65 protein-coding genes, 2 tRNA genes and 1 pseudogene (2 of these 68 only partly in view) are annotated in these 57,671 nt (G+C 33.3%); 36 read left to right on the plus strand and 32 right to left on the minus strand.

Annotated elements, in window-relative coordinates:
* The 3 genes in view from SSOP1_RS01340 to SSOP1_RS01350 are tightly spaced (at most 50 nt apart) and all read right to left on the minus strand, a layout consistent with a single transcriptional unit that may run on beyond the window.
* A protein-coding gene (locus SSOP1_RS01340; protein ID WP_009990542.1) for a tRNA methyltransferase crosses the window boundary here: on the minus strand, positions 1-279 show its 5' portion. Its footprint begins 204 nt before the window's first position; 279 of the gene's 483 nt are visible here — the first part of the coding sequence; it begins with the start codon at positions 277-279; its stop codon lies beyond the left edge, outside the window.
* Positions 280-329: 50 nt separating this feature from the next.
* Positions 330-1,400 (minus strand): GTPase HflX, encoded by a 1,071-nt coding sequence (gene hflX, locus SSOP1_RS01345; protein WP_009990543.1) that lies wholly within the window; start codon positions 1,398-1,400, stop codon positions 330-332.
* Entirely contained in the window at positions 1,397-1,894 is a 498-nt protein-coding gene (locus SSOP1_RS01350; RefSeq protein ID WP_009990544.1) for a multiprotein bridging factor aMBF1, read from the minus strand. The genes hflX and SSOP1_RS01350 overlap by 4 nt, the downstream gene beginning before the upstream one ends.
* A 72-nt stretch (positions 1,895-1,966) precedes the next feature.
* Between SSOP1_RS01350 and SSOP1_RS01355 the strand changes: the two genes are divergently transcribed.
* From SSOP1_RS01355 to SSOP1_RS01365, 3 genes are all read left to right on the plus strand, one after another.
* Entirely contained in the window at positions 1,967-3,148 is a 1,182-nt protein-coding gene (locus SSOP1_RS01355; RefSeq protein WP_009990546.1) for a proteasome-activating nucleotidase, read from the plus strand.
* A gap of 64 nt (positions 3,149-3,212) precedes the next feature.
* Positions 3,213-3,659, plus strand: coding sequence for a PUA domain-containing protein (locus tag SSOP1_RS01360; RefSeq protein WP_081225702.1), 447 nt, complete (start codon positions 3,213-3,215; stop codon positions 3,657-3,659).
* Positions 3,652-4,374: a proteasome assembly chaperone family protein gene (locus SSOP1_RS01365; protein ID WP_009990550.1), complete on the plus strand. Its 723-nt coding sequence runs from the start codon at positions 3,652-3,654 to the stop codon at positions 4,372-4,374. The genes SSOP1_RS01360 and SSOP1_RS01365 overlap by 8 nt, the downstream gene beginning before the upstream one ends.
* Here SSOP1_RS01365 and tgtA read toward each other — a convergent pair.
* Positions 4,342-5,853 carry a tRNA guanosine(15) transglycosylase TgtA gene (gene tgtA / locus SSOP1_RS01370; RefSeq protein ID WP_009990551.1) on the minus strand — a complete coding sequence of 504 codons (1,512 nt, stop codon included), beginning with the start codon at positions 5,851-5,853 and terminating at the stop codon, positions 4,342-4,344. The genes SSOP1_RS01365 and tgtA overlap by 33 nt on opposite strands.
* Positions 5,850-6,290 (minus strand): Lsm family RNA-binding protein, encoded by a 441-nt coding sequence (locus tag SSOP1_RS01375; protein ID WP_009990555.1) that lies wholly within the window; start codon positions 6,288-6,290, stop codon positions 5,850-5,852. Before SSOP1_RS01375 ends, tgtA begins: the two co-directional genes overlap by 4 nt.
* 46 nt (positions 6,291-6,336) lie before the next feature.
* Here SSOP1_RS01375 and SSOP1_RS01380 point away from each other — a divergent pair, with 46 nt between their 5' ends.
* Complete coding sequence (locus tag SSOP1_RS01380) at positions 6,337-6,735, plus strand: DNA-directed RNA polymerase subunit G (protein ID WP_009990556.1); 399 nt, start codon at positions 6,337-6,339, stop codon at positions 6,733-6,735.
* Here SSOP1_RS01380 and psmB read toward each other — a convergent pair.
* The 3 genes from psmB to SSOP1_RS01395 are packed head-to-tail and all read right to left on the minus strand — an operon-like array spanning position 6,732 to position 9,066.
* On the minus strand, positions 6,732-7,322 hold the full coding sequence (gene psmB, locus SSOP1_RS01385; RefSeq protein ID WP_009990557.1) for an archaeal proteasome endopeptidase complex subunit beta: 591 nt from the start codon (positions 7,320-7,322) through the stop codon (positions 6,732-6,734). The genes SSOP1_RS01380 and psmB overlap by 4 nt on opposite strands.
* A 34-nt stretch (positions 7,323-7,356) precedes the next feature.
* Positions 7,357-8,637 carry a histidine--tRNA ligase gene (gene hisS, locus SSOP1_RS01390; protein ID WP_009990560.1) on the minus strand — a complete coding sequence of 427 codons (1,281 nt, stop codon included), beginning with the start codon at positions 8,635-8,637 and terminating at the stop codon, positions 7,357-7,359.
* Positions 8,638-8,643: 6 nt separating this feature from the next.
* A complete protein-coding gene (locus SSOP1_RS01395) occupies positions 8,644-9,066 on the minus strand; it encodes a tRNA-splicing endonuclease (protein ID WP_009990561.1) in 423 nt (140 codons plus the stop codon).
* Here SSOP1_RS01395 and SSOP1_RS01400 point away from each other — a divergent pair, their 5' ends adjacent.
* Together SSOP1_RS01400 and thsB are read left to right on the plus strand one after the other, a co-directional pair.
* A complete protein-coding gene (locus SSOP1_RS01400) occupies positions 9,067-9,579 on the plus strand; it encodes a TFIIB-type zinc ribbon-containing protein (protein ID WP_009990562.1) in 513 nt (170 codons plus the stop codon).
* Between the two features lie 55 nt (positions 9,580-9,634).
* Positions 9,635-11,299 (plus strand): thermosome subunit beta, encoded by a 1,665-nt coding sequence (gene thsB / locus SSOP1_RS01405; protein ID WP_009990564.1) that lies wholly within the window; start codon positions 9,635-9,637, stop codon positions 11,297-11,299.
* On the opposite strand, the gene cedD is transcribed toward thsB, so the two are convergent.
* The 6 genes from cedD to SSOP1_RS01435 are packed head-to-tail and all read right to left on the minus strand — an operon-like array spanning position 11,296 to position 16,831.
* The gene (gene cedD / locus SSOP1_RS01410; protein ID WP_009990565.1) at positions 11,296-12,918 is read right to left on the minus strand and encodes a DNA-translocating ATPase CedD; all 1,623 of its coding nucleotides are present in this window, start codon (positions 12,916-12,918) and stop codon (positions 11,296-11,298) included. The two genes, thsB and cedD, sit on opposite strands and share 4 nt — an antisense overlap.
* Before the next feature lie 26 nt (positions 12,919-12,944).
* Positions 12,945-13,310, minus strand: a complete 366-nt coding sequence (locus SSOP1_RS01415; RefSeq protein ID WP_009990566.1) for a hypothetical protein — start codon at positions 13,308-13,310, stop codon at positions 12,945-12,947.
* Positions 13,311-13,345: 35 nt separating this feature from the next.
* Positions 13,346-13,597, minus strand: coding sequence for a Urm1-like protein (gene urm1, locus SSOP1_RS01420; RefSeq protein WP_009990567.1), 252 nt, complete (start codon positions 13,595-13,597; stop codon positions 13,346-13,348).
* Position 13,598: 1 nt separating this feature from the next.
* Entirely contained in the window at positions 13,599-13,838 is a 240-nt protein-coding gene (locus SSOP1_RS01425; protein ID WP_009990569.1) for a 30S ribosomal protein S17e, read from the minus strand.
* 10 nt (positions 13,839-13,848) lie between these two features.
* On the minus strand, positions 13,849-14,997 hold the full coding sequence (gene fbp, locus SSOP1_RS01430; protein ID WP_009990571.1) for a fructose-1,6-bisphosphate aldolase/phosphatase: 1,149 nt from the start codon (positions 14,995-14,997) through the stop codon (positions 13,849-13,851).
* A gap of 31 nt (positions 14,998-15,028) precedes the next feature.
* A complete protein-coding gene (locus SSOP1_RS01435) occupies positions 15,029-16,831 on the minus strand; it encodes a ribosome biogenesis/translation initiation ATPase RLI (RefSeq protein ID WP_009990572.1) in 1,803 nt (600 codons plus the stop codon).
* A 379-nt stretch (positions 16,832-17,210) separates the two neighbouring features.
* On the opposite strand from SSOP1_RS01435, the gene SSOP1_RS01440 reads away from it, so the two are divergent.
* Positions 17,211-17,285, plus strand: a tRNA-Arg gene (locus SSOP1_RS01440).
* A 28-nt stretch (positions 17,286-17,313) separates the two neighbouring features.
* On the opposite strand, the pseudogene SSOP1_RS16040 reads toward SSOP1_RS01440, so the two are convergent.
* The 13 genes and pseudogenes from SSOP1_RS16040 to SSOP1_RS01500 all read right to left on the minus strand — a co-directional run.
* Positions 17,314-17,493: pseudogene (locus SSOP1_RS16040) on the minus strand (putative integrase); the annotation flags it as partial.
* Between the two features lie 356 nt (positions 17,494-17,849).
* On the minus strand, positions 17,850-19,205 hold the full coding sequence (locus SSOP1_RS01445; RefSeq protein ID WP_009990574.1) for an MFS transporter: 1,356 nt from the start codon (positions 19,203-19,205) through the stop codon (positions 17,850-17,852).
* Between the two features lie 71 nt (positions 19,206-19,276).
* A tRNA-Arg gene (locus tag SSOP1_RS01450) sits at positions 19,277-19,366 on the minus strand.
* 43 nt (positions 19,367-19,409) lie between these two features.
* Complete coding sequence (locus SSOP1_RS01455; protein ID WP_009990575.1) at positions 19,410-19,745, minus strand: transcription factor S; 336 nt, start codon at positions 19,743-19,745, stop codon at positions 19,410-19,412.
* A gap of 18 nt (positions 19,746-19,763) precedes the next feature.
* Positions 19,764-20,036: a hypothetical protein gene (locus tag SSOP1_RS01460; protein WP_009990576.1), complete on the minus strand. Its 273-nt coding sequence runs from the start codon at positions 20,034-20,036 to the stop codon at positions 19,764-19,766.
* Entirely contained in the window at positions 20,033-20,311 is a 279-nt protein-coding gene (locus SSOP1_RS01465; protein WP_009990580.1) for a DNA-directed RNA polymerase subunit L, read from the minus strand. The genes SSOP1_RS01460 and SSOP1_RS01465 overlap by 4 nt, the downstream gene beginning before the upstream one ends.
* Positions 20,301-20,870 (minus strand): exosome complex RNA-binding protein Csl4, encoded by a 570-nt coding sequence (locus tag SSOP1_RS01470; RefSeq protein ID WP_009990582.1) that lies wholly within the window; start codon positions 20,868-20,870, stop codon positions 20,301-20,303. The genes SSOP1_RS01465 and SSOP1_RS01470 overlap by 11 nt, the downstream gene beginning before the upstream one ends.
* Before the next feature lie 5 nt (positions 20,871-20,875).
* Positions 20,876-21,877 (minus strand): diphthamide biosynthesis enzyme Dph2, encoded by a 1,002-nt coding sequence (dph2, locus tag SSOP1_RS01475; RefSeq protein ID WP_009990583.1) that lies wholly within the window; start codon positions 21,875-21,877, stop codon positions 20,876-20,878.
* Entirely contained in the window at positions 21,874-22,410 is a 537-nt protein-coding gene (locus SSOP1_RS01480) for a 50S ribosomal protein L16 (protein WP_009990585.1), read from the minus strand. The genes dph2 and SSOP1_RS01480 overlap by 4 nt, the downstream gene beginning before the upstream one ends.
* 41 nt (positions 22,411-22,451) lie before the next feature.
* Positions 22,452-22,697, minus strand: coding sequence for a KEOPS complex subunit Pcc1 (locus SSOP1_RS01485; RefSeq protein WP_009990586.1), 246 nt, complete (start codon positions 22,695-22,697; stop codon positions 22,452-22,454).
* On the minus strand, positions 22,666-23,745 hold the full coding sequence (locus SSOP1_RS01490; protein WP_009990587.1) for an SSO0295 family DNA-binding domain-containing protein: 1,080 nt from the start codon (positions 23,743-23,745) through the stop codon (positions 22,666-22,668). Before SSOP1_RS01490 ends, SSOP1_RS01485 begins: the two co-directional genes overlap by 32 nt.
* Entirely contained in the window at positions 23,718-24,614 is an 897-nt protein-coding gene (locus SSOP1_RS01495; RefSeq protein WP_009990588.1) for a lysylphosphatidylglycerol synthase domain-containing protein, read from the minus strand. The genes SSOP1_RS01490 and SSOP1_RS01495 overlap by 28 nt, the downstream gene beginning before the upstream one ends.
* Positions 24,614-25,654: a HesA/MoeB/ThiF family protein gene (locus tag SSOP1_RS01500; protein ID WP_173645073.1), complete on the minus strand. Its 1,041-nt coding sequence runs from the start codon at positions 25,652-25,654 to the stop codon at positions 24,614-24,616. Before SSOP1_RS01500 ends, SSOP1_RS01495 begins: the two co-directional genes overlap by 1 nt.
* On the opposite strand from SSOP1_RS01500, the gene SSOP1_RS01505 reads away from it, so the two are divergent.
* From SSOP1_RS01505 to SSOP1_RS01550, 10 genes are read left to right on the plus strand one after another with little or no spacing between them, the layout of a single operon-like run.
* Positions 25,560-26,384, plus strand: a complete 825-nt coding sequence (locus SSOP1_RS01505) for a transketolase (RefSeq protein WP_014511519.1) — start codon at positions 25,560-25,562, stop codon at positions 26,382-26,384. The genes SSOP1_RS01500 and SSOP1_RS01505 overlap by 95 nt on opposite strands.
* Positions 26,353-27,294, plus strand: coding sequence for a transketolase family protein (locus tag SSOP1_RS01510; RefSeq protein ID WP_009990593.1), 942 nt, complete (start codon positions 26,353-26,355; stop codon positions 27,292-27,294). Before SSOP1_RS01505 ends, SSOP1_RS01510 begins: the two co-directional genes overlap by 32 nt.
* Complete coding sequence (locus SSOP1_RS01515; protein WP_009990595.1) at positions 27,295-28,335, plus strand: chorismate mutase; 1,041 nt, start codon at positions 27,295-27,297, stop codon at positions 28,333-28,335.
* 1 nt (position 28,336) lies between these two features.
* Complete coding sequence (aroF, locus tag SSOP1_RS01520; protein WP_009990596.1) at positions 28,337-29,332, plus strand: 3-deoxy-7-phosphoheptulonate synthase; 996 nt, start codon at positions 28,337-28,339, stop codon at positions 29,330-29,332.
* A complete protein-coding gene (gene aroB / locus SSOP1_RS01525) occupies positions 29,329-30,393 on the plus strand; it encodes a 3-dehydroquinate synthase (RefSeq protein ID WP_009990597.1) in 1,065 nt (354 codons plus the stop codon). Before aroF ends, aroB begins: the two co-directional genes overlap by 4 nt.
* Positions 30,378-31,187: a shikimate dehydrogenase family protein gene (locus SSOP1_RS01530; RefSeq protein ID WP_009990598.1), complete on the plus strand. Its 810-nt coding sequence runs from the start codon at positions 30,378-30,380 to the stop codon at positions 31,185-31,187. The genes aroB and SSOP1_RS01530 overlap by 16 nt, the downstream gene beginning before the upstream one ends.
* Complete coding sequence (gene aroC / locus SSOP1_RS01535) at positions 31,165-32,340, plus strand: chorismate synthase (RefSeq protein ID WP_009990599.1); 1,176 nt, start codon at positions 31,165-31,167, stop codon at positions 32,338-32,340. The genes SSOP1_RS01530 and aroC overlap by 23 nt, the downstream gene beginning before the upstream one ends.
* Entirely contained in the window at positions 32,310-33,116 is an 807-nt protein-coding gene (locus tag SSOP1_RS01540; RefSeq protein ID WP_009990600.1) for a shikimate kinase, read from the plus strand. Before aroC ends, SSOP1_RS01540 begins: the two co-directional genes overlap by 31 nt.
* On the plus strand, positions 33,085-34,329 hold the full coding sequence (gene aroA, locus SSOP1_RS01545) for a 3-phosphoshikimate 1-carboxyvinyltransferase (RefSeq protein WP_009990601.1): 1,245 nt from the start codon (positions 33,085-33,087) through the stop codon (positions 34,327-34,329). Before SSOP1_RS01540 ends, aroA begins: the two co-directional genes overlap by 32 nt.
* Positions 34,326-34,988, plus strand: a complete 663-nt coding sequence (locus SSOP1_RS01550; protein WP_009990602.1) for a type I 3-dehydroquinate dehydratase — start codon at positions 34,326-34,328, stop codon at positions 34,986-34,988. Before aroA ends, SSOP1_RS01550 begins: the two co-directional genes overlap by 4 nt.
* Here the strand turns inward: SSOP1_RS01550 and SSOP1_RS01555 are convergent.
* The gene (locus tag SSOP1_RS01555) at positions 34,949-35,263 is read right to left on the minus strand and encodes a Rieske (2Fe-2S) protein (RefSeq protein WP_010922935.1); all 315 of its coding nucleotides are present in this window, start codon (positions 35,261-35,263) and stop codon (positions 34,949-34,951) included. The two genes, SSOP1_RS01550 and SSOP1_RS01555, sit on opposite strands and share 40 nt — an antisense overlap.
* Positions 35,264-35,528: 265 nt before the next feature.
* Here SSOP1_RS01555 and SSOP1_RS01560 point away from each other — a divergent pair, with 265 nt between their 5' ends.
* The 4 genes from SSOP1_RS01560 to SSOP1_RS01575 all read left to right on the plus strand — a co-directional run bounded on the left by SSOP1_RS01560 (position 35,529) and on the right by SSOP1_RS01575 (position 38,701).
* Positions 35,529-35,822: a hypothetical protein gene (locus SSOP1_RS01560; protein WP_009990604.1), complete on the plus strand. Its 294-nt coding sequence runs from the start codon at positions 35,529-35,531 to the stop codon at positions 35,820-35,822.
* Position 35,823: 1 nt separating this feature from the next.
* Entirely contained in the window at positions 35,824-37,476 is a 1,653-nt protein-coding gene (locus SSOP1_RS01565) for a helicase C-terminal domain-containing protein (protein WP_009990605.1), read from the plus strand.
* 7 nt (positions 37,477-37,483) lie between these two features.
* Complete coding sequence (locus SSOP1_RS01570; RefSeq protein WP_009990606.1) at positions 37,484-38,278, plus strand: thioredoxin family protein; 795 nt, start codon at positions 37,484-37,486, stop codon at positions 38,276-38,278.
* A 204-nt stretch (positions 38,279-38,482) separates the two neighbouring features.
* Complete coding sequence (locus tag SSOP1_RS01575; RefSeq protein ID WP_009990607.1) at positions 38,483-38,701, plus strand: sulfurtransferase TusA family protein; 219 nt, start codon at positions 38,483-38,485, stop codon at positions 38,699-38,701.
* A 4-nt stretch (positions 38,702-38,705) separates the two neighbouring features.
* Here the strand turns inward: SSOP1_RS01575 and SSOP1_RS01580 are convergent, their stop codons facing one another.
* Complete coding sequence (locus tag SSOP1_RS01580) at positions 38,706-40,628, minus strand: hypothetical protein (protein ID WP_010922937.1); 1,923 nt, start codon at positions 40,626-40,628, stop codon at positions 38,706-38,708.
* Between the two features lie 64 nt (positions 40,629-40,692).
* On the opposite strand from SSOP1_RS01580, the gene SSOP1_RS01585 reads away from it, so the two are divergent.
* From SSOP1_RS01585 to SSOP1_RS01595, 3 genes are read left to right on the plus strand one after another with little or no spacing between them, the layout of a single operon-like run.
* Positions 40,693-41,328: a superoxide dismutase gene (locus tag SSOP1_RS01585; protein WP_009990609.1), complete on the plus strand. Its 636-nt coding sequence runs from the start codon at positions 40,693-40,695 to the stop codon at positions 41,326-41,328.
* A gap of 34 nt (positions 41,329-41,362) precedes the next feature.
* On the plus strand, positions 41,363-42,448 hold the full coding sequence (locus SSOP1_RS01590; protein ID WP_009990610.1) for a nucleotidyltransferase family protein: 1,086 nt from the start codon (positions 41,363-41,365) through the stop codon (positions 42,446-42,448).
* Positions 42,449-42,458: 10 nt separating this feature from the next.
* Complete coding sequence (locus SSOP1_RS01595; protein ID WP_009990611.1) at positions 42,459-43,163, plus strand: DUF364 domain-containing protein; 705 nt, start codon at positions 42,459-42,461, stop codon at positions 43,161-43,163.
* Here the strand turns inward: SSOP1_RS01595 and SSOP1_RS01600 are convergent.
* Complete coding sequence (locus tag SSOP1_RS01600; protein WP_029552548.1) at positions 43,150-44,331, minus strand: hypothetical protein; 1,182 nt, start codon at positions 44,329-44,331, stop codon at positions 43,150-43,152. The two genes, SSOP1_RS01595 and SSOP1_RS01600, sit on opposite strands and share 14 nt — an antisense overlap.
* Before the next feature lie 40 nt (positions 44,332-44,371).
* On the opposite strand from SSOP1_RS01600, the gene SSOP1_RS01605 reads away from it, so the two are divergent.
* The 12 genes from SSOP1_RS01605 to SSOP1_RS01660 all read left to right on the plus strand — a co-directional run bounded on the left by SSOP1_RS01605 (position 44,372) and on the right by SSOP1_RS01660 (position 55,927).
* Positions 44,372-44,701, plus strand: a complete 330-nt coding sequence (locus SSOP1_RS01605) for a DUF2175 family protein (RefSeq protein ID WP_014511520.1) — start codon at positions 44,372-44,374, stop codon at positions 44,699-44,701.
* 141 nt (positions 44,702-44,842) lie between these two features.
* Positions 44,843-45,625: an FAD-dependent thymidylate synthase gene (thyX, locus tag SSOP1_RS01610; RefSeq protein ID WP_009990614.1), complete on the plus strand. Its 783-nt coding sequence runs from the start codon at positions 44,843-44,845 to the stop codon at positions 45,623-45,625.
* 79 nt (positions 45,626-45,704) lie between these two features.
* A complete protein-coding gene (locus tag SSOP1_RS01615; RefSeq protein WP_009990615.1) occupies positions 45,705-46,094 on the plus strand; it encodes an NADH dehydrogenase subunit 3 in 390 nt (129 codons plus the stop codon).
* Positions 46,091-46,585 (plus strand): NADH-quinone oxidoreductase subunit C, encoded by a 495-nt coding sequence (locus tag SSOP1_RS01620; RefSeq protein WP_009990616.1) that lies wholly within the window; start codon positions 46,091-46,093, stop codon positions 46,583-46,585. The genes SSOP1_RS01615 and SSOP1_RS01620 overlap by 4 nt, the downstream gene beginning before the upstream one ends.
* Positions 46,563-47,795, plus strand: coding sequence for an NADH-quinone oxidoreductase subunit D (locus SSOP1_RS01625; protein WP_009990617.1), 1,233 nt, complete (start codon positions 46,563-46,565; stop codon positions 47,793-47,795). The genes SSOP1_RS01620 and SSOP1_RS01625 overlap by 23 nt, the downstream gene beginning before the upstream one ends.
* Positions 47,795-48,853 carry an NADH-quinone oxidoreductase subunit NuoH gene (gene nuoH / locus SSOP1_RS01630; protein ID WP_009990618.1) on the plus strand — a complete coding sequence of 353 codons (1,059 nt, stop codon included), beginning with the start codon at positions 47,795-47,797 and terminating at the stop codon, positions 48,851-48,853. The genes SSOP1_RS01625 and nuoH overlap by 1 nt, the downstream gene beginning before the upstream one ends.
* Positions 48,841-49,344 (plus strand): NADH-quinone oxidoreductase subunit NuoI, encoded by a 504-nt coding sequence (gene nuoI / locus SSOP1_RS01635; RefSeq protein ID WP_009990619.1) that lies wholly within the window; start codon positions 48,841-48,843, stop codon positions 49,342-49,344. The genes nuoH and nuoI overlap by 13 nt, the downstream gene beginning before the upstream one ends.
* Positions 49,325-49,828 (plus strand): NADH-quinone oxidoreductase subunit J family protein, encoded by a 504-nt coding sequence (locus SSOP1_RS01640; RefSeq protein ID WP_009990620.1) that lies wholly within the window; start codon positions 49,325-49,327, stop codon positions 49,826-49,828. Before nuoI ends, SSOP1_RS01640 begins: the two co-directional genes overlap by 20 nt.
* A gap of 2 nt (positions 49,829-49,830) precedes the next feature.
* Positions 49,831-50,118: an NADH-quinone oxidoreductase subunit NuoK gene (locus tag SSOP1_RS01645; protein ID WP_009990621.1), complete on the plus strand. Its 288-nt coding sequence runs from the start codon at positions 49,831-49,833 to the stop codon at positions 50,116-50,118.
* Between the two features lies 1 nt (position 50,119).
* Entirely contained in the window at positions 50,120-53,506 is a 3,387-nt protein-coding gene (locus SSOP1_RS01650; protein WP_009990622.1) for a proton-conducting transporter transmembrane domain-containing protein, read from the plus strand.
* A complete protein-coding gene (gene nuoN / locus SSOP1_RS01655) occupies positions 53,506-54,900 on the plus strand; it encodes an NADH-quinone oxidoreductase subunit NuoN (protein WP_009990623.1) in 1,395 nt (464 codons plus the stop codon). The genes SSOP1_RS01650 and nuoN overlap by 1 nt, the downstream gene beginning before the upstream one ends.
* Positions 54,893-55,927, plus strand: a complete 1,035-nt coding sequence (locus SSOP1_RS01660) for an inositol-3-phosphate synthase (protein WP_009990624.1) — start codon at positions 54,893-54,895, stop codon at positions 55,925-55,927. Before nuoN ends, SSOP1_RS01660 begins: the two co-directional genes overlap by 8 nt.
* A 112-nt stretch (positions 55,928-56,039) precedes the next feature.
* On the opposite strand, the gene thiI is transcribed toward SSOP1_RS01660, so the two are convergent.
* Positions 56,040-57,155: a tRNA uracil 4-sulfurtransferase ThiI gene (gene thiI / locus SSOP1_RS01665; protein WP_009990625.1), complete on the minus strand. Its 1,116-nt coding sequence runs from the start codon at positions 57,153-57,155 to the stop codon at positions 56,040-56,042.
* Positions 57,156-57,411: 256 nt separating this feature from the next.
* Positions 57,412-57,671, minus strand: the final stretch of a protein-coding gene (locus SSOP1_RS01675; RefSeq protein WP_009990626.1) for a hypothetical protein. 2,107 nt of this gene lie beyond the right edge of the window; 260 of the gene's 2,367 nt are visible here — the last part of the coding sequence; the start codon falls outside the window, past its right edge; the stop codon is at positions 57,412-57,414.

Raw genomic sequence — 57,671 nt, forward strand, 5'->3', positions numbered from 1 at the left:
TACAATTATTAGTAGTGGATATTTTATTTTTTCAAATCTATCTTGGAAATCGTTAATATTAATACCATACATAGTCAAATGTATTATTGTACCTCCTTTTTCTTTCCATTCATTTACTATACTCTTTCCATTTTCAATTTCCTTTACTAAAAAATATGATGAACCACCCCAACTATCTATAACTTTTAAGATGGATTTCACCATTTTTTCATCTTTGCCTTCTATATAAACACCCTTAGCTCCAAAAGCTCTTGCTACTAAGATTACGTGTGTAGTCACTCTTTTATCTCTAGCTGGTCTATGTCCTAATCTTAAAACGTATATATCTTTTAACTCAACTGAGTTGCTAGCTGGTATATCTTATCCCTTAATAATTCAAGATTTGTTCTCTTTAAAGCTGATATAGGTATAACGTCGAATATTGGGGAGTATAATTCTTTGGACAGTTTCTCTACTAGATCAAGCTTTTTATATAAATCTCCATTGATTTTGTCAATTTTATTAAGGGTTACTAGTATAGGCTTACCAGAAACCCCTATTTCTCTTAAAATTTCGAAAGAGGATTGCAAAGTCTCGATTAAGAGATTTTCTGAGAATGTAGAATCTATTACAAGAATTAACGCATCTGAGTATTTTGCTTCTGATAGAGTGACAAAGAAAGCGTCTACTATTTGTGGCGGAATTCCTCTAATAAACCCTACAGTATCGACTAGCATAATCTTTCTATTATTTATGGGGATCGCATATCTTTTAGGAGACATTGTAGTAAATAATTTTGTATCCACTTTCTGTGTTAATCCAGTTAGTGAGTTAAATAGTGATGTCTTTCCAGAGTTAGTATATCCTACGATTCCGATAGAAGGAATATTATTTCTCTTATTAGATTCTATGGATTTTTCTTTAAAAATCTTTATACTTTCTAGTTCCTTCATTAGTTTATTGATTCTCCTTTTGTAAAATTTTATTGTAGATTCTACTCCATATGTTCCTGCTCCTAAGGGACCTTGTTGCTCGCCTATTTTTGATTTAGTATATGTTTCTTTTATTATCGGTAGTTCATACTTAAGCCTGGCCAGTTCTATTTGCATTTTTGCCTCTTTTGACCCTGCATGTAGTGCAAATATTTCTAAGAGAAGCAGTATTTTGTCTAAGACCTCTTTTCCTTTCAGTTCTCTTCTTATATTTATAAAGTGCCTAGGCTTAAGTTGTTCGAATATAATTAACGTGGAAATTTCCTCATCGTTCTTGATTTGTTGTAGCTTATCATATTGTATATAAAATTTCACATTAGGCGATTTTGGTAATTTATAAATACTCGTTACCTTATAGTTAGCCCCCTCAACTAACGCTATTGCCTCTTCCTCAAACTCTTTAGATACAAAAAGAGCAGCTGTTTTCACTTCTTTCCCTCTTTAATATTTACCACGTCCCCTAAAGTTAATCCAGTGTCATCAAATTCTTTCTCGCTTTCTTCGTTATTTTCTAATGGGGTAACTAGTTTAATGCCAAGGATTTTCTCTAATTGCCTAGCTTGAGAGATTGTAGGTTTCAATTTACCACTTTCAAATCTTTTAACAATGTTTTCTGATACTTTTAATTTTTGTGCTAGCTGCTGCTGTGAGATACCCAATTGTTCTCTAGCAGTTTTAATAATCTTGTAATAATCTGTTACAATTTCTAATTCAGCATTTTCCATTTTGGGTGGTTTAAGAGTGGCTTTCTTACGTGTTTCGCTTTTCTTACTATCTGCCTTTACTATCACTGCATGTTTTCTTATTCTATCGTAACACGAATTACATACAGTAATAATTGAGCCTTCATACGACACAGTTATACCTTTACCACGAATTTGAGATCCACATAATTCACAGTATTCTTCACTATTAGCTTGCATATAAATACCTATTGTAAATACTTGTATTAAACGTTTTTAGTCTATGCTAAACAAGTATATATACGGGTTAAATTGTCAGGGGATTTCGACACAATAAGGGATGCTTCTTCTCCGGATGAAGTTCAATTAGTTAGATTATTAGAAGAAAAAATCAAGTCATTGCAAATTGAAATTGAAAATCTAAGAAAAGAACTAAATTATTATAAAGCAGAAATGGAAAAAATGTTAAGTCCTCCGCTAATAGAGGCAGTTGTATTGGACGTTTTACCAGACGGTAGAGTTCTAGTTAGAAGTTCGTCAGGGCCAAATTTGGTAGTAAATATAGCTAGTCATATTGATCAAAAATTAATAAAGCCTGGAATATCTGTTGCCTTAAATCAAAGAGGATCTACTATACTGGAGGTTTTACCACAGAAGGAAGATCCAATTGTAAAGACAATGGAAATTATTGAAAGACCTAACGTAACTTATTCTGAGATCGGTGGATTAGAAGAGCAAATAAGGGAGTTAAGGGAGGTCGTGGAATTACCTTTAAAGAATCCTGAGATATTTAGGGAGATAGGAGTAGAGCCACCAAAGGGAGTTTTACTATATGGTCCGCCCGGTACAGGGAAGACTATGTTGGCAAAGGCAGTAGCCACTGAGAGTAATGCTGTGTTTATTCATGTTGTTGCTTCAGAGTTTGCACAAAAATTTGTGGGGGAAGGCGCTAGGATAGTTAGAGAGCTATTTGAGATGGCTAAAAGAAAGGCGCCATCAATAATCTTCATTGATGAAATTGATGCTATAGGTGCTAAGAGGATAGATATAGGAACTAGTGGAGAAAGAGAGATACAAAGGACGCTAATGCAGCTCTTGGCCGAACTTGATGGGTTTGATCCATTGGATAATGTTAAGATCATAGCAGCTACCAATAGGATAGATATATTAGATCCTGCGTTATTGAGGCCTGGTAGATTTGATAGGATAATAGAGGTTCCTTTACCTGATTTTAAAGGGAGAACTGAGATATTTAATATATATTTAAAGAAAATGAAAATCGAAGACAATATAAACCTTGAGCTATTATCTCAGCTTACAGAAGGGTTTAGTGGTGCAGATATTAAAAACGTTTGTGTTGAAGCTGCATATATGGCAATTAGGGACGGTAGGAATAAGGTAACGATGAACGATTTAGTTGAGGCTATAAACAAGATTAATGTTAAAAGGAATAAAATGGAAAGCATGAAAGAGAGGCGAGAGAAGTATAGCTAAATATAAAGAGTTTTTAAGTAAACCATCAGAAGCGAAGTATAATGAGATCTTAACTTTACGTTCTATTGCTGAATATCAATTCGATTATAATGTTTCTAGATGTTTATTCCCCGAGGATCAACACTTTTTAATTCAAAGATCCTTAAATACAAGGAAAATTAGAAATGTGCTAACTAGTAGGGGAGAATTATATTTAGTATTAAGGGCTCAAGATGTTTTATTTTCTCTTACGTTGTTAAGCGGGAGTGTAATTAAGGAGTGTTCAAAGTTTCCAGAATATAGGGTTATAATACCTAATAGTTTCGAAGAATTCATAAAAAATGGAAGGAATGTCTTCTCTAAACATGTAATAGCGGTTGATAAGCGAATAAGGGCTGGAGATGATGTAATAGTTGTGAATGAAAATGACGAGTTAATAGCAATAGGTAAAGCTAAATTATCCGGAGAAGAAATGATGGAGTATAGAAGAGGTATGGCAGTTCACGTGAAAAGAGGTGTATTAGATGAGTAACGTTAAGATAGTAATAAAGAAAGATTTAAGTGAATTAAAAGGTTCTACATTTATAACTGGATTTAGAACTATAGGGGAGGTAGGATATTTAGCAATAAGGCATTTAGCCTTGAAAAGAAAAATGGAAAGAATAGGGTATGTTGTTACTAAGTATTATAGAGATGTCACGTTTTTAGATGATTATGGCATTGCAACGCCTTTCGATATATTCTATGATAAGGACAAACATTTAGTACTATTACTTAATCATATTTTGCCATTTCAACGTGAATGGAATGATTTCGCTTCAGAGGTTATAAAATGGGTTAAAAAATTATCAATAAACAATATACTTCTTGTAGGAGCACTAGATAAAAGGTATAAGGTCGGAAATGAGAGTTTAAAATGGTTAAAAACATCAAAGTGTAAGCTGAATTTAGATTACCCTCAGTTAGACAAGCAATTACTAATGGTGGGTCCATTAGCTTTATTCACTTTACATTCTGAAATTGAAGATTTGCCAGCATTAGTTTTGTTACCATATGCAGATCGTGAAAGGACAGATCCAGTAGCAGCTGCAACTGCAATAGAAGTTTTAAATAAAATGCTTAGCTTAAACGTTAGCGTAGATGAATTATATGAAGAGGCAAAAAGAATAGAGGAAGATTTACAACGGCAGATGGAATTATTGCAGAAAGAGTTATCAAGAGGAAGTGCTGATAGAGTCTATATGTAAGCCTAGTTTTTCACAGTTAATTAACTCTACTTTTTGGTAATTATTACGTCTTAAGAACGAAATGATTTTAGTTTTCATATCGTCTATTACATCTTCATCTATTTCATTTGGTATCTCGAATTGAGATAGAGGATAAGAATCTGAGATCTCTAACGGTATTAAACCAAAAAACGGTACTGCTATAAATACGTCGCTCTCATTACGATCAGCTATTTTTTCCCTTATTTTTTCCTTGAAATCATAAGCAGTATCACTTATTGCTTTATCATAGCAATATATGGATATTTTATCTTTCTTTTGTATGTATCTTTCTAGAAATCTCGAGTGACGTATAATTTCTGGCCTATGTAAAGAGTTACCGTCAAATAAAAACAAACCTTTTGGATCTCCCCTTATTCTAGGGTCAAATTTCTCTAGATAATCCTTATATTTCATCAATCGTTTGAATGCAGAATATACTGCTGGATGAGAGTAAGCTTTTTCTTGGAGATATTCAAATAATCTTCCTTCCTTAATCGCCTGTTTAGTTGCTTTAAATTCTTCTAAAATAGTATAAAGGTTATGAATAGCCAATGCTTTTGTTCTTTCTTTCTCATTCATTTCAAGTAAATCCTTAGGTGTGTATTTAGAGCATATTGGACAAGAACATGGAAAATATTCTAAATCCTCTAATTTGTATACGCGTGTCCTAGTAATATATCTATTGTCTCTGGCATATATTATATATGAAGCAGAGTCAAAACTGTCAACTCCTAACGCTACTGCAAATGGAATGATATGAGGTAACCCTCCTCCAAATAGATGAAACGGGATTCCTCTTTTTATGTTAGATTTAGCAGTATAAATCATGTCAATTACAGTATCATACATGTACTTCTCTAAGAGAACTGTTGGGCTACCAAGAGCGGCCATATTGTATATATGTTCAAATTTAGATAGACCTTCAGCAGAAGTCTTAACTAGATCAAGATATCTTCCTCCCTGTATTGGATATACCCAAATGATATTGTTATCTTGATTTTTTACTATGATTTCTGAAGCTTCTTCCGCTCTTTTTAATGTCTCATATACTGTCTTTTTAGCGTTATCATAATCATTTATATTCCCGGTAGGTAAATCTAATATTACTCCGATATCTGGTTTTATTTTAAGCTGATAATTCACGATCTGGAGATTGGTTATTCCTATTTCTCCATACTCTAGAATTTGATATGCCCCTGAATCTGTCATTATGATCATTTCTTCAGAGCGTAACTCCTTATGGATATCATCCTTTATATAGTTATTTTTGTATAATATGTAAGAATTTGTGATAAAGTTTTTAAATCCTATATTTCTTATCTCATCTATCGATATTTCATCTTTTTTTAATACGTTAATTACTGGAAAGAATGCTGGAGTTTCTAAGGTACCACTTCTTGTTCTTAAGGTTCCTATTCTCCCTGCTAAGTCCTCATATTTTACTTCAAATACAGTCATAGACCTAATTCCTTTTTCTTTTTATTTATATAATCATTATATAAGTCGTAAATTCTTTGTGCCATAGGTCCGCTTCCTTCTACTCCATTCTGTGATACTTTAATTTTTTCTAGAATTGTTACTACACTTGTTTCATCGTAAACTTTTATATCAGCTGGTCTTAAATTTAGGGATTTTTCAACTAATTCCGCAAATTCTCTTGGCTCAAATAGAGGAGGATTCTTAATTATTATCTCAGAAATTGAATTTCCATTTATCATTAACTTATAGAAAGTGTTATTGCTATCATCCTTAACATTTGTTAAACTTATGATAAATGGTGAAAGTTCATATGCATAAAGTTGACCAGTATATGTTTTACCATTAGTAGTTTTTACAATAACAGTCTTATCTATTAGGTTATTTAATTCGCTCGAGATTCTTCTTCCACTACTCATATTATAGTCCCCAATAACGTTAATAAATTAAAACTTAAATAGTAATATGATGGAATCAGTGGCACAAGAAATAATTCTAAGTTGTGAAATAAATAGTATAGAAAGAGGTAGTCTAAAGAATTTATCAATGGTAAACATGTCTTGCAATGGCTTTAATGTAAGTTTTGATATAATTGATAGCATAAACATATTTAGTCAAAAAGAAAAGGTAAAGGTTATAATTTCTAAAAATAGACCTTCATATTCTCATGATGACTTCTGTGGACACGGCTATATCGTTACTGAACTTAAAGATTCTTCTTTAAACAATGGAAATAAATATACAACGATAATTTCATTATATGGTCTTCTAGTAAAGATAATAAGTAATAAAGAAAGCTTCCTTAGAACATCTCAGCTAAATATCATGGATCATGTTTACTTTTGCGTGAAGAAAAACAATTAGTATGGGATGAATTTATTTTCGTAGTTCCCTTTCTTATCTATTATAGCTAAATCTATCCCATCTCCAGATGTGATATCACGTTCTATTGATGCTTTTATCGCCTTTGTTATTAATTGTGTTGCTACATCTAAACTCATATTGGGATCATATTCAGATTCAAGAACTCCTATTGCTATCCTGGCTCCTGATCCTACAGCAGCGTAATTATCTTCAATTAACGAGCCTATAGGGTCTAACACATAAAGTTGTGGACCCTTTTCATCGACTCCTCCAAATAGAATTTCTGAAATGAAAGGCATCACTTTATACTGGTATAGTATTACCGAAAGTAATTTAGCTGCAGCATGAACAGAGATTGGTTTACCAGTTGAAACCTCATAGTACTTTATTTCTACATTCATTATTCGTGTCAAAGTCTGCAAATCGCCATATATTCCAGCCCCTGCCATGAGGAATTTATTTATTTTATATACTTTTTTTGCTTGTTTACTTAGTACGTAACCACCATAGCTTAATCGTCTCTCAGAAGCTAATACGATTCCATCATTTACCTTCAAACCAACAGCAGTTGCAGGTAATTCTTCCATGCTAGTTTACCCATAATATACTTATAAATGCCATTTATAACGTTTGTTTTATTGCATCTAGAACGTTCTCTAGTGGGATAGAAATCTGTTTTCGTGTAATTAAATTTCTAACTGTTATCATATTTTTCTCAAGTTCTTGTTTACCTATTATTATTGCGAGTTTAAATCCTTGGGAAGCATAATAAGGTAATAGTTTAGAGAGAGGCTGATCTTTAGTATTTATTACTACCTTATATTCTTCCTTTCTTAACATTCTGGATACCGTAAACATAGCTGGTATTGCCTCCTCTGAGATGCCTACTACTATCACATTTATTGGTTCTTCAACTTTCAGATCTTTAATTACTAATAAAGTTCTCTCAACTCCTATAGCGAATCCTATTGCTGGTGAGGGTAAGCCACCATAGAGCTCTATAAGTTTATCATATCTTCCTCCTCCAGCAATGCTAAACTGAACAGAGGGATGAAGAACCTCAAATATTAGTCCAGTATAATAAGCTAATCCTCTTACAAAACCTAGGTCAACCTTAAATTTTACATTTAAGCTGCTTAAAATTCTAGATAATCGAAGTAGATATTCAAATTCGTTTTTAATATCTAATTTTGAAACTTCCTCTAATTCAGCTAAGGATTCTATATCTTCTAGTTTTGCCTCTTTTTTAGTAAGGATCATATTTAAAAAGTCCATTATATCCTTATTCTTTATATTTTTTTCAAGAATAACTAAAGCTTCGTCAACCTTATTCTTATCTATTAAATGCAGAACATGCTCTTGTAGATTATCTTCGATATTATATTTATCCATTATTTTTCTAAATATACCAATGTTATTTATTTTAATTGTTATATCCTTAGAAAGATTAAGCTTATCATAAAAATTGTACAATAAATCTAATACTTCTACATCAGCTAAGATGGAAGAATCACCTATCATTTCTATTCCGGCTTGTCTGAACTCTCTATATCTGCCGTACTGGGGTTCGTCATACCTATAAACGGTACCAAAGTAAAATAGCCTTATCGGCTTTGGCGAACTCTGTAAATTTTGTATGTATGCTCTTGCTACACTTGGTGTTATTTCAGGTCGTAACGATATCTCTCTATCTGCCTTGTCCTTAAACACATACATCGTTTGTCTTAGTTCCTCCCCACCCTTCAACTCAAACAGTTTAAATTCTTCTACTACTGGCGTTATAATTTCAGAATATCCATATTTTTTTGCTAAGTCTCTAAAGGTAGATTCCAAGTATCTAATTTTTTCTGCATCGATTCCAATATAATCTTTCATGCCTCTTACTGTTTCAAACTTTACCATATCCAGTCACTTTGACATTTTTATCTCAGATAGAGTATAATACGTTACATCTCCATATTTATCTACAATTGAAAGATAAAGTTCTAAATTCATTGATTTTGACTGATGTAGTTTATCTAATATTTTCTTAAAACTTACCTTTTCATTTTCGTCTACTATCAAAACCATAGCAGTATATCTTCCATTTTCCTTGTCCTTTATTATAAGAGAGTGCTCATCTATACCATCAATCGTAACCCTTCCTCGCTGTTTTAAGTCAACGAAGACATCAACTTTATCCCAATTTACAAGATAAATTATCTCACTAGGTAACTGTTTAGATGAGTTTAAGGCTGTGTATATCTTGTCTAAAGTAGTTTCACTTTTCTCAGACATTATAGTCACATTATCAAAAATAAGTATATTCCCCATAAAAGTTATTGTTTTCATATGCAATGCCCTGCATGTGGTTCGAATGAAATAATTTGGGATAATAAGAACGGAGAAATAGTGTGTAGTAATTGTGGTACAATTATCGACAATATTTACTATAATGGGCAAAATGAATCAGAGAGTACGGAGATAATCTCAATAAATAATAAGTTTTACAAGGATGATATACAAGTTAAAGAACTGCGAGTTAAAAATTTCTTAAAGAATAATCGAATAGAAACTAAAAAAATAGATCAGTATGAAATTATCTTAAGATCTATGTTGCTCGATAGTCAATATAAGAAAATATACAAGCTACTGTATGATGAGGGTATTTTAAGTGGTTTAAAAGCTAAAAGTAAACTGGGTCTTCTAATCTATTTTAGATTCGCGTTAAATAATGGATATTTACATCTATTAGAAAAATTCGACATAAAAAATGAAACCCTTAAAAAAATACTCAAAAGAATTGGTAGAAAACGCTTAACATTACTTTTCGATAAACTTAACGAAGAAAGCGATCGTATTTGATTTGAGTAAAATTTTTATATAACCTTTTTTTAAGACAGAGTGGAAGGTGCGTAAAATGGCAACAGCTACAGTTGCAACTACACCCGAAGGTATACCTGTAATTATTTTAAAAGAAGGATCAAGTAGAACATATGGAAAAGAGGCTTTAAGGGCTAATATTGCTGCAGTGAAGGCAATTGAAGAGGCGCTGAAAAGTACATATGGTCCACGCGGAATGGATAAGATGCTTGTTGATAGCTTAGGAGATATTACAATAACAAATGATGGAGCAACTATTCTTGATAAAATGGATTTACAACACCCAACGGGTAAACTTTTAGTTCAGATAGCTAAGGGACAAGACGAGGAAACAGCTGATGGTACTAAAACTGCTGTAATTCTAGCTGGAGAATTAGCTAAAAAGGCAGAAGATCTCTTATATAAGGAGATTCATCCCACAATAATTGTTAGTGGATATAAGAAGGCAGAAGAAATTGCGCTAAAGACTATCCAAGAGATAGCACAACCAGTCACTATAAATGACACTGATGTACTTAGGAAAGTGGCACTCACATCATTAGGCAGCAAAGCGGTAGCAGGTGCCCGAGAGTATTTAGCTGACCTTGTAGTTAAAGCAGTAGCGCAAGTAGCTGAATTAAGGGGTGATAAGTGGTACGTTGATCTAGATAATGTACAAATAGTTAAGAAACATGGTGGTAGTGTTAATGATACTCAATTAGTATATGGTATAGTAGTAGATAAGGAAGTTGTACATCCTGGTATGCCAAAGAGGATCGAAAACGCTAAGATAGCACTTTTAGACGCTTCATTAGAAGTTGAGAAACCAGAATTAGATGCGGAGATAAGGATTAACGATCCAACACAAATGCACAAATTCTTAGAAGAAGAAGAAAATATACTGAAAGAAAAGGTAGATAAGATTGCAGCTACTGGTGCTAACGTTGTAATATGTCAGAAAGGTATTGATGAAGTTGCACAACACTATCTAGCTAAGAAAGGTATACTAGCAGTTAGAAGAGCTAAGAAGAGCGATTTAGAAAAATTAGCCAGAGCTACTGGAGGAAGAGTTATATCAAATATTGACGAATTGACTTCGCAAGACCTAGGCTACGCTGCATTAGTAGAGGAGAGAAAAGTAGGAGAGGATAAGATGGTTTTCGTAGAAGGTGCAAAGAATCCAAAATCCGTTAGCATACTAATAAGAGGCGGATTGGAAAGAGTAGTTGATGAAACGGAAAGAGCTCTGAGGGATGCTTTAGGTACTGTAGCTGATGTAATAAGAGATGGTAGAGCTGTAGCTGGTGGTGGAGCTGTAGAGATAGAGATAGCTAAGAGATTGAGGAAGTATGCTCCTCAAGTTGGTGGTAAAGAGCAATTAGCTATTGAAGCCTATGCTAACGCAATTGAGGGTCTTATAATGATATTAGCTGAAAATGCAGGATTAGACCCTATAGACAAATTGATGCAATTAAGAAGTCTTCATGAGAATGAGACTAATAAATGGTACGGACTTAATTTATTCACTGGAAATCCAGAAGATATGTGGAAATTGGGCGTTATTGAACCAGCATTAGTTAAAATGAATGCAGTTAAAGCTGCAACAGAAGCGGTGACATTAGTGCTAAGAATAGATGATATTGTAGCAGCTGGGAAGAAGAGTGGAAGCGAGCCCAGCGGTAAGAAAGAAAAAGATAAAGAAGAAAAATCTTCTGAAGACTAAGATATTTTTTTAATTTTAATTATTATAGGTATTTTTAAATTTGGTGCACTTATTATTGCTTCTCCTACGTCTAGTTTATCTAAACTTTGTGTAAGTCTTTCATCGAGTGACAACGTATCTCTAATAGCTTTCTTATCGACATCAGATTTTATTGAATGAATAATTTTTATATTTGTATTTTTCAGTACATTCTGCGAAAGTAATGATGGTGACTGAGTAATAAAGCATAAACCTATATTATATTTTCTTATCTCGGAGGCTAATCTATCTATAAATTCATTTCCCTCCCTATTGAAGTAATTTTGTGCTTCATCTAGAATGATAAGGGTCTGTTGGTTTATCTTATATCTTATATAACTTTCCACTATAAGTTTTATTAGAAATAATGAGTATAATTTTCTGAGTTTAAGATTTGAAATAAATCCTAAGTTTATGATTGTAGAACTCGTTAAATAATCTGGAAAGTCATTAAGTGAAGTTTCATCTACAGTAGAAAATAATTTAGATGCAGTTGGAGTAAATAAGATAAATATTTTTCTAAGCAAAGCATATTTCACGTCCCGCATCCAGTACGACGTATCTTCGATACTATTAATAACTTCTAATAACTGATTAATTGAGAATTTTCTATAACTTTTTAGTTTTAATAAAATGGTATAAAGTAAAAATCGTTGTGGATCTGTTAGTTGTAAAACATCTCCAATAATGTCAACTGTATCTTCCACGTCTAAATCTATTAAGTGTAATGGATTTATTTTTACTATAGTTTTCTCATCATAAATTCTAAAGCCGTTTTTGAGGAGTTGATCATATTCCCCATGCCAATCCAATATAATTACCTTAACACCTTTAGCGTTCAATTGGGAGGCTAAAAGTATTGCAGTATTCGTCTTTCCAGATCCAGTACTTCCAAAGATTCCTATATGTCTCGTAATGTCTTTTACTCTTATTCCTACCCTTGATGTTACTGTTCCGTTTGTGGCTTCTCCTATCTCTACATCAAAATCCTCTGACACAATATTAGAATTAATAGGATTGGTGTAAGTTATCTCGGACACTGTTAGAAAAGGGTAGTTCCCAAAAGCCATTGGAATTGGAAGAACATTTTTTGATGGTTGAATAATTTTAAACTCTAGATGTGGAGCTATAGCTTTTGCTAACACTAATAAATTGTTAACTTCTTCCATGAAACTGTCCAACTCTATATCGGTGGAATGTTGGAGTATTCTATAAATTATTATAGATGAACCTAGTTTATTTTTTTCTACTATAGTAAATATTATAAACTTGAATTCTGAGTCTTTTCTAGCTATTGCATTTATGAAGTCTTTAAGTTCTTTTTCTATATCGTTCTTATTTGAAGTCGGTTCGATTTTACCCGTTATTTTCATAGCAACTCCACAAATGCAAGTATTATCATACATTATCTGGAAGATTCCATTTTTAAGAATGAATTTATTTATTTTTACTTTAAGAGAATTTCTGAAAATAAACGAGATAACCACTATCATTATAATTGGAAATACGAAAAACATTAAGTTAATATTAATTAAATTATGAAACAGAAAACCAATTCCCAGAATTATGAGTAGTATAGGAATCCAAAGATTTTTATTCATCTTCAAACGAATTTCATGGTTAATAACTACAGCGAGTCGATTAAAACTAAAGCGTTCTTAGTTAAAATTAATCTTTCTTTATTTCCCATAATTTGATATGGTAAGAAGTTTTCTTGAGCACTAGTATTCTTTATACATTCTATTAAATACAGTTCATTAACGCTGTTAATTTCGCCTCTAATATAGTCTAATGCATCCTTTATTTGTTCAAAAGGTAATAAGAGAAGTAAGAAAAACATTATCGGGCTTCTTATCTTATTTCTGGACGTATCATAGTTGAAATATAGAAAACAAGCCTGTCTTAGTACTCCTTCAGAAGGCAATAGAGGTAGGACTTGACTAACGTACTCATCATCGTGTTTAATTAAGTTGTTAATGTTAGCAATATCCATCTTATGTAACTTACTTACTTTTAACTTTAATATCTCTAACCACCGTGATTTATTGGTATTATTTCAATGATATCGTTATCGTTTAAAAGTTGATTTCTATACAATCTCCAATCTTTTCCATTTATTAATATTAGAATTCCAGATTTTAACTGGTTGCTCTCATTCAATATTAAATGCTTTTTGCTATCTATCTTCACTAGTACTCTAAGAAGTTCTCTATCATTCACGTATATCTCTCTGAAATTAAATTGAGAAATCAGTGGTCCTTTCAAGATCACTTTTGGCATTCTAGATCTCTTCGGATATTTCCTCCTTCTCTTCAGCCGGAGAAGTCTCTTTTTCTTTCATTATTTTATAATATCTTGTAAGATATCCTGCTATTCTATTCCTCACTTTCTTTGACTTTACGTCAACATATCTAATAACTATTTGTTTATTTGTATTATAATCATCTTTTATCTCATCTTTATAACGATCATATATTTCTTTTACTATTCTTTTTATATCTTTAGTATATATATTACCCATTTAAATCACCTTATTCATGTGAACTTTCGTGTGAATATACGCTTGGTTTAGTTTTATACATATCTGTCTCTTTCTTAAATCTATTCTTTAACTTCTCTATCACTAATGGTAGAGTAGTATACTCCATTTCTTGTGGCTCTAATCTATGGGGCATAAACGGGCCATGTTTCCTAATGTAATCTGCAATTATTACAGCCGTTCTTCTAACTTCATCAAATGCAGGATCATCGAATAAATCAGTTGGACCTACCAGTTTTCCATTTTTAATGTTAAATCCTAAACTTATTAGCCTAGGTGGGCCATCGAATCTTGTAGCCCTCGCATCCTTTTGAGATACTGGCATAAGAGGTCCATAGTGACTGCCTCTCATCCACCCTGGTACTAAATAAGGTACTGTAAACGCTTCTAAAATTTCTCCTAGCGCAGGCAGACCGTGTTGAGCCCTTACTACCATAACTGGATCGTCTTTACCTACGTATTTTCCAGCTATTAGATTCAATCTTTCTACGGAGACAACTGATGCTTGCAAATTATCGGCTTTCCTATAAACTCTTCGCACTATATATCTACTAGGTGTTCCTATTAGCGCAAGCAAATCATAACTCTCCTCTGGTGTGTTCAGCATTATTGACTCTCCTTCATATACATCTAAAACTTCAAATTTATACCCTTCATGCATAGTTGGATCTATTACCAGTCCGGCAGTATTAAATGGATCTGCAAATATCTTATATAATGGAAGATTATATGCACCAGGCTCAGTTTTATCAGCCATGAAAATAACTACTGGTTCAGCGGGTCTTTCTTCAAATTCTATTTCAGCGATTCCAGGGCCCATACCTCTAAGATTACCAGAAAAAGAATCCGAAAGTAAATCTTGTCCTGCAGCATATAATCCTAGATCCTTAGCTATTTTTGCAGCTTCTTTAAATGCGTTCCAAGCTGTTTCATGAACTCTAGTATCCAGTTCTCCTCTGTTATGTGTCATTATTAATTGTAAATCATCACCAACATAGGTTATGTAGTAATCGGAAATTATGTTATTCCTTTTAGCTTCGGCCAATATTTTGTTAGCTGCAGCTATAGTATCAGGGTGAACAACATGATGTCCAGCTAGGCTTCCTATATCGGCCTTGATTACACTAAGTGTAGTTTTCATAATTTAATTTAGATATACATAACTAAAAATCTTACTGGGTAGAAAGAACCATGGAGTAATAATCTCCTCTTTCTTTCTGGACTCTATCTAAGTAACTCCCAATCTTATTTACTCTAGGTCTTCCGGTCTCTGCATCTCTCCTGAACGTTACCTCCAATTCTCTCAAAAACTCATTCATTCCCGTCTTTAACGTTACCGGAGATGTTGCTAATCCAGCTTTTTCTGGTTCTCCTTTGAAAACGATAATTCTATCCGCTATATAATCATGTATTGAAAGATCGTGATCTATGATAAAAGTTACCGCTTTCCTCTCCCTCGTAACTCTCTTTATAGCTTTAGCGACTATATATCTCTCTTCGACATCGAGATAAGAGGAAGGTTCATCCAAAACGTAAAGATCAGCTTCTTTTGCCAAAGTAGCTGCTATATATAATTTCTGTAATTCGCCTCCACTTAGATCATTCACATTAGATTCCAGCAGTCTGTGCAAGTTAAGCCTTTTAGTTACCTCTTCGAAGAACCAGGATGAGGTAGAAAGAGCGTCTTTACTCGCATTTTCTAAGTATTGTTGAACAGTTCCATCATAGTTAGGAAAGATTCGTTGTGGTTTATAAGATAATATTTGTTTTTCTGGGGTTACAGATCCTTCATCTGCTGTAATTTCGCCAACTAATATTCTTGCGAAAGTTGTCTTTCCAATTCCGTTTGGTCCTAAAATTCCGATTATTTCTCCCTCTTTAGCCTCTCCATTATCTACTACTAACTGAAAATCACCTAACTTCTTGATTATCTTAGTCCATTTCATTTTTGTTTTTAGATCTTTGGAAAGGTCTAGGTCACTAACCTCTTTTAGCATAAACTTTATTTCGTCTGGTCTTATTTTCATATTTTCAGCTGGTAAATATCCTTTAAGAAAATTATTTATCCCTACTCTAGCTGCATAAGATTTTGAAACCCTTCCATATACTGAACTTTCTCCATAGATTATATGTATTAAATCTGTAAGATAATCCAAAACTATTAAGTCATGATCCACAACTATAACATATTTATTCTTTAACAATTCTCTAATTGCCTTAGCCATATTCATTCTTTCCCTAACATCTAGATAAGAAGAAGGTTCGTCAAATATGTATACATCTGCTTCTCTCAATAGTGAAGCAGCTACTAATAATCGCTGAAGTCCTCCTCCAGAAAGTATATTAGCATCCTTATTCCAAAGATTAGTCATGTTTAGAAGTTCTTTAACTTCATCCTTTTTCCCTCTTTCATCTATCTTTGTCAAAATTTCATTCACCGTACCTTTAAGGAATTTTGAAGCGTACTCAACGTATTGAATCTTATGTACTATTTTTAGTTCATTACTATATAATTCTTTAAAATAATTATAAATTTCTTTTCCTCTAAACCTTTTTAACACTTCGTCTTTACCTACTTTGGAATTTGGATCTCCAAAATTTGGGATTATTTCACCAGCTAGTATTTTAAGTACTGTGGTTTTCCCTACTCCATTCTTCCCTAATACTCCTAATATCGTATTATTTTTAGGTGTAGGTAAGCCGAATAATTTGAACCCATTTACTTTGTATCTATGTATAACCTCTCCTTCTAACTCGTCTGGAAGATTAACAATTGATATAGCTTCATATGGACATTTCTTTACACATATTCCACAACCTATACAAGTTTCTTCATAAATTACTGGTTTTCCCTTAACAATTTCCGACAGTTCTATGGCTTTTCCTCCAGACCTATCAACAGGACAGAAATTTATACACTCTAAGTTACATTTATCTGGCTTACAAAAGTCATAATTTATTACAGCAACTCTCACGAATACTCACCTATTATGTAGAAATATACTGGTTGTTAGAATATTCACATCCTATAAAACTTCCCCTTTTGTCATTTAATAAATCTTCCTCTACTTTTAATATTTTTCCTAATTTTAATACTTCTCGAGCTAAGAGTGCAACCGGAAAACCTTCTCCAATAATATCCCTCCCTTTCTCCTTAAAGATTACCTTAATAGACTAGGAACTTTAAGATCATTCATGAGACTTAGAGAGTCTCTCATATATGGATACAGTAATCACGTTATAATTTAATAAAGTTTTTATGATACGATGTTAATCACTAAAAAAAGCCGTTCTCATTTTTGTAAGGATAGCGTGTCTAACAGTTTAAAAGACCGTATAGTGTATATTTATGTTGGACCCGTAGCTCAGCCAGGATGGAGCGCCGGCCTCCGGAGCCAGAGGTCCCGGGTTCAAATCCCGGCGGGTCCGTTGTGGGGTTAGGGGGATACCCCCTAAAACCCCCACTGCTATCTTTCAATTTTTCGTACGTTTCAACTACGTCAACTAAAGGGTCGACGTAAGTTTCCTTTACGTTACCGTTCTCATACTCTAGTTTGTAAACATAATACCGCCCTTTTCTTTCACGTATAATTATGTCGCCATATTTATAATGATGTTGTTTTTCCTTTATTTTCACCCACTGTATTATGGTTGCCAAAAGAGAGTTATAAGCTCTGCAAACTCGTTAGTTTTTGTCATCAAAAAGCGTTGAATTGAAAGAAGACGGCAAAGATTCCTCGATAGCGAGAAGAAGCTTATTTGCGTTCTACACCCCGATATAACATCATTTCATAGCGCGTCTGTAACATAGTGATATATTGTCGTCTTTCATTTCTATGCTAAGAACGAGTTCGTCAGTAGTCGTTATATTAAACGTCCTAACGATATCTATCGGATATTTTAGGTAATATGTTTCGTTACCCGGTCTTTCGCCTTTTCTGACACACGGCTTAACTATATGATAAAGTATATAACGTTTAAGCAAAAATTATATCAACTTAATTCTACTCCCTTAGTTTCTGGTATTAAAAATAGAGTTATACTACACGATACTAAAGCTATTATCGAATATATTCCTAGTAGTACTGGGAGTCCAAACTTAGCTAATAACAAAGGAAACGCAGTAATACTAAAAGCTGCAGCAAGTCTATCTACTGCCACACTAATAGCTTGGCTGGTCCCTCTAACTTTGGTTGGAACTAACTCTGGGGTTAACATCGCTGATCCTATTATGGACGCGGGTCCAATTGCTGATGACAAATAGTTCATAAGATAAAATGATAGTCCTAATAATGCTGCCTCTCCGGTTAAACTTTCTGCCGCTTTTAAAGGATTACTTATATGTATCTTAAGTCCAAAGTAATACGGATCCATGAGGAGTATCGAGTACATAAAAAGCCAAAATGCAACACCAGCATAACCTATTACGATTAATGGTTTTCTTCCTATTTTGTCAACTAGATAAATGCTAATTATCTGACCTGGCAAACCTGCAAGAAACTGTGCCAAATAGGTGAATTCTATGGGATTTAGACCTAAATTTCCCGCTATTGTTATTGGTCCATAGATTGCAAATGTAGAGGAATACATATCGTAAAGAAGCCAGAGAATAGAAGATATAATTGTAATTCCTATAGCTGATACGAATCTTTTTGAGAACGGGACTTCATCTGGAGAAATTGCAACTTTACTTTTTATTTCTTTTTCTAGTTTTTTTAGCTCTTCTGGTTTCGGTTTAATTCTAGTTAAGAATTTATATGTTTCAGGAATTTTTCTCCTTAAGTAAAATACAGAAATTGCTGGGAGAATTCCCATAAACAATACTATTCTCCATATGAGATCATTCTCCATGTTCACTAACAGCAAGATTTGCTCAACAAATGCTGCAGTAACTGCACCCATTCCCCAAAGTAGTGCAAAAGTTACTATCATTCGTTTTCCTCTATTTTTGGGATTTGAATTCTCTGCAGTAATTATAGGAGAAAGAACATAATCTGCGCCAATCCCAAAACCTAAGATTATTCTAGACATGACTAACTCTGCAAAATTTGTTGATATTGACTGAAATAGTATTCCTAAACTCATTAAAGCTACATCGAGACCGTAAATAAACTTTCTTCCTAGTTTATCTGATAAAAAGCCTAATAGAATTGCGGAAACTGCTGCACCATAATATGCACTAGCTATAACTATCCCTTCCTCTAGTCCATTTAATAGAAATTCCTTTTGTATATAATAGAAAACTAATGAAATCGCATAAAGTTCATATCCATCAGTAAATACTCCCATACCGGCTGTTAAGACGCTCTTGAATTCTAGTGAGGAAAAGTCCGGTTTATTATAACCCATTTCGTACTGTGTATACTCTGTTGAGGTTATAAGAGTATCTAGAATTAGTATATACCAAGTAATAATATGTGCGGACCCGCCGGGATTTGAACCCGGGACCGCCGGCTATCCTCCTTAGACGCTAGAAGGCCGGCGCTCCGTCCTGGCTGAGCTACGGGTCCAACATAAAATGAGAATTTAATAAAATAAGATTTTCTCATTCATTTACTCGTACTCTCTCCATACTTTACCGCATTTCGTGCACTTATAAAATCTAGTAGGTGGCTCATCCGCCCTTCTAGTTTGTAATATCCAGAAATAGGCTTCATCATTTTTGCATGAAGGACATAGAACACCTTTTATTTTTTGTGCACCACTGGGCATTTCCTCCTCTTCTAATACTAACGTTTTTTCTTTAATACTATGTTTTACTTTACTCGTTACTACTATCGTTGTTTCTGGGACCTCTTTTTCATAACCACATTTGGTACATCTATATACGTTCTTGCCATTGGATTTCTTTGGAACCATCATAGAGTTACATTTGGGACAGAACTTCACTACTATCACGCTACAAGCTTAACCATTTACTTTATCTATATTTAACTTTTCTGATAGTTTCTTTATGAGATTTTCACATATCTTCTCTAGTACTTGTTCTTTAAAGTTCTCACCAATTCCAATATTGGAATATTTGATTTCGTCAACTATGGAAGATGTAGTTATTTGTTTAATTAGATTATCTTGATTTATATCCAGAAACATCTTCTCTAAGAAGTTACCTCTAAATACACATATTGCATACAAATAGTTAACTTTAACAAATACTGCTATCCTTGTCTCCTTTTTCACTTGGTTAATCCCTTTATTTCGTCGATATAGTGTGAGGTCATTCCTCTTATATTTTCAATGGCTTTCAATAAGGCATCTTTAGGAGTTATTGAACCATCAGTTAGTATTTTAACTATTATTTTATCAGATAAAGGATGTGGTTGATAATATGAAGCAAAACTTACGCCACTAATTCTCCTCAAGGTACCCGCAATTAAGTTACCTAACGTATGATCCTCTCCTTCTATCTCTAATTCCAAGTAATTACTTTCACTTTTTAGTATTCTAATTTCCACCTTTCTTCACCATATAAGATCCTATTTTTCGTTGTTCAATATTTCCGCATCTCTGACATTTTAAATTATTTTCGTCTTGCTTAATCAATAAATATCCACATCTTGAGCATCTAGCGTAAATAACACCAAGATCTTTCATTTTAATGGTCAAAGCCAAGGGAAAAGTGTATGAAAGTAATTTAGCTTTAATTACATCTCCGATTTTTATAGCATCTGTTACATTATTAATTTTTTTATTACTTATTTGAGAAATATGTAAGTAAGCTGAAATTGGTGACGCAAGACCTCTCTCCTCGATCCCTACTATTGAAACTAGTGCTGAGTCTTCTTTGATAGAATTAACAATGCCAATCACATATTTAGCCTTCTTCAAATGTTGAAATATAATTTTCTTAAATCCTAGTACGTTACTCTTCCTATTTAGCATATCATAAAAGATCTTTCCTACAACTGCGGCTCTAACTATACCATTTTGTTCATACGTACCATCGCCAGTCATAAATTCTTCAATTACTGCTAACTCCTCTCCTGGTAAAGTTAATTCGCCTTGAGTTCTCACTTAGTTCACCATGGAAAAATATAGGGTTCCAGACTATTATTTATGATCATTTTTGCCTCTCCAGGCGTTAATACTGGTTTTTCATAGTTGTATAGGTCATCTATTGGCAGTCTAGGACAAGATGTGACTAAAAATACGTCTATATAATTTCTATCTAAATTTCTAAGTATGTCTAGTGTTAATACCTTATTTGTTACTGTAAATACATCATAGCCTTTTTCGGTTAACTTATCATAGAAATATTTTATCATGTTTGGTCTATTTTGTCCAACCTTAACCCCTTGTATAATTACCCAACTACGTTTATCTAATGCTTGTAATATTTTACCATATCTAACTTTCAGTATCTTCCTAACATCATTTGTTATATCCTCACTTTTCTGTAAATACGGATCAAGTTTTATAGTTGGTTTGTTTGTAGCTAATCCTAAACCTAAAGCGTGAAATAATCCTCCTGATACAATCACATAAATATCTGCTTCTACTTCAGCAGCTTTATAATCACATCCTAAAACTTGTCCATCAAACATAAATCTATTAGATGGTTTACCTATAACTATATCGTATCCCTTATCTTCTAAGAAAGACTTAATTTTAGATAATAATCTTACATGTTGTAAAGTTGCCGTTAATGAGATTTTTCTTCCATTATATTTACTGATATCATTTTCTAAAGAATGAAGAGCATTTTCAGAAATATCTAAATTACTTTCAGCGTTAATAAATATGGTAGGAAACTTGGGATAGTACCACGTATAAGGGGTATGACCGAAGTGAATTATAAGGTCAGCATTTACTTGTTGTGCCTCATCCTCTGCTATGTCGCAAGCACCCCAACTAGGCTCACCTGATATTATAAAATTAACGTTAGGTAGTTTTTCCCTTAACTTCTTTACTATATCTATAGAAAAATACTTTAATCCTTCAGGAAATTGTAAAAGAACACGTTTCGCGTTCTTTTCACGTATCTCCTTGATTACACGTTCCTCTTCGAAATTATAGCTCAACTTTGAACCTCCTGTCTTACGAGCCTTAATGGAATGATCTCAATTCTAGTACGCAAAGGTAGTTTCTTTGATGCTATCTTTAACGCCTCCTTTGCAAATTCTAGATGTTCTTTTTTAACTTTTATTACAATTAAAGTTTCTCCCAGTTTTTCAATCCTAGCAGCAGTACCTATTGGTGTACCAAAAGACAATCTCATTCCATCTTGCAATCTATCAGCTCCAGCAAACGCCATCATTTTATTCTCTCTTAGCACATGATGGGGATACTTTAATATCCACATAAAGAACGAAGTTTCACTTCCAGTTTTCTTAGATAACGTCTTAAGAGTAAGAGTTCTGACAGCCTCTAAAGCATTATGTCTTATTTGCCCTATCTCAGTAGTAATTAACCTAACCTCATAGTCATAATCTCCATTTGGATTTCCAGAAGTGAACTTAGTTATCTTTGGCTGTGGAATACCAGGGATATATTCCTTCCTGGTATAGGCAGGACCGGAGAAATGTCTATAACATCTTCCAGGTCGTAGTGGCATTTAACATCACGATATAAACATTTATATTAAAGACTAAATATTTAACTTATAGCATCAAATGACGATTGAAGCGCTTTTATATGTGCCAATATCTCGTCTGCAGTATTTCTAACTGTCATTAAATCGTTTGGTTTTGTAACTCTCATCTTTATTACAATCTCAAACTCTTTGCCTTCTACTTTGCTTTCAATTGACATTCCTTCTGGCAAATTTACATCATCAACTTTTAAACTTCTTATAAATAGTTCTGCATCCTTATATTCCGATGAGATTCTTAACTCTATCATCAATTTTAATCAATCCTTCTTTCTTTACTGACGGAATAAAAAATCTACTAGTGAAAAGTCTATCATTGTCTCTGATTACTATCATTTTATCTCTCCTTATTTTTTGTAACTGTAACAATATTATTTGTGCTAAGAGAGGAGAAGTGAGATTAGATGTCTCAACAATATAATATGACTGTTTATTTTCAATAGAATTGATTGAGAATCCCTTGGAGAGAGTTTGCCTAAATCTACTAATTAATGCCTCTGCATAAGAGGATGACAGGACAAACTGTAAGATCTCATTACTGCCAATAGTATCAAACGAATAAATTAAAGAGAATGCCAACTCTAATATATCATAATCAAGATAAAAAAATCTATCCGTAATTATATCATCCCTAGTGAATTTTGGATTTTCTTTCACAATAGTAGAAATTATTCTGAAAAGTAATGTATTTAGCTGACTCTCATTCAAATCTTCTAATTTCGATATCTCACTAGCGTTTACCTCTCTTATGAGACTTATGGCATTTTCTCTATTGCCAGATATGCCAGGTATATAAGGATCTAGAGAAAACATTAACGATAAAAAGGCTGGTAAAGTTTTATATGCAGGAATTTTCAGATTTTTTTCGATAGTCATATCAAATTTCTCCATTTCCCTTATTGTCTCTAATTCCCATTCGGAAAGTGATCTTCTGTCTAATATTGTAGACGTTATAATACAACTAACAATTGGCAAGACATCTTCAGCAGTTATAGGTAAATATGAACAAAAGGAATTCTGACCCAAGAAATATTTTTTCTTATTATCTATTATCCATTTCCCGTTAGCGTCAAGTCTAATTTGTGTTTCACATTCTTCTGGAATGAACGAAAGAGTGAAAGAATTCTTAGTATTTTTGGAAATAATAAATGAAAATAGGATAGGCTCTATAGAATAGTACGCAGATAAACACAAATTATCCTTAGAATACACATTCCTAACTACTTCCCTTATTTCTTGATTATTCGGCTCTCCTAAGAATACTTCCATTACTATCTCTTTAGAATTTCTTTTGACCATTTTTTAAGCTCTTCAAAGCTCATATCCTTAAAGAAAATAGATCCAAGCAAGTTTGATATAATATAGTTCAATCTTGTAGCAAAGACGTAAGAGGGATTTAAAAATATTGATAACGCTAATTCTCCCACTATTGCTGCAGATGGTATCGGTATTAATATAGATACTTGGTATAAAAAAGAGATAAAAATTGACAAGAAAATATTATGTGTTACATAATAAAAATAACCTCCATATAAGGCAAAACTAAATATATCAATCATGATATAAATTACAAAATCCTTTGTGGTTCCTTGCTTAAGGTAATATTTAAATTCCATATAATCTGTAACAATTCGTTCCATTTTAACTATCTTAAAGATAAATTGTTCAATTTTATTTACTTTATCATGTTGCAAGTAAAAATACGACAATGCTCCTATCCATCCAGCTATGTTAAATAATACGACTAGAATGAATACAAATTCTAATGGGTTAAAAAAGAATGGCAGCAGTAAAATATAGCCCAAACATATTGCGAGCACATCTATGGATCCTATAAGAATAGAGTAGCTAAACGCTTGCCTTAAGTTTACCCCATATTTGTTGTAAACTAAACTTCTAACCAATTCTTGTCCAGCCCATCCAGGTACTAATAAACCTACGAAGTTACCTAGTAATCTTGCTCTTAACGTTATATCTACTCTACGCTTAATTAGTAATGAATCCTTAAATGATGAGACGAAATTCTGGGCAGTATACGTTAAAAGAAAAATCAGAAAGAATTTGGGATCTTCTTGTAAAACATATATTATATTAATCTTAAATATGTATGCATAGACTATGATCACTATAAACGGAAGAAAAATAGCTGCAATGTATTTCTTATCCATTATCTTCCCCTTTTCTCAAAACATCCAATACTAGGATAGCATAAAGTTACATTCCCAAGATTTTTAAACACTTTGGGCTCATCTAACTCAGGAATTTTCATATTAGTTCTAAATATTCCACATTTAGGTTTACTTATCTTTTGATATAGAAAAGGATACTCATTTAGAACGCATGTCTTACATTGTGAGTTCTTCTCGATGTTAATTCTCTCAATTTTTAATTCTCTAGAATCTATATAGAATAATGAATAATCCGGATTGCCTCTCAAGTGATTAAGCATTAAGTTAACTTGAAGTGTAGCTGTTAATTCTACTATTAGTGGAGTAGTTCCAATAACATCACATGAATTCCCAATTTCGTCTTGATCTGAATAGTCAATAAAACAAGATAAACAGGAGGTTTGACTAGGGTCTATCAGTTTAGCAGAACCGTATTCACCATTAATTCCTCCATATATTAGGATTTTTCCTAATTTTACTATAGCATCATTTAACAATAGCTTGTAGTACAAGCTGTCTAATGCATCGAACACGTAATCCTTATCAGAAATTAGCCTCTCGACGTTCTCCTCGTCGAGTATATCTATAATATAATTAATTTTGATTGAAGAATTTATAAGGGATATTTTTTTAGCGCAAACTTCAGCTTTAGGTTTGCCTACATCATTTTCATCAAATAAATGGACCCTATGTAGATTAGTTATATCTACCACATCTGCATCTACTATAGTTAACTCTTTAACTCCTAGCCTAGCTAGCAACTCTGCAACGGCAGTACCTAAAGCTCCACAGCCTGCAATTAATATCTTTAACTCATTTAACCTCTGTTGAATTCCTAATCCTAAAACTATTAGTTGCCTAGAATATCTTTCCACAAGATTATAATGTAGAATAATCTTTAAAAATAAGTGTTGCCTACTAAAAGTGGGGATTGATATTGTTCCAATGGAAAAAGGTGGAGGGAGTGATGGAACTCCAATATCAATAGAGGAATTGGACAAGTTAAGACAAGTAGCTGAAAAGGCAAGAAGAAATGTAATAAAAATGCTATTTTATGATCAAACAATACATGTGGGATCGTCCCTAAGTAGCATAGAGATATTAACTACGTTAATATTCAAGCATATAAGGACGGATTCAAGCTTAGTGAATAAAGACTGGCTTATTTTAAGTAAAGGCCATGCAGCGCCAGCTCTTTATGCCGTTTTAGCTGAAAAAGGTTACATAAAAGAAGAGGAACTTTGGAGAATACAAGATATAACGGGATTATTACAAGGGCATCCAGAAACTTTTATTCCCGGTGTAGATATGTCGACTGGTAGTTTAGGGCAAGGTTTGAGCTTTGGAATAGGTGTTGCTACTGGTATAAAGATGGCCAACGGCACTGGAAGAGTATATGTCATAATGGGTGATGGTGAACAGGATGAGGGAGAAATATGGGAGGCTATGACGCATGCAGTAGTTAGAAATCTTGATAACTTAATTGCATTTATAGAGATGAACAATTTCCAGCTTGATGGTTCAACAGATGAGATAAAACCAAAGAACTTCTTACCTAAGGTATGGGAAGCAGTAGGTTGGAAAGTATTAAACTGCGATGGGCATGATTTCATTAGTATTACTAATGCAGTTAACGAGGCATATAAGGCAAGCAAGCCCGTAGTAATATTCGCTAAGACTGTAAGAGGAAAGGGGTTTCCTCCAATAGAAAATACCCATAAACAGAGGTCCAGTCCAGATGATGCAAGGAAATATTTACTCAATGCGTGAAACCTTCGGAAGGCTATTAGCAGACCTAGGGGATAAGAACAAGGATCTAGTCGTGATAACTGCAGATGTAGGAGACTCTACCAGAGCGCTATACTTTAGAGAGAAGTTTAAGGATAGATACTTTAATGTAGGCATAGCAGAGCAAGATATGGTGAATTTTGCTGCTGGCTTGGCTGCTGTAGGAAAAAAGCCCGCTATAGTTAACTTTGGAATGTTCTTAATGAGAGCGTGGGAGCAGATAAGAAATAGTATAGCTAGAATGAATCTAGACGTCAAGATGTTTGTAACACACACCGGATACAGTGACCACGGTGATGGTTCGAGTCATCAAGTTCTCGAAGATATAGCGCTAATGCGTGTATTACCAAACATGAAAGTAGTAGTACCAGCAGATCCTAAGGATATTGAAAGAAGCTTACCAGTTATAATTAATGAGGAAAGGGGTCCATTGTATTATAGGATAGGTAGAGAATATTCACCACCAATCACTATAGGACAAGAATACGAATTCAAGATTGGTAAAGCTTATGTGATTAAGGATGGGAGTGACTTAGCCATAATAGGAGCAGGCGTTGTTTTGTGGGATGCACTAAAGGCGGCTGAAGAATTAGAGAAATTAGGAATTAGCGTAGCAGTTATAAATTTATTCTCAATAAAGCCTATTGACGAAAATACAATAGAATATTATGCTAGAAAGGCTGGTAAGATAATTACTATTGAGGAACATAGCATATATGGAGGTATTGGTTCTGCCGTTGCAGAGGTTACGGCTAGGCGTTATCCAGTACCCATAAGATTTGTAGGTGCTACGACTTTTGGAAGATCTGCTAGAAGCCAAAGGGATCTACTAGATTACTATAATATAAACTATAAAACAATTATAAGGGAGGCAATTGATTTATTGAAGTAGATGACTGAAGAAATAACACGGCTGAGGGAAGAAATAGATAAGGTAGACGAGCAGTTAGTAAAGTTACTCTCATATAGATTAGAATTATCTAGAAAAATAGGGAAAGCTAAGTCGAATTCTAATATAAGTGTTACTGACGAGAATAGGGAAATGAAAGTTAGAGAAAAATGGATTGCTAACGCAAAAAAGTATAATATTCCAAATAGTCTGGTTGAATCTATATTGCCTTTGATTTTTTCTTATTCTAAACTAGTTCAGATTAACCCAGGAGAGAAAGAAAGAGTAGTAATATATGGATATGGCGGAATGGCTAAATCGATCGTTTCTATTCTTTCATTAGCTGGGCATGAAGTATCGATTACTGGAAGAGATTTAAGTAAAGCGGAGATGTTAGCTAATCAATTTAAATGTGTAAGTATGTCCTTATTAAAAGCAATAGATTGGGGGGATATAATTATATTTGCAATACCTCCTAGTGCAATATTAAATAATTCCGATGAATTATTTTCAAAGGCACTTAAAGATAAGATTGTTATGGATATTAGTTCTTCTAAATTTAAAATATTTGGCTTCCTAGAAGAATTATCTAGGAAACTAGAGTTTAGGTATATTTCTACACATCCACTTTTCGGTCCTATTGAATACCCTATTGGAGAGAGAGTTGTAATTATACCTTCCAAAACTAGTTCTAATGATGATGTCATGAAGGTGGAGAATTTCTGGAGGAAAAGTGGTTTAGTACCCGTCATAACTGATGTTGAAACTCATGAAAAAGCAATGGCTATTGTTCAAGTTCTAACGCATTATTATCTTCTGGGTTTATCAAACGCAATTGATACTTTATCGTTAGAGTTAGGTGTAGATTACAGTAATTTCCATACTACAAACTTTAGAGAATTAAACAAGATTTTAAAGCGGGTTAAAGATCTAAAAAATGTAATTACTGAAATACAAAATCAAAACCCTTATTCTTATAAAGTTAGAAATATAGGTTTAGAGGAGCTTAAAAAAATTAAAGAAGAATTAGAAGGAGGTAAATAGAATGATCTTATATGTCCTTAAGGATAGAGCTGATTACTCTATACTAATAGAAAAGCTAAATGAAAACTCAGCATCTTTCAAGATATTAAACCTATATGGTAAAAACTTAATATTAGCATGGCCAGATCAGAACGTGAAAGGTATCATTGATAATAGTATAGAAATGGCTGTGGAAGTAAAGAAAAGCTATGTATTAGCTGGTAATGATTGGAAAAAGCAACCAACAGTGGTAAATGTAAAAGATGTAGAAATTGGAAGCAAAAAGGTAATAGTAGCTGCAGGTCCTTGTGCAGTAGAAAATGAAGAACAAGTCCTTACTACTGCTAAGGCTGTAAAAAGGGCTGGAGCATCATTACTTAGAGGAGGGGCTTACAAACCTAGGACAAGTCCATATTCCTTCCAAGGTCTCGGAGAAGAAGGGGTGAAAATCTTGAGGAGAGTAGGAGATGAAGTAGGCTTACCTATTGTCACAGAAATAATGGATACAAGAGATTCCAATATATTTAGCCAATATGTTGATATGATACAGATTGGAGCCAGAAACGCACAGAACTTCTCTTTATTGAAGGAAGTTGGAAAGTTAGGTAAACCAGTACTACTTAAGCGAGGTATGGGAAATACAGTAGAGGAATGGCTTCAAGCTGCAGAGTACATTTTACTAGAGGGAAATGGCAATACAGTATTATGCGAAAGAGGAATAAGAACATTTGAAAAGTCAACTAGGTTTACGTTAGATATAGGTGGGATGGTAGCTGCTAAACTAATGACACATTTGCCCATCTGTGCTGATCCAAGTCATCCTGCGGGAAAAAGAGAATTGGTACACTCTTTAGCACTAGCTGCAGTCGCTGCTGGTGCGGATATGTTATTAATTGAAGTTCATCCACATCCAGAAAAGGCATTAAGTGATTCAGAGCAACAACTTACACCGGAATCATTCGAAGTTCTAATGAATCGAATTAGAACGCTAGCTAGAGCTTTAGGGAGAGATGCATGAGGGAAATCTTAGAAGATATTTGTTGCTCTGAAGTAAGAGTAGTAGTAGGAGAGGGATCACTTTCAAAATTATCTAAGATTAAAGACAATAACGCTGCAGTTATCTATTCAAGAAAAATTAGTATAGCAGATAAAATTAATAAATATTTACCAAATGCATACTTCATCCCAATTAATGATGGTGAAAGTACTAAAGAATTATCTAGTGTAATATCTTTAGTAGAAAAGCTATTTGAAAAGAATTTCGATAGGGGGGATTATATTATAGGTGTTGGTGGTGGAACGGTAACTGATGTAGCTGGTTTCTTAGCATCTATATATTTAAGAGGATTAAATCTGATAAACGTACCAACGACCTTCTTAGGCATGGTCGATGCAGCAATAGGGGGTAAGAATGGAGTAAATTTCAATAATATAAAGAACTTAATTGGAACATTCTATCAACCAAGTATGATAATTTCCGATTTAGAATTTTTGGAAACTCTACCAATAGAAGAACTAAAGAAGGGATTAGCTGAAGTAATTAAATATGGCTTAACTTTAGATAAAGAATTATATGATTACTTGTCTTTAAATAAGGAGAAGATACTAAATAAAGATAAACAAGCATTAGAAGATATAATCTTTAGATCTACACTTGATAAACTAAGTATTGTAAAAGAAGATGAGAGAGAGACTAAAGGAATACGAATAGTTCTAAATTTCGGCCATACGATAGGTCATGCTATAGAAGCTGGATCCTCTTTTAATGTTCCACATGGCTACGCTATCTCTGTAGGAATGGTTTGTGAGGCTAAGATGGCGGAAGAGTTAGGTTATGCAGAGGAAGGAGTAGTAGAAGATGTGTTATGGCTATTACAGATTTATGGTTTACCTTACGATATATCTCAAATAGATGCCCCAGTAGATCTTAAACTAGCATTAAATGCTATTAATATGGATAAAAAACATAGGAAAGATGTAATTTTGATACCGTTTCCTACTAGAATAGGTAGCTGGAAAAAAGTTGAAGTTCCTCTAGATACCGTAAAGGGGTTTGCCGAACAATGCTTGAAGAAATAAATTATGATACTAAGTTATTCGGTCTAATAGGTAAAAACATAAAGTACACGCTATCCCCTTATATTCATAATTTCTCATTTAGAACACTAGGAATAAATGCAGTTTATCTAGTTTTTGATCTCGACGAAATGAAATTCAAGCGTAGTATTAGTGGGATATTGGAAATTGCAGAAGGACTTAATGTTACGATACCGTATAAGGATGAAGTAATGAAATATTTGGATAATACTGATACGCACTCCACGAGAATTCAAGCTGTAAATACAATATATAAAAAAAGTGGTTATAACACTGATTATTTAGCAATAAAAAATCTTGTAAGAAAGAAGATTAAGAATGTATCTGGCTACGAATGTTACATATATGGGGCTGGAGGTGCAGCAAAAGCAGCAGCTTTTGCGTTATCTGAATTAGGATGCTCTAGTATTAGTATTGTGAATAGAACAAAATCAAGGGCTTATGAGTTAGCTGAATTATTAAATAAGAACGGTTATAACGCGTCAATTAAAGAGAATTGCAACATTACAAATAATATACTTATTGTCAATAGCACTCCTAATTCTTCTGTAGTCCCAGAGGACTGTGTTAAAAAATCTGATCTTGTTATAGAATTTGTTTATAGACCAGTTGAGACTGAGTTAATTAAAAATGCTAAAAAATATGGTATACAATATATAAACGGTCTAGAAATTTTAGTGAATCAAGCTGTAGAAGCGGAGAAGATATGGTTTAATAAGAGTGTGGCAGATGAAAAGATTATAGAGTATCTTTATGCCAGGGAACTCGTTTGGTAAACTATTTAGAATAACCACTTTTGGAGAGAGCCATGGTCCTGCAGTAGGTGTAGTCATAGACGGTGTTCCTGCCGGTTTACCATTAACTGTTGAAGATATAAAGTTCGAATTAGAATTTAGAAGACCAGGTAGACTATACGTTTCTGGAAGGAGAGAAAAAGATGAGCCGGAAATATTAAGTGGGATCTTTAATAATAGAACTACCGGATCTCCAATAGCAGTTATAGTACGAAATACTGATGTAATATCAAGTTTTTATGACGAGATTAAATATAAACCAAGACCAGGACATGCAGACCTTCCATTTATAATGAAATATGGATATGAAAATTGGGATTATAGGGGAGGTGGAAGAGCAAGTGCTAGAGAAACTGTAAGTAGAGTTATAGCTGGTGCAGTAGCTAAGAAGTTACTTATGCTAACAGATACTTGGATAGCTGGCCATCTTAGAAGTTTAGGCCCAGAAGAGTTGAGTGAAGAGGTAACATTTGAGGAGGTTCTATGCTCAAAATATAGCCCAGTAAGAGCTAGTAAAAAAGACCTTGAGGAAAAATATGAAGCATTAATAAAGAAAGCTACTCAAGAAGGGGATAGCTATGGCGGAATAGCTGAAGTAATAGCCAAGAATCCACCAATAGGTTTAGGAGAACCAGTCTTTGATAAGATGAAAGCTGAATTGGCTAAAGCAATAATGTCGATCCCTGCTGTGATGGGCTTCGAGTATGGTTTAGGTTTTATTGCTAGTAAAATGAAAGGAAGTGAGGCTAATGACGAGATTATAAGAAAGAATAATAGAATTGGCTGGAAGTACAATTACGCTGGAGGCATTTTAGGTGGTTTAACAAATGGTGAAGATCTTATAGTGAGATGTGCATTTAAACCTACTAGCTCGATTAGAAAGCCTCAAAAGACCATAGATTTAAGGAACTTAGAGGAGAGTTATATTTCAGTAATTGGCAGACACGACCCAGCTGTAGCAATTAGGGGAGTTACTGTTGTAGAATCAATGGTAGCGTTAACCATAGTAGACCATGCAATGCGTGCAGGAGCTATTCCACTAGTTAAACTTACAGAGGACCAAGCTAATACAATACAGCAACGTTGGGAGAGGTATGTGAAATCATGCAAGCCTATGGAGGAGTCTCAATCGTAAACGCACTACCATCTTGGTATGGCTCATCTATGGCAATCAATTTGAAGGTAAAAGTAGAAATTAGAGAAGGTAAGAGAGTTTATTCTCAAGAGAGTGAACTAATTAAGACCATTCTTAATTACTTTAAAGAAAAATATTCAATACCGGATATTGAAGTTGATATTGAATCTGAACTTCCACAAAAGAGTGGACTAAAAAGCAGTAGTGCAGTTTCTGTAGCCCTAATAGCGGAGATTGCAAAGCAATATGATCTAAGGAATATTAACCCTCCAATATTATCTGCGATACTTTCACTGAAAGCTGGAGTGTCATATACCGGGGCACTTGATGATGCAGTTGCATCATATTGTGGAGGAATAGCATTCACTTATAATAAGATGTTTAGAATAGTAAAGTTAGAGAATCTTGAGGATAATTTATCGATCCTCATATTAGCTAAGGGAGGGAGACAAAAACCTGTTAATCTAAACGAGCTAAGAAAATATAGTCACGTCTTTGAAGAAATTTTTAAGATAGCACTTAAGGATTACTTGACTGCTATGAAGATGAATGGAATATTGATTGCTAATATTTTAGGCTATTCATTAGAACCAATAGAAATTGCACTGAAAAAAGGAGCGTTAGCTGCCGGGATTAGTGGAAATGGGCCTTCATATTTTGCAGTTTCTAAGAATGGAGAAGAAGGTCCGATATACGAAAGTCTTAAGAAATTTGGAGATGTTATTATAGTTAGGCCTGTAAGTCTTGATTGTAAAGATTTATCCATCAAAGATTAGTGGAATAATAAAAGCTCCTCAATCAAAAAGTCTAGCTATTAGGTTAATTTTTCTTTCACTTTTCACTAGAGTATATCTTCATAACTTAGTTCTATCGGAAGATGTTATAGACGCTATAAAATCAGTAAGAGCATTAGGAGTAAAGGTAAAAAACAATTCTGAATTTATACCTCCAGAGAAATTAGAAATTAAGGAGAGGTTTATAAAATTAAAAGGTTCCGCTACTACTCTTAGAATGCTTATTCCAATATTAGCCGCAATAGGCGGAGAAGTGACAATTGATGCAGATGAGAGTTTAAGAAGGAGACCTTTAAACAGAATCGTACAAGCATTAAGTAACTACGGTATATCCTTTTCTTCTTACAGTTTGCCTTTGACTATCACGGGAAAGTTAAGTAGTAATGAGATAAAGATTTCTGGTGATGAGAGTAGTCAATATATTTCTGGCTTAATATACGCACTTCATATTCTAAATGGCGGTAGTATTGAAATATTGCCCCCCATTTCATCTAAAAGTTATATTCTGCTTACAATAGATTTATTTAAGAGATTTGGTTCTGATGTTAAGTTTTATGGTAGTAAGATTCATGTTAATCCCAATAATTTGGTTGAATTTCAAGGCGAAGTGGCGGGAGATTATGGTTTAGCCTCGTTTTACGCGCTTTCTGCATTAGTTAGTGGTGGAGGAATTACAATAACTAATTTGTGGGAGCCGAAGGAATATTTTGGTGATCATAGTATTGTTAAAATATTTAGTGAGATGGGCGCTTCCAGTGAATATAAAGACGGTAGATGGTTTGTCAAGGCTAAAGATAAATATTCTCCCATAAAAATTGATATAGATGACGCACCTGACCTGGCTATGACAATTGCGGGATTATCTGCAATAGCGGAGGGAACAAGTGAAATTATAGGGATCGAAAGATTGAGGATTAAGGAAAGTGATAGAATTGAAAGTATAAGGAAAATCTTAGGATTATATGGTGTAGGTAGTGAAGTAAAGTATAATTCTATTCTGATATTCGGAATTAACAAGGGTATGTTAAACTCTCCAGTTACAGACTGTTTGAATGATCACAGAGTTGCTATGATGTCGTCAGCCTTAGCTTTAGTGAATGGTGGGGTAATTACATCAGCTGAATGTGTAGGTAAAAGTAATCCTAATTACTGGCAAGATTTATTATCACTAAATGCGAAGATTTCTATTGAATGAGACCATTAATTGTAGCTTCATTACCAATTAAAAAGATAGAAGACTTAAAACTTATAGAAAATTTTTTAGATGCAGATCTAATAGAACTAAGACTTGATTATCTAAGAGAAAGAGAAGTCAGTTTGATATCTGACTATTATGAATTTTTAGATAAATATAAAAAGAAGTTAATAGTAACGTTAAGAGATAAAGGGGAGGGAGGAATAAATCAATTAGCGGATGAATTAAAGATAAAAATTTTAAATGAACTCTACGAGAGACAATATCTGTATGATATAGAGGTTTCATTTCTTCAAAAATATGATATACCATACGATAATAGGATAGTTTCTGTCCACTATTTTAATTATCTTCCAACTCTAGAGAAGATAAAGGAAATTGTTAGCAAGTTTTCCGAAAAAGCGTTCAGCGTTAAGATTGCAGTTCCTAGTCTAAAAGGATATAAGGAGGTACTCTTACCTCTTCTTGAATATGAAAACGTAACCGTAATTCCAATGAGTAATAATTCTTTAGAGAGGATCGCAGTGGGTCTACTGGGCTCAAAGTTAGTTTATTCGTACGCAATTGAACCTTTAGCACAAGGGCAACTTTACTATAAAAAAGTTATCCAGATTTTTAATTATATTAACGATATAACAACTTCATCTTTAGTTACTTGAACTCTGTATACTTTTATAGGCTTTTTGGAAGCTCCCTTTTTAGGTTCTCCACTATATATAGAAAAATGAGAAAAGTGACATTGACATACTAATTCTTCTTTTATGATAACGCCATATTTTGAAAGATCACAACCTAAATGCGGGCATTTATTATCAAAAACAAAAAATCTATCTACTCCTAGATAAAAAACGACTAATTCACGTCCATTAGGCAGTATAATTTTTCTCTTTTCACCAGTCTTAAAATCAGTTCTACTTATCCTTATATACTCCACGACTTTAATTATGAGCTAACGGAGAAATTAAAGCAAACTATGTGTTAAGCATAAAAATAAGACTCTTATATAATAACATAACTTTAATAGAGTTATTGCTCTAAAAGGTAATGCCAAAATTCTTCCTTATAGGTCATTTAATCTTGATAATCAAATGGCAAGATTTAAACATAATAGGTGTAGAATAATAAAAACTGCTTAAAAGATTATGAACAAACAATTTATAAGATTGGGAGCAAAATAAGTAGATTAGAGGAAATCGAAGATGTTAGAAATAAGTGAGGATCTTAAAGCAAAGCTTGATTATAGAATCTTTGAGATAGTTCAAAACTCACCTACTACCGAAATTAGAGCCATAATCATAACCTCTTTACCACCGTCAAGTGAGATATTAAATGAGGTCCAAAAAGAATCATTAAAGATAGAAAGAGTATTTAATATAATGAACGTCATTAAAGTCAGAGGAAAAGCAAAGACTATTGCATCCTTACTAGATAAATCCTTTGTGAAGTATATAATGCTAGAAGAAGTTATAGTAAACACTCCACAATTAATCTAATGTGGAACTTAGAGAGTGGCAAAGCAAAATAGCTGAGAAAATTGTAGAAGCATTAAGAAATAATTTTTTAGTTTCATTGCAAGCTCCTACGGGTAGTGGTAAGACTTTATTTGCACTTTACACTGCTCTTAAGGTTAAGCCAAAAGTAGCGTTTGTTGTAAGAACTCATAACGAATTTTTCCCAGTTTACAGAGAACTATCTTTACACTTTAAGGATAAAAAATACGGATTTTTAGTAGGTAAATCCTCTGCGTGTGTTTTTAGTTCATCTGACGTTGATGCTCAAGATATATATTGTAATGGATGTGAAATTTTTAACGCGTCCGCAGTTACCGTAACTGATTCGCCAAAGGTAAGTCTGAATAAGCTAAAGGAGGAGGGTAAAAAATTAGGATTTTGCCCTTATTATTCTCTTCTGGAGACCATAAAAACCGCTGATGTGATATTACTCACATATCCTTATCTGTTTATACCTTGGCTTAGAGAATCTTTAGATATTAATTGGGAGGACTATGTTGTTATAGTAGACGAGGCTCATAATATAGAGAACGTTTCTAATATAGAAGAGAAAAAACTAAACAAAAGAATTATAGAGATGGCAATTTCCCAATCTCACTCACAAAATGTGAAAGTAATATTGGAAAGACTTAAGGAAAATGTTGAAAAGGCAGTTTATTCAGAGGATAAATATATACTTATTGAAAAGGATAAATTAGACAATATACTACCTTCTAATGAAGAAATCGAGATTTTATCGGAAGAATATGATGAAATTAGGAAGATTATGATAAAAAATAAGACGGTAAGTAGGAATTATCTCGGATCGATTTTGAGGTTTTTTGATTTAGTTAATGATGAAGGAATTAGAGTTTTTTCATATTCTGGTTCCTTGATTGCAAAATATATAATACCCTCTTACTTTACTGATATACTTAACGATGAGAAAATTACGTATATGCTGATGTCCGGTACTATGCAACCCTTAGATTATCTTAGAAATATTATAGGAATTAAAAGGAAAATATTATATATTGATGCAGAAAAGGTTATGAAAAAAAGATTAACTGGGACATATGAGTGTCTTATATCTATTGATGTTACAACTACTTATAGTTTAAGATCGGAACAAATGGCACGTAAATATGCATCATATTTACTAAAAATTTTCTATAATTCTAGAAGACATGTTCTAGCTATATTTCCTAGCTATGAATTTATGAGAATAGTATCTAAATTTCTAAATATAAGATATTTGGCAGAAGATACAGAAACTAGTATCGAAGAGATAATGAGCAATCTGAAAAAAGAAAAAACAATTATCATGGGTATAGCAAGGGGTAAGTTAGCTGAAGGAATTGAAATAGTTGAAAATGGATCTAGTCTAATATCAGATGTGGCAATGGTAGGTATCCCTTATCCTCCAATAGATGATTACTTAAAGATACGAGTTGAGGAGATATCAAAAATCTTGAAAAAGGATATTAGTAACGAATTAATCAGTATACAAGCATTAATTGCTGTAAAACAATCCATAGGTAGGGCCATAAGGGGTCCAACGGATAATGCAACTATATGGCTTCTTGATAAAAGATATGATAGTCTATGGTGGAAGAAAGAACTTAATTGCTTGAATGCAAGGAAAATTAAACTGTGAAATAGAAATGGAAGTGCAGATTTTTACTCATAAAAACTGTGTAGAATGTAACATGCTTCTTGAGTATCTAGAGAATAAAGGACTATTGGGTAAAGTAAAAATCATTGATACCGAATTATATCCATTTTTAGCTTTCGAAAAAGGTGTAATTTCAACACCGTCCATTTTTATTGATGGGAAGTTGGTATATGCTGGTATTGTAGATTTTGAGGAGTTTGAAAGAATTTTAAGTGGGCAAAAGGTGACTAAACAAATAGATAAGGCTAGTTTGGTTGAAAAATTGATGCTTGGAATAGTGGATTCTTTTGCAGCAACAGCTTGGTTATATATTAACCGCGACTTTGATTCGTTTTTGGCTCAAAAGGATTTCGTAATGGCAGTAACTGGATTATCACTTTTGGACGAGAGGGAAGGGGATGAATACTATAATTACCTGAGAAATGTGATGGTAAAAGAAGGAGATAGGTATTTGGAGGAATGGAAACCTAGAATGCTAAGGAATATATCGTCTAATTTCATTAGGGAAATATTTTGGCTATATGAGAGAAAAATAAGTAAGGAAACACTCACGCAGAAATATCCAGTAGAAGTTTTCGCCCATTGGTTGATGATAAGAAGTGGTGCAGTAGGAAGAGTGGGTCTAAGAATCTATCCACTTTCTGACTCCACTGTAATGAAAAGGGTATTAGAGGCATACAATTTCATGTTAGAGAATTACGATGAGATATTTAATAAGGTTCAAAAAGAACAAATGGAGCTCAAGACTAAAAACAAAGAGCAAGTAAGGTATTTGCAACTTTAAAACCTAACCATTAAAGCTATGCTTTGTGGACTTGTAAAATTTTAGCAAACATTTAAGATATCTCACAAGCCTAAATTGTAGGCCTTGAGATTAATTGAAAGGGAAGATAATAGTGGTTTAGTGTAAAAATATTCAACAGATTAACTACGCATTAAAGCTAAAAGTGTTTTAAACTTTTTAATCTCAGTTAAAATAACTCATTTTATGGAGAAATTAGATCTTAGGGGAAAGCCTTGTGAAGAATTTATTCTAGAGATTTCAAAATACCTAGTAGCAATGAAAGTAGGTGATAGTATATTAATACTAACTGATAAAGACAGAGTCCTCTGTACTCATCAACTTCTAAGAAATGCTCCTAGATATCTTTTTAAAGCAGATCTAGTAGACGATCATGCGGAAATTACTATAAAAAGACTAAGATAGAGAACTATCTCATGTAACAAATTGAGTCATTAACAACTCTTAAGTTCGTACCCTTTTCTTGAAGTACCAGATCTATGAACTTACCATAATCTAAGGCTATCCCCAACTCGCTGAGTTTTATACATCCCTCTTCTATTACTTTTTGCAAGATGAGATCATAGTTATCGTTAATCAAATTAATAACATCGGCAATTTCACTCTTATGTGCTATTATGCTAGACAAATCTTGAATTACTTGGAAAGATGAGGATAACGTCTCTATTCTCTTACATATTGGCTTAGTGGAGTCGTTTATTTCTTTCTCAAGTAAGTTAATAAGATCAAATTCTTTATATCTACTTAATGAAGGTATCTCATTCTTGATGTATTCGTATTCCTCTTTAACTTTAGCTAACACAATAGAAGCTGTTTTTAAGCCTTGTTCTAAAAATTCTTTACTTTTTACCACAAATATAGCTGGTTTTTCATCACTAAGCTTTATTATGTTTTTCAACAATTCTTGATTTGCATTTAAATTAAGTGAATTAGATAGCTGTAAAAACTTTAGCATCAGTTCTGTACAAGTTTTGCAAGTTTCTAAATTTTCTTTATTAAGTAACCTATTAAAATACTTGATTGACATTTCTATATTAAATCTTATATCAGTTATTTCGTTATTATACTTCTTGCCTAATAACAACTCTAATGAATTATATATAGATTCGATATATTTATACAATATTTGGACATTTACATTTACTCTAGATAGTAATTTTCTTATCTTAATTACTCCTTCATCATTAATTTTTATAGCTTCAGATAATGGTTCTATTTTATCTAACACGATACCATAATTTTTAATTTCATCTACGATTTCATTATATCGTGAAATTTGATCGAAGAGATAATCATTAATACTTCTCTCTAACTCTAATCTTTTAGCGTTTAATTCCAGCTCGAGATTTTGCAAAGTCTTCATATCAGATATATTTTCTAGATTACTTGAAATATCAGCAAAGAACTTATTATACTTTTGAATTAAAGGAGTTAGTTCTATATCATTAGTATCCTTTATAACTAATTTTATCTTTTCTAGTACTCCTTTTAGTTCATCTAGATTTTCAATAATTCTTTTTCTTGTATCAACTAATTCTTTTTTAATATAAAAATTGGCTTTAATCAGTGATACTATAGAAGGAATTATATTTAAAATTATCGTTAATAACCCAGTTAAGGTTATTATTTCTAAAGCCTGACCATTTAGATAAAGAAAGATAGAAAGTGGAATACTTCCAATTAAACTATATAGTTGACTTATACCAAATAATATACCAGCTGCTAGAGCTAATATAATAGATACCCAGAGCGAATAGTTATGTAATATGTATGATGTTGTGTTGTAGCTTAAAATGCTAGGTACTATTAGTATTAGTAGAGGTAATACGGAAAGAATATTTACTGTAATTCTACTATTCTTTTCAGCAATTCCAAACGGTAAAAACAATAGAAAGAAAGGATTATATATTGATAAAAGTATAGAACTAGATGTTATTACACCTCCTATGGAACTATATTTTAAAATAGAAAATAGCGGGATTATGAATATAAAAATTAATGCTACCAGTAATTCTATTAGATATTCAATTGAGTAGCCTTGAATCAGAGGTAATAATGTAATATTGTATAATGTCTTAAAAACTACTGCACTTTCTATAATATATATCGCTAAAAATATTATAGAAAGAGGTTTGTAGAAGAAAAATGAAATTACTGAGATAATAGCTATAACAAAATACACGTAATCAATAGGTAAAAACGAAAAGAAGATTTTGTATGACAGAATTGCATTAATAACTGCAACTATTACTCTATTTATATATTCATATACAATATCACTATTTGCCTCCATGTTCTTTATAAACATACTTAGAATAATATTATCTCTCAAAGATATATATGGTTTACTAGCTTTAGTAAGTTAAAGATATAAACGGTTCTTCATATCTATACCTATGACTCTCCAAATTCAGTTTAAAAAGTACGAGCTACCTCCATTACCCTACAAGATAGATGCATTAGAACCGTATATAAGTAAAGATATAATTGATGTACATTATAACGGACATCATAAAGGCTATGTAAATGGAGCAAATTCACTCCTAGAAAGACTAGAAAAAGTAGTAAAAGGAGATTTACAAACAGGGCAATATGATATTCAAGGTATTATACGTGGTCTTACGTTTAACATTAATGGACACAAGTTACACGCCTTGTATTGGGAAAATATGGCACCAAGTGGAAAAGGTGGTGGAAAACCTGGTGGTGCACTAGCAGACTTAATAAACAAGCAATATGGTAGTTTTGATAGGTTTAAGCAAGTATTTACTGAAACTGCTAATTCACTACCCGGGACTGGTTGGGCTGTTCTCTATTACGATACTGAGTCTGGCAATTTGCAAATTATGACGTTCGAAAATCACTTCCAAAATCATATAGCGGAAATACCAATAATATTAATACTAGATGAGTTCGAGCATGCGTACTATCTTCAGTATAAGAACAAGAGAGCTGATTACGTTAATGCTTGGTGGAATGTAGTAAATTGGGATGCAGCGGAAAAGAAGTTACAGAAATATTTAACGAAGTAAATAGTTTTTTATCTATTATCGCATTTTTCTTAGTATGGTATCCGCAATTGTACTAGCTGGAGGTTATGCTACTAGACTTAGGCCTTTAAGTTTGACTAAACCGAAAGCTCTTTTCCCCATTTTAAACAAACCTATACTGGGTTACATTTTGGAAAGTCTTATCAATTCCGATGTTAGTGATATATATTTATCATTAAGAGTAATGGCTGACAAGATAATCGATTACTTAAAGGATACTAGCATGCTAGATAAGGTTAAGATAGAAGTTGAAAGTGAACCTTTAGGTGATGCAGGACCTTTAAAATTGATCTCCCAGAAGTATAATTTAGATGATGACGTTTTGGTCATATATGGAGATATATATAGTGAGATAAATATAAAATCCCTTCTCGATTTTTATTATAAAAAGAGTTGTGATGCAGTAGTAGTTGGTACGGAAGTTGAAGATCCGAGAAGATATGGTGTACTTTATACAGAAAATGATGTCTTAGTAGAGTTAATAGAAAAACCTAAAAAACCTATAAGCAATTTGATTAACGGAGGAGTATATATTTTTAAAAAGGATCTATTCAAGTTAGTAGAAACTCCATCTTCTATTAGTAAGGATTTTTTACCTAAGCTACTTAGAACTAAGTCCATTTCAGTGTATAAATATCACGGGATATGGGCAGATATAGGAGTCCCAGACGACTATCTTAGACTCAATTTTGAAGTATTAGTACAGAAATACCCTAAGGGTTATATAAACTCGTCAGCTAAGGTCAGTGAAAAATCTACGCTTATTCCGCCCTATTATATTGGTTCGAAAAATGTTATTGGAGAGGATGCATATATTACCTCTAATACTATTTTGGGTAATGATGTAGAAATAGGAAAAGGAACATACATATCTGAGAGTATACTAATGAATAAAGTGCAAGTTAAAGAATATACATATATCTCAGGATCTATAATAGCTGACAAAACTAAGATAGGGAGATGGAATCATATATTAGATGGGTCTATTTTAGGTGAAGAGGTAATTACTAGCGATGGAGTACTTATAAATCGACGTACGATAATCTTGCCTAATAAGGAAGTGAAGGAACACGTTTATGATAAAGGCAAAATAATACTATAAGGTGACAATTATGATCCTTAGGGAAATTATTGACGAATTGTCATATCAGTTGAAGCAAAGAAGAATTATTAACGTATGTGTTAGCCCTGCTTACACATCAGTAATGTTAGACGATCAATCCATAGGAATCTCACATACTATAACAGATGGTGAGATAGAAGGTGCTGGTGAGATAATAGGGAAAAATGCTTATGATGTTGTGATAAACAATCTAGACTCAAACTTGCAAAGATCTCTGTCTCTAGCAATTCTAAATGCTTTAGGGAGTATGATTGATTTTACGCAAGGTGATCCAATTAATTTATACTCTGGAGGAAAGCTTTGCGTATTTGGTTTTTCACCTCAACTGTCATATAGTAATTTTGATAGCGTTATCGTGTATGATTTCATGTCTACTGAAAATAAGAAGGTAGGTAACACAGAAATAAAACCTTACTCTTCACTATCTCGTGAAGTATGTTCTACTGCATTAATTTTCGCATCTTCTATAGTCAATAATACAATAGATAGGATTATTAGTCAGATCTCTGCTAATCACCTAATTCTAACTGGCATTTCTTCGGTAGACGCTCCAATTACGCTTAAAAACCATGGATTTGAAGTGTTAGGAAAATTATTCCCAGTTGAGAAATATCGAGTATTTCGAACAATCTGCGAAGGTGGCAGTAATAAGTTATTGAGTAAATATATAATGAGGTATTTTAAAAAGCTGTAGGTTGTATTTCATCAATTTTTGAATAACATTGCCCACTATAATATAACATAGAGTCATTGCAACCATTATTTTTTACTACAGTAATTCTGGCATCTATAATATTTAAGTAACGATTAGCTTTTATACTATCAAAAAGTTTAAGGTAAGCTATCGCTGCTCTTGCAATAACCTTAGGATTATTTAGAGCCCCTCCTAACGCGCTACCTAATCCCTTAAGTGCTAAATTCTTGTATGTTTCGTCACCAGTTATATTCCATAATCGTGAAAAGAATATAGAAGCTTCAGAGTTTGAAATTGGCTCTAAGTAAGGCACTTTAGTTATATTATCAATCTCCTTTATGTCCCTAAAACCTCTTTCATGTTGTAAATTATTCTTTATATAATCTGCAACCTTTATAGCGAGACTGAGATACTCCTCGTTTATAGTTCTCTCATATTCACTAACTAGTGCATTACCAGCTAATGCTTCATCGAGCAAAATTCCTTTAGTTTCTTTTTTCTTACTTCTATATACTTCACCACTATTAATGTCTATAAAATCTAGTAATTTTTGTACACTAGTCACTCCGTAATTTACTAACATTGAAACGTTTGCAGAGGATTTCTCATCAATTTTTATCTCTCCTTTTCCTTCTAAAAGATACCTAGCTACATCATCAGAGCATTTTATCTTATCTTTCGCTTTAAGGTATTCCTTGTATACATTAGTATAGGTTAAATAAACTTCTATCATCCTAGTATCAGCTTCATATCCCCCAATCACTTTATTTATTGTTTCATAAATTATGCTAGGAGTGGGTTCTATAGGATCAGGGGTATATCCCTCTAATTTTATACCTTTTACTATTCTTCTTTTATATTCATCTAGTAACTCTCTTAATTTATTTTCGATAAATTTCAAATCTTTAGATTCGATTACCGCGAGTAAATCTAAAGTAGGACTAAGAATAGTAATTGTGGGTATCATTCCTCGTGTTAGTCTAATCGTATAGTGAATGTATTCTAGTGCATTTACCTTTTTGCCTATATATTTTGAAAAAATTGTAGAATCTTGTAGTTTTGAATAGATAGTATCACAGTCCTTACAGTTTTCATCAGTAAAAAACAATAATATGGGCTTGTCGAAGAATTTAGCGTCATCAATTGTGCGTGAATTTAGTATCATTATTAACCGTAAGGCTTATTTACATATAAAACTTCTACTATCTATGAGTCGTCCAGCTACAAAATGGAAGTGTGTACTATGTAATAATACAATATATTGGGACGAATTATTCACTTATTTAAAAAACGGTGTTAGTCATTATACTTGTTTGAGAGATAAAGCAATAAGAAATGCTAAGATTGATAGCAAAGAATTAACTTTGCTTTTGGACTCTCTAGAGGAAGAACTAAAATCAATAGTTTCTTATAAGCAAAAGTTATCATCACTACAAAATGAGGAGGCAAAAAAGACGTTAGACCAAATTGAAAAGGATGCTGAGAAAAACGCCGGGATTTTAACTAGATTGATTGAGAAGTTTAGTGATCTTTCTTAATAACTGATGAGGATATTAGAATTAAATTATTTTATTAAATTATTTTATAAAAGTTATAAGATTATTTTAGATCAATTAAGCTGTCAATAAAACGATGAACCATATTTCTTAAAAATATAATAAGAGATAGTAGTATTTGATATGATCTCTGTTAAATTAGTCTCATATACGAATGATGGAGAGAAAGTCATTGCTATTGCTGCTAAGATGAGTAGGAGTAGAAAAGGTTGGGATTATCATGAGAAAGACATGACTGATGATGAAATTGAGACATGGATCAGAGATGCAATCCTTCACGGTTATTGGAGTGTTCTTGAGCATAGCGTTTATACTTTTTCTATAGAAGAAATTTCTCGTGTAGCTTCACATCAGCTTGTGAGGCATAGGATTGCAAGTTATACGCAAATGAGTCATAGGTTTGCTAAGCCTATAGACGAATACTACAAACCAATTATTCCGCCATCTGCCAAGAAAAGAAGTAAAGAGTTAGTGGAGAAAGCGTATAAGGAAGCCTATGACAACTATTACACACTTTTAGAAAGCGGTGTACCAGAGGAAGATGCAAGATATGTACTACCAAATGGAGTAAATACAAATATTGTCGTCACAATGAATGCTAGAGAGTTATATAACTTCTTCTCGCTTCGACTGTGTTCAAGGGCACAGTGGGAGATTAGAGCAATAGCTTGGAAAATGTTAGAGGAGGTTAAGAAAGTTCATCCCCGACTATTCAAATATACTGGACCAAATTGTATAATACATGAAAACTTCATAAGAAATGAAAATGAATCTATAACTTTAGAAGATATATTTAAAGATTACAAATTAGAGTTCATATCTCAAAGATGCATCGAGGGAGTATTGAGAGACGGAATAAAAAAATGCATCATAAATTCGCGTTCTGTATTGGATAATATTAAATAACTATAGTATAGGATAGAACTTTTTACTGTAACTCTTTAACGAAGAGTATTTAAATGATTACCTTTTATATACACATGCGATGTCATTTACACAAGCTATTTTAGGTTTTGGTATTCCCATTGTAGTCTTTCTGGCTGCTGGGTATGGTCTTTATAAGTTCTTACTGCTGATACTTCCATCGAAGCCTAATCCCTTAAAGGTTAGCCGATTTGAGGCTGGTAATATCCCCACAGGATCAGGGAGGCTTTGGTTCCCATTGCAATATTATGGTTATTTATTGCTTTATGTTACCTTAGAACCGATAATTGTATTACTACTTCCTATCGCATTTTCAAATTATTATTCAGTACCAGTAGCTTTCAGAGATCTATTATTAATAATTGTAGTGTTTATTGTTTTAATGTACCCCGTTTTGTATTATGCTATCAGACAAATTAATTTATTATACCAGTGGGAGATGAGAAGATGAGCGAAGCGCTAAAAAGTCTTGTAAACGATTTGCAGACTAAGTTTAAATGTCAAGCCAAGATTGAAAGTGATAGACGGATAACTGTGATTGTGCCTGATAAGAAAATCATAAGAGATGTGGCCAGCTTCTTAAAAGATTTTGGGTTTGATCATGTTAAGGCAGTAACTGGTATAGACTATCCTGAGCACGAGAAACTAGAGGTGGTTTATCATATATCTTCATACTCTAATTTAGATCTGGCTAAAATCATATTAGCCTTAAGAACGACTGTAAGTTATAAGGATCCTTCTTTGCCTTCACTATATTCAATATTTGAAAGTGCGTGGACTGGAGAAAGGGAGACTTATGAGATGTTAGGAATCAGATTTGAGGGTCATCCAGATCTTAGAAGATTTTTCTTGGATGAGGATTTTGAAGGTGTATATCCATTGAGGAAGTCATATAAGATCAAGTTGGAGGGGGTCTTCGTTGACAAGCCAACCACAGAATGAAATACAAGAACAACTACTTGCAGCTACTGGAATGTCTGTAGAATTTATACCAGTTCAAGGAGAGCTCAATGTCGGCCCGCAACACCCTGGCTCTGGTCATATGAGAATATTTGTTAAACTAAATGGTGACATCATAGAGGATGTAGACTTAGATGTCGGTTATGTTCATAGAGCAGTAGAAAAGCTTTCAGAAAATAGGAATTACATGCACCTTATACCTTTAGTAGAGAGGCCGGCGATTTTAGATTCTATACATATGAATTTAGGCTACATAATTGCGGTAGAAAAGATTTTAGGAGTTGATGTTCCAGAAAGGGCGCAATACTTAAGGAGCTTTGCTGCGGAGGTAAATAGAATAGCTAGTCACCTCTACGGATTAGGAATTTTGGCAATATTCTTAGGCCATTCTACCGGTTTTATGTGGGGCTTTGGTGATAGAGAGGTATGGGTTACCATATTAGAAGCATTAACAGGGGCGAGGGTTACAAATTCGTACGTAATACCAGGTGGGGTTAGAAAAGATATAACTCAAGAAATAAAAGAAATGACCATAAAGGCTATAGCATATCAACGTAAAAGACTAGAAGATTGGAAAAAAATTTTCTTTTATAATCCATCGATTAGAGCGAGGCTTGAAAATGTTGGAGTTATGAGTAGAGAAAATGCAATTAAATGGGGAGCTGTCGGGCCTAATTTAAGAGCTTCTGGAGTATACTATGACGTTCGAAAAATAGAACCATATGGGGCTTACGATAAGTTAGATTTTGAGATTCCAGTTTACAAGGAGGGAGATGGTCTAGCAAGAGGTTTGGTAAGATTAGAGGAAATCGAACAAAGTATGAGAATATTAGAGCAGATAATAAAGAATATACCTGAGGGTAATATCTTATCAGATAGATTCTTCAAACAGATACCTCCTATTAGACTTAAGAAGTATTGGGAGACATATCGACGCATTGTATTGCCAGGCTATTACGCTTCATTTAGACCACCTAAGGGTGAAGCAATATCTAGAGTTGAAGCTGGAAGGGGAGAGCTGGCATATTATGTAGTAAGTGATGGTTCTCCTAAGCCTTATAGATTAAGAATGATAACTCCTTCTTATAGGTTAATATATGTTTTTAAAGAGTTATGTAAAGGTTCACGATATGCTGATTTGGTTTCGATTTATGGTAGTCTAGATTATTTCCCTCCGGAGGCGGATAGGTAATGAGCGTTCTCTCAGCTTTGCAATATTATTTCTTTTATCCTTCATTTTTCTTAACAGTAATTTTCCCTGGTCTAATATTCACTCTAATTTTTCTTTTAGTTACTATATGGTTTGAAAGAAAAGCAGCAGCTATAGTTCAACTTAGATACGGTCCTTACTATGCATCTAAACGATTAGGAGGTATACTTCAGTTATTTGCTGACGCTATAAAATTTGTATTCTCGGAGATAATAATTCCTAATGGAGTAAATCAAACACTTTATGCAATATCTCCAGTTCTAGTATTAATATTTGCGTTTTTACCTATGGCTCTTATACCAATATCTACTATACCAACACAAGGATCTATATTGTCAGTTTATCATGGCATATTTTATGACACCCAAATTCATCAAGGTATTTTAGTTCCATATTTCATAGAGTACAATTTAATAGGAATAATCGCACTGGAATCTCTATATCCAATACTTGTCATATTCTTGGCATGGAATACAAACAATAGATTCGCTATAGTAGGTTCTATAAGGGAGGCTTATTTGTCAGTATCTTATGATGTATTAATCATAATTTCGACACTTGCATTAGGATTAGAATATCACACACTTGATGTTGCTAAGATAGTGACTTCTGGAATACCGGGATTTATAGCTAATCCTATTGCGGCATTTGTATTCTTAGTTGCAATGTTAATAGGTTCTTCGAGGTTTCCATTTGAAATAGTAGAAGCTGAAACAGAGTTAGTTATAGGTCCTTATACTGAATATAGCGGTTTTCTATTTGTATTAACCATGGCGGGTTCCTATGTGGCAAATTTGGTATATGCAATTCTCTTTGTGGACTTATTCTTGGGTGGTTGGCTTCCATTTACGGGATTTGTAGGTGCAATATTTACCGTTTTCAAGGCAGCAATAGTGGTATTTTTTGCTGTATTTCTTAGAGCGGTTTATGGAAGATACAGAATAGATCAAGCTTTAAGGGGAAGTTGGAAATATTTCTTTCCCTTAGCTTTAGCTTCCTTATTATTAGGTGTGGTGGTGGGTTATTTATGGATAAGGTGAAAGAATATAAAAAAGAAAATATAGCGAGTTTATTTGCAGAACATATACAGTCCATAGTTACGGGTATAAAATATTTTGTAAAGCCTCAGAGAATCACACTGCAATATCCAGAAGATAGCCTTACTCTTCCTACGGGTTATAGAGGTATGATTAGGCTGTACAAAGACGTATGTATAGGCTGTACTTTATGCGCTTTGATATGTCCCGCAGATGCGATGAAAATGGTTACAGAAAGTGGAAAGAAGTTTCCGCAAATAAATTACGGTAGGTGCGTCTTCTGTGGTTTCTGTGTAGACGTATGTCCAGTGGATGCTTTAAAGGAAACTAAAGTACATGATCTTGTTTTTAATAACAGAAAACAACTGATCTTCGATCCGGATAGATTTAACGTAGATATAGATGATGTGCCTATGCAAGATAAGCCTGTAAGAAAAGTAAAAGCAATAATAGATGAGAAGAGGGGTATAAAATATGTACCCGCAGACGAGTGAGATAATACAATATATATTATTTGGTTTTTTTGGAGTTATGACTATAGCCTTCTCAATATATATTGTTAGGGCTAAGAATGTGTTTTATGGTGCAGTGAGTCTAGCATTTCTAGGTTTAAGTATTGCAGCATTAATAGCATTAGAAGCTCCATCAACGTATGGTATATATTCAGTGTTTCATATTCTCTTGTATGTGGGAGCGACGGTAACTTTTCTTGCTATTTCGCTGGTAATGTTTAAAGATTTAGAGGTAAAATTTGGTAGAGGAGCATTAGGAATATTGGCTGGAGGGGCTGTAACACTCTTGTTTTTAATTATAGTTTTTATCTCTATTCCTCAAGTTTCTTCAGCAGAAGTACAACCAATTAATTTCCAAGTATTAGCTAATGATCTTATAGAGAATTATTGGTTTCCACTAATTATACTTGTTATAGCTTTATTAACTACTTTAATTGAGGCAATATCCTTAGCTAGGAGGGATTAGCCATGATGGACCTCGGGTTATTAGGTATTACGATCTCAGGTTTACTTATAGGTATAGGCATATATGGTTTATCTTCGACGTCAAATATCATTCGAGTACTGCTATCATCTGAGATTATATTAAATTCATCTATATTATTTGTTTTTTCCTATTCTTCCATGGTGGGAATGGTGTATAAGCCTATAGTATTTTCCCTCTTTGCAATAGGTATGGCTTTAACAGAAGTCGTAGTTGCATTTGCGGCTGTTATACTTTACTATAGGCAAAAGGATAAACTGGAGGTGGAATAAGATGTTTCCTCTCTCCTTTATAATGTTAATAATATCCTTTATACTTGCAGTTAGTATATTTTTTGTTAGATCAAGAGTAGCCTCATTTATTTTGAGTTTTGTATCAATAGCCATAAATATCCCATTTTTGGTTTTTAGAGGTATTTTTGAAAACATATTCGTCTCGAAATATGTTGGAGACTTCGGAATTGTAGTAAACAATTTCAACTATCCATTTATAATAACTATTATAATTATTACACTATTGTCCGCAATATATTCCTTAAGGTATATGGAACATAAGTTTGATGAGGAGAGAAAAAGTAGCTGGGGTCTTTACTATGCTTTGTATACTTTATTTGCCCTTTCGATGCTATACACTGTACTATCGACTAATCTACTGGAATTATATATATTTTTGGAGATTTCGTTAATTTCGTCATTTTTACTGATAGCGCTTTATGGGTATGGTGATAGACGCAGAATAAGCCTTATGTATTTCATATGGACGCACATTGGTACAATATTACTCTTGGCTTCAATAATAGTAATAGGTCTTTCTACAGGCTCTATGAACATTTACGTTGATGCTTATACTTTTGCCAATTATTCAACTATATCCTATGGAATCCTAGTATTTATAATAGCAGTAGTTGGTATGTTTGTAAAAGGTGCTCAAGCTGGTTTCAACATATGGCTACCGTATGCCCATGGCGAAGCACCAACTCCTATTTCAGTATTGTTAAGTCCAAATATGGTTGGTTTAGGAATATTTGTAGTAATAATTTACTATTATCTATTTCCCACTATGTCCTTCTTAGCTCCCATATTCATAGCTTGGGCCATTATCACGATGATTTATGGTGGTATTAACGCTCTGGCTCAAAAAGACTTTAAGAGGTTTTTAGCGTATTCTAGTGTTTCTCAAATGGGTTATATGCTATTAGGTGCTTCTATAGCATTTTTAAGCGGATTATCAAATTCCATTATTTCGTTGCCTATAGGAATATTGGCGAGTATTTTGATCTATGTATCTCATGGTTTTGGCAAAGCTATATTATTCATGAGCGCTGGTGCGTCAATTACCGAACTTAATGAAAGGAATATTGAAAAGTTAGGGGGACTATATCTTTCTTCTCCCCTTCATTCAACATTAGCGTTTATAGGCGCATTGAATCTTTTGGGTCTGCCTCCTACAATTGGACTGATAAGTGAAGCATTGTTGATATTTTCATTAGGTACTATATTAGATAAGATAGGAATAGTAGGTTTTATAGTGATAGTAGCTTTTATAATGATCGCAATAGGTACCTCTTCGGCTTATATAGGTTATTTGTTCAAGACTGTGTACGCAGGTAAAAAGGAAACCAAGAATATTGATAACGTAAAAGAGTATTCTATTCCAATGTTATTAATAGGAATATTTAGCATAATTACGTTCTTTATTCCTCAATATGTATCACCTTCTTTAGTATTCACGTCACTGTTTTCAAATTCTACAATTTTGCCATTCATAGCGTTCTTGCCCGTTTTAGGTTCGCTAATCGCGCTAATAACTCCAAAGTCATTAAATCAAGATTTGAGAGGCGCAATAGTAGTGGTATCAATAGGTATTTCAATGGTCTTATCTGCTGTGTTATTAGTTAATAATTTAGGAAAACCCTTATTCGGACACCCTCAGTTATCATATTCATTTGGTTATCTACAATTTAGTGCTAATTTGCTTCAATCCATTTTAGCCCTATTTGTATCTTCACTATCATTCTTTATAGCATTATATAGTATAGGATACATGAGAGAAGATAACGTTTTAAGAAGGTACTGGGGTTTCTTTGGACTTTTCGTAACATCAATGTTATCTGTTGTTTTAGCTAATAACGTTTTATTATTTATTGCTGGATGGGAGGGAACTAGTCTAGCATCTTATGGTTTAATTAGTTACTGGCTAGATGACAATGAAAGGAATGTAGTTGGAGATTTTGGAAGAAGAATATTCGGAATCGAAAATGTCTCCAAACCAACAACTAGTGGGATTAGAGCTTTAATTTTCACTCGTGTAGGTGATGTTGGCTTGCTAGCGGTACTAGGATATTTGCTTTCATTATCAAGTTACAATTATATCTTATATCCCATTTCAAATGTATCGTCCACAGTATTTTCTGCATTGTACGCTGTAGCCTCACATCCAGAAGGGTGGTTAATATTGCTAATATTCTTTTTAGGTGGGCTTGCTAAAAGTGCACAATTTCCTTTCACGCAATGGCTATTGACTGCTATGACTGGTCCCACACCAGTTAGTGCTCTAATACACGCAGCTACTATGGTTAATTTAGGGGCTATTCTTACATTCCTCACCTATCAATTTATACCAATAAATTCTAACACTTATTTGTTCTTTGCCATAATGGTAGGAATAACATTATTTACAGCATTATACACAAGTATTAACGCTCTAGCCTCAAATGAACAAAAGGTAATTTTAGCTTATTCTACAGCGGATCAAATATCGTTAATGATATTCTCATCTTCTTTAGGTGCTTTACTTGGAAATGTAAGTTTAGGAATAATAATAGGGCTTATACAAATGTTCGCACACGGACTATATAAGGCATCTCTCTTTATGAACGCTGGTTCCGTAATACATTACACAGAAAGTAGATATGTAGCTTCAAAACCATTATTATATAAGGAGATTCCTTCTGTGTTTATTTTACAACTAATTGCTGCATTAAACCTAGCCAATTTGCCGCCTTTAATAGGATTTTGGGCCCACAATATCATAGGTAATTTAGCTAGTAGTACTTCAACTACGATATTTTACTTGTATATAATTCTGGAATTTCTAGGTTCAATCTATATATTAAGATATATTGCAAGAACGTTCTTATGGAAGGGAGAGACAGATAAGACTCATGAACATGGGCACTTAAGTATCTTAATGGTTATAAGTCCTGCATTCTTGATATTAGGATCAATAATACTAGGTGTACTTTACTTTAATCTGGCGACCTTCTTTAATATTATACAATTTTCTGAGATAGATTTCCTTAGTTTAACATTATCTATAATAGGTTGGATAATCGCTTTTGCCATATATACTAGATATTTGAATTTAAGTTCTGTAAAGCCCCTAATAGATTTTGTTTATTATGGTTGGTATGTGAATCCAGCTTTTGATAAATTTGGATATCTTTTCAAAGATTTTGCTGGTGCTCTATTCAAAAACTTTGAGAGAGGAGTTATCGATTTAGGGCTGAACGAGAGATTACCTAAATCTATAGTAAACTTTGGATCAAGAATCTATAATGTAGTCGAGGATCATATTCTTGGGGATTATATCATGTTATATGCATGGGGTATAGTTTTACTTTTAATTATAGTTTTGATTCTATTCGGGGTGATTGGATAATGGATCCTATGTATTATTTACCAATTTTAATACCATCAATTTTTATTTTGTTTTCATCTATATCAGTTTTATTTATAGACAATGGTCTTGATGAAAATAGGTTTAGATTATCAGTAATACTTTCTGTAGTATTATTAGGAGTTAGCCTAGCGTTTTTAATATACTCGTGGACAGCTAGTGTTATAAACTATACTCTATTCTCTAAATCTCTACTTATAGACGTGCCGGGCTATTTCTTTTCAATAACTGTATTTAGTATAGGTATACTTGCTATTTTATTGAGTAAAGATCATATAATATCTTGGCCTACACGCTCTTCGATGCTGTCATTGATGTTGCTATCTTTACTAGGTCTATTTTATATGTCTTTTGCGAACAATATTATCATTGTTCTCACAACTTGGGCAATATCATCAGCTGCAAGTTATGCAATAGCTATGCTTAGAAAGGATTACAAGTCAGTTGATGCTGGTATTAAATATCTTATTATGGGGCTTTTATCGAGCTCAATAATGATAATTGGTTTTGCCTCATATCTAATTTCAACTGGTTCATTACTATTTACTACATCTGTGATATATCCAAATCTCTTCTTTTTCTCTATATCTTTTATTTCAATAGCATTTTTATTTAAGATTGGAGCATTTCCATTTCAAGCATGGTTGCCAGATGTTTACACGGATGCTGATAGAATATCAGTGGCTTTTATTTCAAGTGTGGGTAAGCTTATAGGTATAATTCCTTTATTTAGGGTAGTATATCTATCAGATCCTAATATGGTAGAATTGGTTATATTCATAGTCATTTCAGTAGCTAGTATGTTGGTTGGAAATATAACCGCTTTTTCAAGGAGAGATGTTGCAGCAATACTTTCATTTAGTTCTATAACTCAAATGGGCTATATCTTAATAGGTTTTGCAATGTTTACAGTATCTCCAGCCATAGCAGTTGTAGGCATTTTAGTACAATCCCTTGCATATGGAATAGCTCAAGTTGGTCTATTTGGTATAGTGAGTCACGTAGAGAAAGTATCTGGGACTTCTGATATTTCTGGTCTTAGAGGAATATCATCTCAAGATAAGCCACTAGCTTTTGCAATTGTTGTTCTTATATTAAGTTTACTAGGAATACCGCCAATTTTCGGGTTTTGGGGTAAGTTGTTCTTATTTGAAAGCTCATTCACATACCCTTGGCTTACTATAATAGCTGTACTTAATAGTGCAATTTCTGCCGGATACTATGTACCTATTGTTAGAGAAGTGTTTAGGGAAGGAGAATTTGAGGTTATAAAAAGTTCAGAAAGAAACATTGCAGTAGTCTCGGCAATTTTAAGTATAATACTAGGTATAGTTATTCCAATTGTATTTCAGATTTTGGTGAGTCAGATTGATTAGAATTGCCTTAATTGGAGTAGGTAATGTGGCTTCTGCATTAGTGCAATCTATAGAACTGATTAGAAATGGCAAAGAGATTTACGGAATATTAGATCTCCCAATAAGGCCAAATGATATAGAGATAGTAGCGGCTTTCGATATTGACAAGAGGAAAGTTAATAAGAGGCTTAGAGAGGCTATATTCACTAAACCAAATGTAGTTGATAAGTATGTAGACGTTAAAAACGATATAATTGTAATGAGAGGTCCTACTCTCGATGGAAGAGTTGGGATTCTTTCAAATATTATTGAAGAATCTGAAGAAGAACCTGTTGATATAGTTGACGTTTTAAAGAAAGAGAAGGTAGACGTGGTAGTAAATTTATTACCAACTGGGGCAACAAGCGCAAGTAATTTCTATGCTAAGGCTTCCTTAGAGGCTGGTTCTGCTTTCATAAACACTACTCCTTCCCCAACTGCTAAGGAATTTAAAGATCAATTTATGGAGAAAAGACTTCCAATCTTAGGCGATGATTTATTAAGTCAAATAGGAGGAACAATAACACATGCTGGTATTATTGAGTTTTTAAAAAGTAGAGGAGTAAAAGTTCTAAAGTCTTATCAAATAGACATTGCTGGTTCTACAGAAGCTCTCGTAGCCTTGGAAGACTGGAGAAAAGATCTCAAAAAGAGCTTAAAGTCCTCCTTCATATCTTCTTTTACGAACGACGTTGAAGTTGTAGCGGGGACATCTGATTACGTAGAGTTTCTAAAGGACAGAAGGGTTAGTTATATGGTAATTGAAGGATTATATGGAATAGGAGTTCCAATAAGAATTGACATTTCTCTGAAAACATACGATTCTTTCAATGCAGTAGCTCCTCTAATAGATCTAATAAGAATTGCAAAGCTCTTAGGACGTCATGGTATTGGTGGTGCTGTAAAAGAGGTTTGTTATTACTACTTTAAAGACCCTCCAGAAAAGGCTAAGAGTATTATGGATGCTAAAAGATCATTAGATTCCCTTTTAAATAAGCTTTTAGGATAAGTCTTATTCTATTTTATTAATGATAAAAGTTTAGAACGAATCTCATCCTTTAAGGGGTTTAGATGATGTGTGAACCCCGGACTGATAAATGATGTGCGCGTGTGAGGACTGATCATAATTCAATTACCTCCGAGTTTTCAAGTATCTTCTCGTAATCAACATTTAGCCTCTCTTCATTCTTTAATATTTCATTAAGATCCTCAGAGGTCCTAGCTTTAGTTGAGATTGCGCAATATTCTGGAAGTTTTATTGAGTGTTTGTAAGTTCCAATTTTCCTTGCGATGTCAACGATTTCTTCCTTATCAAATCCAATTAGAGGTCTAAAAATAGGATACTTTATCCCATATTCAGTTACGTATAAATTAGCCATAGTTTGTGACGATACTTGCGAAAGTGATTCCCCGGTGGTAATCGATTTAGCATTCGTTTTTTCGCACAGCTTTTCAGCCGTTTTATACATCACTCTCTTTAACATGACTACACGGCTTCTTCTCTCAACTTGCGATAACTTAATAAACACATCTGTACCCTTTACGATAAATATTTTTAATTTATGTCCTCCACTCCATCTTTTAAGCATATTTAATTCTTTTAATACTAACTCCTTATGTAGGTCTCCGCCCAAATTGAAGTTTAAAATAATGGGAACTGACCCTCTTTTCATCATCATCCATGTGGCTACAGGTGAATCAATGCCACCAGAAAACAACACAACTGTCTTCCCTGCAACACCGACCGGTAAACCCTTCGGTCCTTTAATAACCTTATGATAGAAGTACGTCATCTCATTTCTAATTTCTATAAATATCTCAACTTCAGGGTTCTCTAGATCTACTCCTTTAGAATATGGATATAAAGCTTCACCAGCTCTTCTTTCAACATCTAGGCTAGTAAAACTGTGAGATCCTATTCTTTTTGCTCTTACTGCGAAAATTTTGCCTTTAACTATCTCCGCAAAAATTTCTTTAGCTTTGTTAACTATATCTTCCAAATTATTTGATTTAATTGCTATTACTGGCGAGAAAGACGATATACCGAATACCTCGCTAAGTGCCTCTATGTTCGCGTTATTATCGTTAACTTCTAATAGGATTACTCCTTGTGATCTCCATATTTTCCCTCCTCCTATAGTATTTCTTATATTATTGATTAATGTATACTCAAAATTCCTCCTAGACCTTGGCGATTTAAGTGCAATTTCACCTGATGGTCTTATAATTACTAACATGATCCCTCACTCTCATGTAGTGCATAAATAGTTGTATTGCGTGCCTACAAAATTTTTGTCCGCATTCGCACTCAGAATAAATTATTTTAAAGCCATCAATTTTTATCCTTACCTTATAGTACCCTGCTACACATCTAGCACCCACAAAGCCTTCTATGAGATTATTATTAATGGATGTTATAATTATCATAATATAAAAGAGAGGATATAAAGAAAAATAAGGTTATCTTCCATGAGACAAGTTATATCTTTAGACTTATCCCCAGTAAGGACTAGAGGTGGAAGTTGTTGTAGTAGAAGTTGAGGATGACGAGGTCATTGGTGTGCTAGATGAAGAAGAAATTTCTGGTGCCGTCAGTATCCATGGTACTGGTTTAAAGAATGTTAAGTTTATTACTATACCATTTCCAACTATTATCGGATCCTTAAATATATAGCCTTTTGCTCCCCATGTCCACATTGACACGTTTTGACTTGGCGTTAATATTACAGTTATAAATGGATTAGCAAGACCGG

Origin of the sequence: Saccharolobus solfataricus, assembly GCF_900079115.1 — an archaeon.
Classification (GTDB): Archaea; Thermoproteota; Thermoprotei_A; order Sulfolobales; family Sulfolobaceae; genus Saccharolobus; species Saccharolobus solfataricus.

Excerpts from the sequence above, each read along its gene's own strand:
- SSOP1_RS01350 (WP_009990544.1), bottom strand. The coding sequence starts at position 1,894 with ATGCAAGCTAATAGTGAAGAATACTGTGAATTATGTGGATCTCAAATT.
- SSOP1_RS01365 (WP_009990550.1), top strand. The coding sequence starts at position 3,652 with ATGAGTAACGTTAAGATAGTAATAAAGAAAGATTTAAGTGAATTAAAA.
- tgtA (WP_009990551.1), bottom strand. The coding sequence starts at position 5,853 with ATGACTGTATTTGAAGTAAAATATGAGGACTTAGCAGGGAGAATAGGA.
- SSOP1_RS01375 (WP_009990555.1), bottom strand. The coding sequence starts at position 6,290 with ATGAGTAGTGGAAGAAGAATCTCGAGCGAATTAAATAACCTAATAGAT.
- SSOP1_RS01380 (WP_009990556.1), top strand. The coding sequence starts at position 6,337 with ATGATGGAATCAGTGGCACAAGAAATAATTCTAAGTTGTGAAATAAAT.
- psmB (WP_009990557.1), bottom strand. The coding sequence starts at position 7,322 with ATGGAAGAATTACCTGCAACTGCTGTTGGTTTGAAGGTAAATGATGGA.
- hisS (WP_009990560.1), bottom strand. The coding sequence starts at position 8,637 with ATGGTAAAGTTTGAAACAGTAAGAGGCATGAAAGATTATATTGGAATC.
- SSOP1_RS01395 (WP_009990561.1), bottom strand. The coding sequence starts at position 9,066 with ATGAAAACAATAACTTTTATGGGGAATATACTTATTTTTGATAATGTG.
- SSOP1_RS01400 (WP_009990562.1), top strand. The coding sequence starts at position 9,067 with ATGCAATGCCCTGCATGTGGTTCGAATGAAATAATTTGGGATAATAAG.
- thsB (WP_009990564.1), top strand. The coding sequence starts at position 9,635 with ATGGCAACAGCTACAGTTGCAACTACACCCGAAGGTATACCTGTAATT.
- cedD (WP_009990565.1), bottom strand. The coding sequence starts at position 12,918 with ATGAATAAAAATCTTTGGATTCCTATACTACTCATAATTCTGGGAATT.
- SSOP1_RS01415 (WP_009990566.1), bottom strand. The coding sequence starts at position 13,310 with ATGGATATTGCTAACATTAACAACTTAATTAAACACGATGATGAGTAC.
- urm1 (WP_009990567.1), bottom strand. The coding sequence starts at position 13,597 with ATGCCAAAAGTGATCTTGAAAGGACCACTGATTTCTCAATTTAATTTC.
- SSOP1_RS01425 (WP_009990569.1), bottom strand. The coding sequence starts at position 13,838 with ATGGGTAATATATATACTAAAGATATAAAAAGAATAGTAAAAGAAATA.
- fbp (WP_009990571.1), bottom strand. The coding sequence starts at position 14,997 with ATGAAAACTACACTTAGTGTAATCAAGGCCGATATAGGAAGCCTAGCT.
- SSOP1_RS01445 (WP_009990574.1), bottom strand. The coding sequence starts at position 19,205 with ATGGGTTATAATAAACCGGACTTTTCCTCACTAGAATTCAAGAGCGTC.
- SSOP1_RS01480 (WP_009990585.1), bottom strand. The coding sequence starts at position 22,410 with ATGCCACTACGACCTGGAAGATGTTATAGACATTTCTCCGGTCCTGCC.
- SSOP1_RS01485 (WP_009990586.1), bottom strand. The coding sequence starts at position 22,697 with ATGATAGAGTTAAGAATCTCATCGGAATATAAGGATGCAGAACTATTT.
- SSOP1_RS01490 (WP_009990587.1), bottom strand. The coding sequence starts at position 23,745 with ATGGTCAAAAGAAATTCTAAAGAGATAGTAATGGAAGTATTCTTAGGA.
- SSOP1_RS01495 (WP_009990588.1), bottom strand. The coding sequence starts at position 24,614 with ATGGATAAGAAATACATTGCAGCTATTTTTCTTCCGTTTATAGTGATC.
- SSOP1_RS01505 (WP_014511519.1), top strand. The coding sequence starts at position 25,560 with ATGGAAAAAGGTGGAGGGAGTGATGGAACTCCAATATCAATAGAGGAA.
- SSOP1_RS01510 (WP_009990593.1), top strand. The coding sequence starts at position 26,353 with ATGATGCAAGGAAATATTTACTCAATGCGTGAAACCTTCGGAAGGCTA.
- SSOP1_RS01515 (WP_009990595.1), top strand. The coding sequence starts at position 27,295 with ATGACTGAAGAAATAACACGGCTGAGGGAAGAAATAGATAAGGTAGAC.
- aroF (WP_009990596.1), top strand. The coding sequence starts at position 28,337 with ATGATCTTATATGTCCTTAAGGATAGAGCTGATTACTCTATACTAATA.
- aroB (WP_009990597.1), top strand. The coding sequence starts at position 29,329 with ATGAGGGAAATCTTAGAAGATATTTGTTGCTCTGAAGTAAGAGTAGTA.
- SSOP1_RS01530 (WP_009990598.1), top strand. The coding sequence starts at position 30,378 with ATGCTTGAAGAAATAAATTATGATACTAAGTTATTCGGTCTAATAGGT.
- aroC (WP_009990599.1), top strand. The coding sequence starts at position 31,165 with ATGCCAGGGAACTCGTTTGGTAAACTATTTAGAATAACCACTTTTGGA.
- SSOP1_RS01540 (WP_009990600.1), top strand. The coding sequence starts at position 32,310 with ATGCAAGCCTATGGAGGAGTCTCAATCGTAAACGCACTACCATCTTGG.
- SSOP1_RS01550 (WP_009990602.1), top strand. The coding sequence starts at position 34,326 with ATGAGACCATTAATTGTAGCTTCATTACCAATTAAAAAGATAGAAGAC.
- SSOP1_RS01560 (WP_009990604.1), top strand. The coding sequence starts at position 35,529 with ATGTTAGAAATAAGTGAGGATCTTAAAGCAAAGCTTGATTATAGAATC.
- SSOP1_RS01570 (WP_009990606.1), top strand. The coding sequence starts at position 37,484 with ATGGAAGTGCAGATTTTTACTCATAAAAACTGTGTAGAATGTAACATG.
- SSOP1_RS01575 (WP_009990607.1), top strand. The coding sequence starts at position 38,483 with ATGGAGAAATTAGATCTTAGGGGAAAGCCTTGTGAAGAATTTATTCTA.
- SSOP1_RS01585 (WP_009990609.1), top strand. The coding sequence starts at position 40,693 with ATGACTCTCCAAATTCAGTTTAAAAAGTACGAGCTACCTCCATTACCC.
- SSOP1_RS01590 (WP_009990610.1), top strand. The coding sequence starts at position 41,363 with ATGGTATCCGCAATTGTACTAGCTGGAGGTTATGCTACTAGACTTAGG.
- SSOP1_RS01595 (WP_009990611.1), top strand. The coding sequence starts at position 42,459 with ATGATCCTTAGGGAAATTATTGACGAATTGTCATATCAGTTGAAGCAA.
- SSOP1_RS01605 (WP_014511520.1), top strand. The coding sequence starts at position 44,372 with ATGAGTCGTCCAGCTACAAAATGGAAGTGTGTACTATGTAATAATACA.
- thyX (WP_009990614.1), top strand. The coding sequence starts at position 44,843 with ATGATCTCTGTTAAATTAGTCTCATATACGAATGATGGAGAGAAAGTC.
- SSOP1_RS01615 (WP_009990615.1), top strand. The coding sequence starts at position 45,705 with ATGTCATTTACACAAGCTATTTTAGGTTTTGGTATTCCCATTGTAGTC.
- SSOP1_RS01620 (WP_009990616.1), top strand. The coding sequence starts at position 46,091 with ATGAGCGAAGCGCTAAAAAGTCTTGTAAACGATTTGCAGACTAAGTTT.
- nuoH (WP_009990618.1), top strand. The coding sequence starts at position 47,795 with ATGAGCGTTCTCTCAGCTTTGCAATATTATTTCTTTTATCCTTCATTT.
- nuoI (WP_009990619.1), top strand. The coding sequence starts at position 48,841 with ATGGATAAGGTGAAAGAATATAAAAAAGAAAATATAGCGAGTTTATTT.
- SSOP1_RS01640 (WP_009990620.1), top strand. The coding sequence starts at position 49,325 with ATGTACCCGCAGACGAGTGAGATAATACAATATATATTATTTGGTTTT.
- SSOP1_RS01645 (WP_009990621.1), top strand. The coding sequence starts at position 49,831 with ATGATGGACCTCGGGTTATTAGGTATTACGATCTCAGGTTTACTTATA.
- SSOP1_RS01650 (WP_009990622.1), top strand. The coding sequence starts at position 50,120 with ATGTTTCCTCTCTCCTTTATAATGTTAATAATATCCTTTATACTTGCA.
- nuoN (WP_009990623.1), top strand. The coding sequence starts at position 53,506 with ATGGATCCTATGTATTATTTACCAATTTTAATACCATCAATTTTTATT.
- thiI (WP_009990625.1), bottom strand. The coding sequence starts at position 57,155 with ATGTTAGTAATTATAAGACCATCAGGTGAAATTGCACTTAAATCGCCA.